Here is a 57,671-nt window from a genome sequence, read left to right on the forward strand (position 1 = left end):
AACAAGCGGATGGTAATCCTGCCACAAACGCCGGTCAAGAAAAAATTGTGCACCCCAGCATAAGAGCGCACTAAAAAGGTTTAATGCCGCGCATTATGTTGTTTTTAGTTAAGGTTGAGCGCCTGAAGGTGGGGATCACTGAAGGCTTATAAGTTAATTAAAACGCCACTTTAAGTCGCCTATTAAGGCATTGATGACGTCGACTGTCATATCAACGTCTTGCTTATTGCTTTTTGCAAACTATACTTAAAATATAATCAAAAGACGGAGACAGCCATGCAAAACTTCCTGATCGCTAATTTTCTTTTCTTTATCCCCATGGCGCTGTTCGGATTAATCTTATTTGCAGAAGTGCCGGTACACTCAAAAATCGCGCACGGCGGATTATGTACGGTTGGATTGGTTGTCGGCTCTGTCTTCGCATTCATCGTGCTTCAATTAATTAGTTCAATGATTTAGAAGGGGCAATTTTCACCGCGAAGGTGGACATGATCGGATAATCTGTCTAAATCCGATCGACTACTTAATATGGCGCGCTGACTGTTATGCGCGCTATGTTGCTATCCTTTTCTGAATTAAACTACATTGCGTAAGGCGATTTCTCGCGTGCGCAAAATACACCGAAAAATACACTCATCACATCAAAAATGTTGATGCTCTGTTGTAAGCCCTCTCCAATAGGTCCTTTGTGTTGAGGATTTTTTTAATTCTACCTCCGGGTCAAAAATAGCATTTGCGCAGTTCTGTTACAACGCATCAATTGATCGCGTTGCATAGCATGGGATAATCACGCATGCGATCCCTCATTTCCCTCATTTCCTGAACTCCATGCCGAACAAATTCCGTACGATCCTCAGTGGTGCACTGCTTTTTTCGTCGCTCTTATTTTTTCCCTATTCAGTCAGTAACGCCCAGGATTTGGCATCTTCAGGTTTGCCTCGGTCGGTCACCGCCGCGCTTCAGGCAGCGGGTATTCCATCAGAAAATGCGGGAATTTACGTGCAAGAGGCCGCGGTCGGTGGCAAAGTGTTGGCTGCAAATAATATCAATACACCATTTAATCCTGCCTCCACGATGAAGCTGGTCACCACCGATGCCGCGCTCGAATTGTTAGGCCCGACGTTTAACTGGAAGACAGCGGCTTATACCGACGGGCAACAAATTGGCAATACTTTGCAGGGCGACCTGATTTTTAAGGGCAGCGGCGACCCTAAATTAGTGCTGGAAAATTTCTGGTTATTCCTGCGCCAAATCCGCGCCAAGGGTATTCGGGATATTCGCGGCAATGTCGTGCTGGACCGCAGCATTTTTGACGAGAACGTTTATGATCCATCTCAATTTGATGGCGACCCTTTAAAGCCGTATAACGTAGGTCCTGATGCTTTGTTGTTGAATTACAAGACATTGACGTTCCAATTTATGCAGGATGAATCAACCGGTCTGAACCGCGTCGTGGTCGATCCACCCATGGCCGGCTATCAAGTCATACCACCGCGCTTGGGCAAAGGCGCATGCGGCGACTGGCAAGGAAAGCTATTGGCCACTTTTGATGAAAAGGGCGCCAATTTTAGTGGCGCGTTGCCAGCATCGTGCGGTGATAAAACCTGGTATATCAATCCCTACACAATGAGTTCCAACGCCTATTTCGGCGCAGTATTTCGTCAAATGTGGAGTGACCTTGGTGGCACACTCAGCGGCACAGTCAAAACGGGCATTGTACCGGTTGGGACGCGGTTTATTGCCGAGTGGAATTCAGTGACCTTGCCGGAGGTGATTCGTGACATCAACAAATATAGCAACAACGTCATGGCGCGTCAGGTGTTGCTGACGATTGCCGCCGATATCCTGAAATTGCCTGCCACGCCAGAACGCGGTGCACGTGCGGTACAAAGCTGGCTTGCCAACAAGGGGATTGATGCGACTGATCTGGTGATCGAAAACGGTGCCGGTTTGTCCCGCAATGAACGCATCTCGGCACGCACGATGGGCCGCATTCTGGCCTCCGCCTATCAATCGCCGACCATGCCTGAGTTTATGTCTTCGATGCCATTGGTCGGTTTTGACGGCACCATGCGCAATCGACTGAAAGGGCAGGGCGTCGCCGGTCAGGCGCATGTAAAAACGGGCACGCTCAATGACGTTCGGGCGATTGCCGGTTACGTATTGGCAGCTTCCGGTAAATATTACGTAGTGGTCTGCCTAATCAATCACGGAAACGCATCGCGCGGGCAAGCGGCGCAGGATGCATTGCTGCAATGGGTTTATGAGAATGGTTGATTTGTGCATTACGGCTGATGCGGTGAGGTTTGATTGGTCGTTTTATGCGATAACGGCGAAGCGCGAAGAATTTTGTAACAAGACAAAATTTCTCCTCTGCGCAGTCTGAATCACTCACTTTTTTTCGATGAACCGGATCAGTGCAGCATCAAGTGCTGAATCAAAGCCAAGTGTAAAATATCAAAGCATCAAAGGTCGATCCGATAATTCATTGCGTTTTCCATCGGCATCCGGAAAGTGGTCCGTCAACAAACTATTCAGTTTTTCCAGGGCAGCAAGCGTGCTGTCATGAAAAGTGCCGTTGGCGAATTCGCGGGTCATGGTTTGACATACTGCTTGCCATTCTGCCGAAGGGATTGCCCGACCGACTGCACGGTCGGTGATGATCTCGACTTTATGGTCAGCGATGTTCACGTAGAGCAGAACGCCGATATTTTCTTCGGTATCCCACATCCGGTAATGTGAAAAAAGCTCGTGTGCGCGCTGACGGGAGGTAACACCATTTAGCACCGCTCGCAAATTCAACGAGGACTCCACGATCATCCTCGCCTCGGCGCGATGCGTGCGTTCACCTTCGGCTATTTTGGCTTGTATTTCCATCAGCGTAATTGCCGGAAATGCTTTTCGCGCAGTCCGACTAGTTGTGATGAAGTGCCGGTACAGTCGTGTCATTATTTTTTTCATTTACCAGTTCCCCGAAGCACCGCCGCCATCAAAACCACCGCCACCTCCGCCGAAGCTTCCACCGCCGCCACTACCACCAAATCCGCCGCCTCCACCGCCGCGTCCAGACTGACTTAAGAGACTGCCGATGACAACTCCAGCAGCATTTCCCCAAACATTGCTGTTGAGCGAATTACCTGAACCTGGACCGCTACCGTCGCCACCGCGTCGGCGTGAATTTAACATCATAAAAACGATGAATCCGACAAAAATCAACGGTGCCAATGCCCCAAAAATGCCGGAACCCGACTCCTGATGTTGTGGTTGCTTGCGCTCTGCTGGCGGCAACGTCTGTTGATCGAGGATAGCCGTGATCGCAGTCACACCCGCGGTCAAGCCACCGTAAAAGTCACCTTTCTGAAAGTAAGGTGCGATCACATCTTGCAGCACTCTTTTCGACTGGGCATCGGTTAGCACGCCCTGAACGCCGCGCCCCGATTCGATTCGTAAGCGACGTAAACCACTCGGGTTGTCCTTGGCGACGATCAAAATGACGCCGTCATCCACGCCTTTACGTCCCAATTTCCAGGCGTCGGCCACGCGGATGCTGTAGTCTTCGATGGCTTCTGGCGCGGTGGTGCTCATCAGTAATACCGCGATTTGGCTGCCGGTGCGGGTCTCGTATGCGCTTAATACCGACTCCAGCGTATCGCGCTGTTGCGGCTGCAACAACCCAATCTGATCAGTGACATGCGCCTGTAAGGGCGGAACTGCCACCAATTTTTCTGCTTGCGCGAGGGCTGGCGTTCCCACGATGGTAAGAAGTGCCAGCCAAAGTGCGACGACGACAGCATGACAAACATGCGCCCTCGGCGCTTTAACGCGGTGAGAGTTAGCCGATGTCGCCGTTGATACCATTATTTTTTCCCACCGAAATCAACATCGGGTGAAGTCGAAATCGCTTTTTCGTTATCCACGGTGAATGACGGTTTAACCGCATAACCCATCGCTTTTGCAGTTAGATTGGTCGGGAAGCTACGCGCCAGCACGTTGTAATCCTGCACGGCTACGATGTAGCGATTACGCGCGACTTTGATCCGGTTTTCTACGCCCTCCAGCTGCGATTGTGCATCCCGATACAGACCATCTGCTTTGAGTTGCGGATAGTTTTCCGACACCGCCATCAAGCGTGATAAGGCCGAGGACAATTGTCCTTGAACCTGTTGAAATTTCGCCAAAGCGGCCGGATCGTTGAGTACTTCTGGCGTTATCTGAAAGCTGGTGGCCGCCGAGCGCGCCTTAGTGACGGCTTCGAAGGTTGCTTCTTCATGCGTCGCATACGCCTTCACAATTTGTGCAATTTTAGGCACCAGATCAGCCCGGCCCTGATATTGATTCACCACTTCGCCCCAAGCAGCTTTGACAGCCTCATCTTTGGTCTGGAAATCGTTATAGCCACACGCGCTTAATAAAGAGACGGCTACCACGATGGCCAGCCATTTAACGGATTTTTGCATGTTTCTTCCTTAACATTTGGACAGGCCAGATGGCCTTAGTTGAACGGTAGCAAACTATTGGTGTCGGCTCAAGAGCTAAATAGTGGACTAATTCTTAACAAGGGTACCGTTCAAGAGTGATATTGGCATCAATATCGCAGATCGCAAAATGGTCAGCGTAATTATCCAGTTAAGGCTCTAAGAAACCGCTATGACGATGGCAACAAGTTACAATGGCGACATTCGCATTATTAGGGCTTCATCGTGTCTTTCATTGATAAATTATCCGCCGCCTGGGCTGTCAACAATTCGCTCCTTTGTGTAGGGCTTGATCCGGATATTACTAAATTTCCGCCCCATTTGCACAATCAGCCGGACGCGATTTTCACCTTCTGCAAGGCAATCATCGACGCTACCGCTGATACGGCATGCGCGTTTAAACCGCAAATCGCCTATTTCTCAGCATTGCGAGCCGAAGATCAACTCGAAGCGATTTGCGACTATATACGCAGCGTCTATCCCACTATTCCTATCGTGCTCGACGCCAAGCGCGGTGACATCGGCGCGACCGCCGAGCAATACGCCCGTGAAGCCTACGAGCGATATGGTGCGCATGCCGTGACAATGAGTCCGTATATGGGCTGGGATTCAGTTGCGCCCTATCTGGAATGGAAAGATCGCGGCGCTATCATTTTGTGCCGCACATCCAATCCAGGTGGTTCCGACCTGCAATTTATGAATGTCGAGGGCAAGCCGTTGTATCAGCACGTCGCCCGACTTGTTGCTGATAAATGGAATACTAATGGGCAATGCGGTCTGGTCGTTGGCGCAACATTCCCTGAAGAACTGGCGCAAGTGCGTAATATCATCGGCGACATGCCTTTGCTCGTACCGGGAGTCGGTGCCCAGGGCGGCGATATTCAGGCGACTGTGAACGCGGGCAAGACAGCAAATGGCAACGGCATGATGATCAATTCATCACGCGCTATTTTGTACGCAAAAGTGGACGAAGCCGCGGGAGAAGATTTTGCGAGAGCCGCACGACGCGTCGCATTGGAAACGCGTGATGCGATTAATCGCTTTCGTGCCTGAGCAGAGATTAAGTCAATAGAAAGCGATAAGGAGCAGGTTTCTCACTGAGTTTCACCTAACTTTCACCACCCAATATTGATTTCGGATGAATCAATGCAGTTTAGTAAAGGTTAGGAAAACTTAGTGTAAGTCTCGCTCCGCTTTGCCAAAAACCCTTGTTATTTCAAAAATCGCAACAATCCTTGTAGCGAATGGGCGATCGTTTGCTCGCGTATGGCATGTCGATCACCATGGAAAATCAATCGTTCAGTATGTGTTTGGTGTCCGGTCGTCCAGCCAAAGCAGATCGTGCCGACTGGTTTGCCAGGCACAGCGCCGCCGGGACCGGCGATACCGGTCGTTGACAGCGCAACATCCGCGCCGCTATTGGCAAGGGCGCTCTCGGCCATTGCGCCGGCGATTTCTTCGCTGACAGCGCCATGTTGTGCAAGCAGCGCTTCTGAAATATCCAGCAATTCCGTCTTGGATGCGTTCGAATAAGTGACGAAACCGCAATCAAACCATTCCGACGAACCCGCAATATCAGTGATGGCTTGCGAGACGCCACCACCGGTGCAGGATTCGGCTGTTGCCAATAACCATCTTTTGGCTTTCAACGCCCGACCCACTTCTGTAGCGAGGTCAACTAGTTGATCAGTTTCGACGTTGGTTTCCATTCTTTTGCTCCTGTTTGTGGTTCAGATCAATCAATACATACTGCCACTTGTCGCGCTCAGATGCAATCGGCGCAACGTAGAAATGCCATCGATTAAGCTTAAACAACTTTTACAAGGCGCTCAATAAACGCGCCATAAAGCAAATACCAGCAACGTGTAAAACGCAGCCAGAATATCATCCCACATGACACCTAATCCGCCTTTCATGTGGCGGTCAAAATACCCAATCGGCGGCGGTTTGACCATATCAAAAAAGCGAAACACAATAAACGCCCAAAACTGTGTCCACAATGGCGCGGGAGTAATCACAACCAACACCAGCCAAAAGGCAATAATCTCATCCCAGACCATGCTGCCATGATCGGCAACACCCAGATCGCGCCCGGTGCGTTGGCAGGTCCAGATACCAACGATGAACCCCGCAGCAATAATGACCAGCCAGTTCAACTGCGTAAAGTAATGGGGCCACCGTACCGACAACACCAAAAATGACAGCCATGCAAACAAGGTACCAAAAGTACCCGGCATGATCGGCGACAACCCACTTCCAAAACCTTGAGCGATCACATGAGCAGGATGTGACAGCATAAAACGGCCTGTGGCTTTTACCTTACCCCTGGAATTAATAGGCTTTTGAGATGGCGTCTGCGTTGGCGTTAATGATGGTATTGGATTCATGTTGTGCGAAAGTGATCAAAAGAAGTCAGTTGTAAATCAAGCGGCAAGCCATGTGAATCGATAAAACGTAGTCCCGGCAGGTCATCGATACAACCAATCCGTATCACCTCGGTACCGGTTGCCGTTCCTGCGTTCAGAACTGCGTCGCGTTTTGCCGCCGGTGCAGTAAAACATAACTCATAATCGTCGCCGCCAGCGAGCGTAAATTGACGCTGCAAAGCCTGGGTTTGTCGCCGCAGAACAGGTCCCGATGGCAGACAATCCACCGCCAACGTCGCGCCCACGCCAGAGCGCTCCAATATGTGGCCGAGATCACCCGCCAAACCATCGGAAATATCAATCGCGGCATGCGCAATTCCCCGCAAAGCGATACCCAGTGCCACACGTGGTGTCGGTTGATGCATGCGCGTCGCAGCGCGGGCATGTTCATCGTCACTCATAACGATTTGATCGGTGAACTCACAGCGATAACCCGCCAGCGCCAATCGCGCATCGCCCAGCGTGCCAGACACCCAAACATCATCACCAACCCGCGCCGCATCACGCCGCAGCGCCTGTCCGGGCAAGGTCTCACCGAAGATCGTGATGCAGATATTGAGCGGACCTTTAGTCGTATCACCACCAATCAACTCACAATCATGTGCATCCGCAAGCGCCAACAATCCGGCCGCAAATGGCGCTAACCATTCTGCACGCGCCTCCGGCAAAGCCAATGCTAACGTAAAGCCAAGTGGCCGGGCACCCATCGCCGCAAGGTCGGACAAATTCACTGCCAATGATTTATGACCCAACGAATACGGATCGACATCAGCAAAAAAATGCCGACCAGCAACTAACATATCCGATGACACAGCCAACTGCATGCCAGCCGTCGGCATCAGCAATGCGCAGTCATCGCCCACGCCAAGCGCAATCTGCCCGTCGGCACGTGGTGCACGGGTGAAATATTGAGAGATAAGGTCGAATTCTGAAAGCATGTCAGGATTGTACCGAATGGCACTATGGAAACACTAGGCATTCTGATCAGTAGCTTGGAAAAGGCGTTCGACTGAGACATTTTTGCAGCCATCGCCACAGCGATGGCAAAGGGAAATGGGCAAAATTGTTTTTTAGAAAACTACCAGGGCAAACAAAAAGCGATGGTCGACGTCAAAAGTGAGAGTCAAATCCGAGTGACTAAATGAAAGAAATCAGCAGAGCAACCAGCGTTGCTCAATGCTTAAAAGGCTTAAAAGGCTTAAATGGCTTAAAACCGACAAAAGCACCCCGTAAATTGCGTTAAATTTTGACGAACACCACATCCCACACGCCATGTCCAAGCTTGATGCCGCGGTTTTCAAACTTGGTGATCGGACGATAATCCGGACGCGGCGCATAACCTTCAGCCGTATTCTTCAGCGTCGGTTCAGCACTCAACACCTCCAGAATTTGCTCTGCGTACTCCTCCCAATCAGTAGCGCAATGCAAATAACCACCCGGCGCAATCCGCGATGCCAGCAAACTCACTAACGGGCCTTGCAGCAAACGCCGTTTGTTATGCCGCGCCTTGTGCCACGGATCTGGGAAAAACACATGCGCGCCAGCCAATGAATCAGGCGCAATCATATGCGTCAACACCTCCACCGCGTCATGCTGAATAATCCGTTGATTCGACAGCGATTGTTCGCCAATCAGCTTCAATAAACTACCTACGCCCGGCGTATGTACCTCAACGCCGATAAAGTTTTTCTCAGGCATACCCGCCGAAATCTTGGCGCTGGTTTCACCCATCCCAAAGCCAATCTCAAAAATCGTCGGCGCAGAGCGCTCAAACGTCTTATCCAGATCAAGCACGTTTTTTTCATAAGGCACACAAAACCGCGGCCCCAACTCCTCAATAGCCCGCCCTTGCGCAATCGACAACCGCCCCGCACGCGTCACAAAACTACGAATCCGACGCTCCGTAGGATCATAAAAAAGAGGTTTTCTGGGTTGATTTTCTGACATGCGAGATGGAAAGCTAATTAAAGTGAAAAGGAGCGCGGACGACGCAGCGTCAGATTCAGGTTGAAAAGGCCCTGATGCAAGCCAAAACAACCGTATCCGCAATAAAAAACGGCACCTAAGAACAGGTGCCAGTCGTAACCTGGAGCGGATGGAGGGGATCGAACCCTCGTCTAGAGCTTGGGAAGCTCTCGTTCTACCATTGAACTACACCCGCGATATGCGCATTTTACGCGGATTTTAGCGGTGTTTGTGAAATTGACTAGTGGGCGGTGTGATCGAGAATGTGATGGTTGACTTATCCGGAGTGTGATCGTATTTATTGGTGGATTACCGGTTGTTCATATTAAAGTAAACTTTTAAGAACTTATAAAAAGTACAAGAGCGGTTTCTCTTTGCCGGGTAAACGATGTGTGGAGGACATCAACGCATTGTTATATGTTGGGGTAGAGAAGGTTTTCATATATCACTGGAAGTAAAGCGAATTCACCCCACCCGAGGTTTTCTATGCATAATCCGACGCCATTATTGGTTACAGATCCATACATTAAGACGACTCTGTTTTTTGAGTTCTGGTTAATACCTTTTTCGGTTTGTTTTTCATCTGCCAGTTTTAGATAAAAATCAGGAACGCCAGCATGCTTGTATCGAAGTTCTGTCATGCGGATATTCTTTGGTGTTTTCCCCGCATTAAAAGAACTAGTGATCCTTCCGTAATATATTCGAGGAATATCATCTACTTTAGTTACAAACTCAATGTTAAGAAGTAAATCTTGTAGTTGGATCGCATTATTGCTGTTGGGTAAATAAAAATATCGATTGATATTTTCATCAAATTTATTGCAAATACCACGTATTGTTTTGAATTTGCTTGGGAGTTTAAAAGAGTCGCCTCGATGCCTGCCAATAGAGACATTAACAACAGGGCCATTGAGTTCTTCAATGGGCGTTGCATCATAATCGGTTGCACTCCGATCTGGGGGGATGGGCTTTTCTTTTATGAAACCTTCCACAATTACCAATTCTTTATTTTGTATTGCTTTTCTCGCCTCTTCCTCGGTCGCATATTTTTTGCCATCTACTTTTTTTGTGCGCAGTCCGCAATCTGTGTCAATGCTGCTACTGTGCGCAAAGTAGGCTTTCCTACCATTTGCTGCGAAATCCTTATTTTTGGGCGATCGAAATAAGTTGGCGCTACATTCTGGGCAAAAAATGTGCCCTTTCATGTGCGGTGCATATTCATTAATAAGGATTTTTTCTGCAGTGTTGCGTAAGCTCAGTTTTTCGTCAGTTTCAAAAGACCAGCCATTGAGATGAAGTGAGAATTTTATTCTGTTGTCCATATTTCATCCTTTATTAGTACGACATCGCGTAATTGAAACAACGTTCACTGTCTGGTTTTATCTTTTGGAACACTCTGCGTAAAGTTATGCAAAGCCAGTTAATTATTTGGTTAAGGAGCGTGTATTTATAGTCTATATGCGTGCTAATGTGCTTTCTATTCACAGTGATCGGCGATTATTATTTAATTTGTTGTGTACCGACAGGCAGGAAATTTGGTGCATCCCTTGAACTGCGATCCGGTATTCACACCGGATTTGACCGTCCGTAAGATTAACGCGCTCCCGCATTTCGGGCATGCGTTGCTGTTGGCCTTTTCAGTGACAATCGATTTCACATGTTTGACATGCTCACGGCTGGTCTTAAACGATGCAGATTTTCTGCCGCTTCGAATACGTTCGATAGCGTCTGCCACCTGACGGGTATCTAGTACTTGCTGATTCACGGATTTAATGAACTTGATATAGCCACCGGCTTGGGTGACATTCTCCGGCATCGGCGTTTTAAAGGTACTGTCCCCAACAAACACGATGACCGAGTGAATCAAAGAACTATCGAGTTCCAGAAGCGTTTCGAGCGCTTTGACGTGCTTGTAATTTTGATGCAAAGGATTTTGGAATTTTGCGGTGTGCTTATAAATCTTCTGCGTCCACGTTTTTTGCTTGGCATCGCCAAAAATCCAGCCCTTCATGTTTTTCGTTTCAATCACAAAGATACCAAACCTTGACACGATAATGTGATCAATCTGGGTAGTGCCGTCCTCAACGGGCAAGGTCACGTTCTTGATGAGATGGTAGTCCTCACGGTTCAAAAAATATTTCGCCGAGATATTGACGATGGCCTCCCCCATCACGCCCTTGAACCAAGGAGATTTGACTACCGCAGCGACAAGAAGCAGTGGGATCAAATACCAAAAACTATAAAAAACTTGGCCGAGTATAGGAGTGAAGTCCATTTTTTTATTTGTATAGCGTCGAACAGATGCGTCTTGAGTTGTGCATACGACGCAATCAGTTGAGAATTCGGGTGATCGTTGATTTTACTGCAAGAACGGTTGGATAGTGTTGCTCTTTTAATCACTTAGGATCAACTGATGCTTTTCAACCCCGTGCAAGTTCTTGCAACCCCTTCCCCATTCACGCATTCCACCAAGCACGATGCATCCCCGCACGAGCTGATTAGCAGACATCTCAATGGTGATTGGCGCTTTAAATTTTACGGAAAACAGAATTGTCGTATTTGTATACTGATAAACGGCGGCTGTTATCCGTGACGACGGTAACTCATACCAAGTTGTACGAGATGCATCTGAGATTCCAGACAACTATCTATTCTTTTTTTTAATCAATAGACGGCAACAGTTGTCCCGAAAAAGCTTTACCTAACATCCTGTTGCAATTGTTCGACCAGTTCTTCGACCAAATAGCGGCGGTGGGGTGGCAATTCTTGGATTTTAACTGCGAGATTAATCACGTCTTGTGGTGGCTTGCTCACACTTTTCGAGACTCCTTCTTTCACCACCTGAATTAATTTCGCTGGCGATGCACCGTAATGCAACCAATGTTCATCCACCTTCAGCCATTTCCTAAGAGTGGGCGATCAAGTCGAGTGAGTTTGGTACGACGATGCGATTCAGTGGCGTGCAATATACGATGCTGCGATTTTGAAATATACTGCATTACCGTTAATGACAGCGCTGCTGCGAACATTGGAGAACCGGCTTTTGGCAAGCCTCATAGTGCTTCAAGGGGCTGCGCTGGGCATCGCCGCTGCTCAAAGGCCTCGACTTGAGGTGCGGGTCGCACTGAAATACACAGAACAGAAAATTTTTCCATGCCGATCACCATTGATGTCAACAACTTCCGCAAAAACGTACTGAAGCAACTTCGTGGAGCCAATGATAAGTTCGTCATCTACTACGATGAGATCAACAATATTCGTAAGCTGCACCTAAAAAAGGATGGACCCAACGACAAAAGTATGAAGAATTTTGTCCTTGGGGGTATTGCTCATCGGGCGCTGACATCGCTCACGGGAGAGGCTGAGCTTCGTTCAGCTCTTCGAATTCAAGAATCGGCAGTCGAATTCAAGTTTGAACATATTGCCAAAGGCGACTATATGGACGTCTTGAATTCGGGCAAGCTCACTATCATCTTTAATTATCTTCTGAAGAGTCATATCTATATCCACTACACCAATCTAAACATTGTGTACTGGTCGCTGGTCGATATCATCGAATCGCTGCTCACTGAGAAAAGATTGATGAGCTTCGCGGCTTACCATAGGGAAATCAAGAACGAATTTTATGCTATCGTGACCAAGGATATATTGGGATTTCTCGACATATTGGGCAGCTATGGCTACCCGAACATTGATCGGCAAAAGACCGGCGATTTCGCAAGCGCGGTTCTCGAGCTTTTGAACACCCACGCTCCCGCTCCTCGGACCGTTTTCGACGGCATGCTTAAATCCTTGTTGACAGAGGCTGCTAAACTCGACGAACTGGCCTTCTTGGTCAATCACCGCGAGAATATACTTATAGACAGCTTGCACGACTACTTTGTGAGGCCGATGTATATCTTTAAAAAATCCACTCACATCTTTGATGAAGAGCTGACTGTTCAGCAAAGCCTCAGAAAATTCAAGTTCATGAACGGACCCAAAGAGATTTCCTTTTCTTTTAGAGATTCTAAAACGACTTTCGGTATCCAGCTATCCGACGTGGTGTGCGGCTTGCTCGGCAAGCACTTCAATTTCATTGAGGAGCACTCGATGAGTGATCTGCTACAAAAGAAGGCAAGCTTCAACGATACCCAACAGACTAATCTGAATCTTTTAGCCAAGTTGATCAACGTGTCGGATACGATCAGCAATGGCTTCGTTTATCGCACGGCACCGCTGGACAGCGATTTCAAACATGAGAGTTTCACCTTTAATCACTCGTGCCCGCCTTATCTTAATTGAGAGTCTTCTCTTCTCGTTTTGATCAAACAGGTTGGGTTGTTAACCGTATATGATTTTATGCGCCATCAACAAACATACCTCCATCATGCGAACCGAGAAGATATGCCGCTTTACCGGCAAGCATGACCTTGTTCCATTAAGTTCGTTAGTCATTGCCCTAGAAAGGAAGTCAGTTCTTTTTTTGTCGATGGGCTGAATGCCCTCAGATCATCGTCGTAAATTCTGCGATTACCGAAGCAGGTTGATACGAGCTGTTGATCTGAAGCGGTGTATTGTCAGAATGTGCAGCCGTCAAAGTGAGCATCATCTTTTTAGTGGTTTTGATATCTGAAAGAAGTTACCAAGGATGCCTAAAAATTTTAGATGTTGATTTCCCAGATTTGAGTCGTAAGTGCTAAACAGAATGTAATTATTTCTCACGGTGCTGCTAGTTATGAGACTGCGAGCCAACCCTCCAAATAACGTTCCCAGTGTTCGAGCTACGTCATCCTTTGTATTGGCTTCCTGAGTGATTGTTTGATGAATGTGTTGCTCGTAGCTGTCTAGTTTTGGATTTGTAAATGCCAACAACCCTACAATCGCTAGCACTACGATGGTTGATGATAGTTTCATTATTTGCACCTGGAATTATAAATTACGGCAATAGTTGCATATCTGGTCGAAAAGTTAGTAGCTTTCTGAGTTCACGATTACATCCGCATATAAATTACACTAGGGTGCACCGCTTCAGACTTCAACTTGCTGGTGATGCCTCTTCTTCGCTTAAGCCGAGGTAACGGAGTCTACACGTCGGTTTAGAAATAGGAAATATGATCTCGCTATTGACTTTGTTGTCGCCTATATAAATTACAGGCCGCGCCGTTCCTAAACCTCCGACCCATCCCGATCAGAATTTGGCATCCAGTGACGCCAAAGCTCTTGAACCTGTTATTCTAGACAAGGAAGTCACGATCAAAATAGCCACCAACAAACGCATTTTTAAACCTAAAGCCCAACCATGCACATCGCTATTTTGACCTTCGATGGATTCAATGAATTAGATTCATTAATCGCCTATGGAATGCTTAGCCGGATTTCATTATTGGGAGATGCCAATTGGAAGGTGAGTATTGCCAGTCCCACCGCACGGGTAACTTCAATGAACGGGCTAACAATTGACGCTCACATTGATCTGAAAGAAGCAAATTCTGCCGATGCGGTATTGATAGGCAGCGGGATGAAGACGCGGGAAGTGGCTGGTGATAACTCCATACTCAGCCAAATACAACTCGATCCGGGACGTCAGCTTATAGCGGCACAATGCTCTGGAACGTTTTTGTTGGCGAAGCTTGGCTTATTAGGCAAAACACCTGCATGCACGGATACAACCAGTAAGCCATGGGTGCAAGCTGCTGGAATAAATATCTTGAACCAGGCATTTTTTGCGCACGGTAATGTGGCAACTGCTGGCGGATGTTTCTCGGCGCAATACATTTCTGCGTGGATGATAGCGCGGCTAAAAGGAATGGCAGAGGCGAAAGAGGTGCTGCATTATTTTGCGCCTGTGGGAGAAAAAGAAGAATATGTTGCTCGCGCACTTTTTCATGTCGATGAACACTTCCAGGAACATTCACTTACATAACAAACTTTGAAGGTGCCATGCCTGCAACTGGCTATATGGAAGAGTGCGATCTTTTGTCGGCCCAGCGCCAAGGGGAAAGTTTGGGATGGGCACCGATAGTACATTAACCTTCTAGGCAATACTCAATTCAATGTGATATAGCGCCCAAGGGCACAAGGGAAAACGCGCTGATAGCGGTCGCGCCATCATGTCGGGGAAGCTATTTGGCGCGTACACGGCCCACAAAGGCCCCAATCCTCCCAAGGGAATCGGCTGTCCATCCAGATGCGTAGCAACGATAAAGCGGTATTTTCGTATATCGGACAGTGCGACCTGCACTACATAACCATCGACCGCACGTAATTTGACCGCTGTATTTCCGGGCAATGCTTTGTCGGCCGCAGCCGCGATAACATCGGTTAGCAGTGGCCCACGCAACGCATGCGGTTTGGCGTCGTATTCCAGAGTGGGATTTATGTCAACAGCAGGTAAAGAAGTCAGGGTTGCGAAATTGAAAACATATGCCTTGTCAAACTGTATGTTTTGCTTATGCATCATTTGATCCAACGCCGGATCTAACGCGCCGCGATTACCTTTGCCGATTGCACCGCTGATCGTTAATAGTGTTGGGCCGGTTTCTTTAATCGATTCTGTTCGTTTTTTTGCGAAAGCCGGGATGGTGGTAGCGCTCAGTGCGGCTAACAGAAATTTTCTTTTTTTCATGCTGATCTTTCGATAAATTGATCGGTGGCGGTTGTTAATGATTAGTTTTAAATCGCACGTGGGATGGGCGCACTTAACGACGATTTGTGGTGGTTTTTGATCTTGAAATAGTGACGATTATTGATCCCTAAAATTAAACCAAATCGAGAATCTATAGGCTTTATCCTATGCTTTGAAGGCAAATAATCATCACCACCACTTCAAATTTTTAGTCATTTTTCAATCGTTTCAAGCCCATTGTTCCGAATTCATGAGGCTTCGATAGAAAAGATACCTCGACATTGATCGTTTTTACATCCCTTTTTCAATTGCTTTTTCAATTCGCCGATCAGGGATTAACCACATGATTGCGACCAAAACATACAACGCCAGCGCGACCCATCGATTGACAAAAGAGAGTGGGATGGCGATGGCATAACCGACTACTGACAGCTTACCTTTCGTGTCGCTGCCTATGGCTTTGGATAGCGGCGAATCTTTTCCATGAAGCTTGATCAGACTACGACTGAGGATGTAATAAGCAATGCCAGCCATCAACAAAACCATGCCATATAGCGCAGTTGGTACTTCGGAAAAGTGGTTTTCGCCCATCCAGCCGGTGGCGAACGGGATGAGCGAGAGCCAGAACAGAAGATGCAAATTCGCCCAAAGAACAGGGCCGTTGATCTTCTGTACCGCGTGCAGCATATGGTGGTGATTATTCCAATAGATGCCGGTGTAGACAAAACTGAGGATGTAACTGAAGAAGACCGGGTAGATCAGCCGCAGTGATGCGAGATCGTCACCGTGTGGCACTTTCATCTCAAGCACCATGATGGTGATGATGATGGCGATCACACCGTCGCTAAATGCTTCCAGGCGATTTTTGCCCATTCCGCGTTTCCTTTGCAAGTTTATAAGCACCTGATGAAAGATATTAACCCATTGCAGTGATGAGAATAATTTGATACAACGCGTTGAAAACTGCTCGTTGCAACTACCAGCATTGCTAGTAATAATCCAAGTAACGCAGCTAGCAACTAAGCCATTAACTAAGCCATTAACTAAGCTATCAACCGAGCCAATAAGTCCAGCACATTTCTTATGCGATCTGAGAGATTGACGCGTTGTCGGCATTGTCACTATAATCACTCACATATTAGTGAAATTTAAAAATAGAGATTCCAAATGATTATCAGAGATCGTCCGTCCGGGTTCAGGCTGTTTTTATTGCTCCGAGGATCGGTGATGCCGAGGATTCTGCCGTCGCTGATCGTCAACACGTTGGTGGCCACTGCGGTGACGCTGACGCATGGCGATTTGTTTGATCTTAAAATCACACTGACGACGATTCCGTTTACGTTGATCGGACTGCCGATAGCGATTTTTTTGGGATTTCGTAACAATGCAGCTTATGACCGATTTTGGGAAGGGCGCAAATTATGGGGTGAACTGGTCCATAGAAGCCGGAGCTTCTCGCGTCAGTGTCAAAGCCTGATTTCCTATTCGGAACCTGCGGTCGCCAGTCTTGGCCTGGCGGATACGCGCGTGCGCATGATCTACCGTGCAATCGCTTTCGCGCACGCTTTGCGCCATCATCTGCGTGACTGCAATGTTGATACGGAGCTGAAAAGCTTGCTCCTTGAATCTGAATGGCAGCAGATAGACAAGTCGTCAAACAAACCAGATTTCCTCATGATGAGAATGGGGCTGGATCTGCAGCGGTGCATCAAAGAGGGACGAATTGAGCCATGCCTCGCTGGCCAGATAGATGCCAGCTTGTCTTCGATGACGGCCGCAGCTGCGTCTTGCGAGCGCATAAAAAGCACGCCGATTCCATTTTCTTACACACTGTTATTGCATCGAACGGCTTATATCTACTGCTTTCTTTTACCGTTTGGATTGGTCGATTCGATTGGATTTATGACACCGTTTGTGGTCGCCATTGTAGCCTACACATTTTTCGGTCTGGACGCGTTGGGCGATGAGATAGAAGAACCATTTGGCATGGAATCGAATGATCTGCCACTGGATGCAATTTGCCGAACAATCGAAATTAATTTGCGTGAATCGCTAGCAGATAAAAACATTCCACCGCCGCTGGAAGTGGTCAATTATTGCCTGACTTAATTCATAAAAAATCTTAATCTTCGCTGCGACAATCGTGTATCAATAGTGCTATGGCTTGCTGACATATAAAGCTTTGCAGATGAGGTTAATGCAAACTGAATAACATTCGATATGAAGGCTATTGCTGTTGCAGGCGCAGCCACAGTTGACGTTGGAGTTGACCTTGCAGGCGCAGCCACAGTTGACGTTGTAGTTGACCTTGCAGGCGCAGCCACAGTTGACGTTGTAGTTGACCTTGCAGGCGCAGCCACAGTTGACGTTGCCTTTGATCTTGCAGGCGCAGCCACAGTTGACGTTGCTCTTGACCTTGCAGGCGCAGCCACAGTTGACGTTGCCTTTGATCTTGCAGGCGCAGCCACAGTTGACGTTGCTCTTGACCTTGCAGGCGCAGCCACAGTTGACGTTGCAGTTGATCTTGCAGGCGCAGCCACAGTTGACGTTGCTTTTGACCTTGCAGGCGCAGCCACAGTTGACGTTGTAGTTGCTTTTGAAGTGGCACTCGACCTACCCCGACATTGGCGCTGCCAAGTGTTTTAGTCATCAGGCGGAAATTGTGGGGAAACATGTTTGAGCGAAGCGAGTTCGTTTCTCCACCCGACTGATGGCTAAAACGCTTGGGGCCCCGAAGGGCAGCGTCTCTGCGGTCGCCTTTTCTTTGGTGCCTTTCTTTTGGCGAAGCAAAAGAAAGACACTAGCTGCCGGTCTACCACCGGCAAGCACCCACGAAGCAGTAACCATATTAAGTAACGAAGACCGTACTTAATACGAAACCGGAGAACGCCCTGAAACATCGCATAGCCCATCGAAATCTCCCACAACTTTTTCTAAAAGCGCGGGAGCGACTAATGTCTCACTTTCGCCCCATTCTGAATCACTTCGGCGTAACCGAACAACAGTGGAGAATCCTGCGTTTACTGGATGAACATGTGCAACTTGAGCCGCGAGAACTGTGTGAGATGTGCCAAATCCTCAGTTCCAGCATGACCGGCGTCCTAACGCGCATGGAAGAAGTTGGCCTGATCAGCCGCAACGCGGTGGCCGATGACCGGCGACGCGTATTAGTGCGGCTTGCACCAAGTGGCGACCAACTCATCAGCGAGATCGCGCCGTTAATTGACCTGCAGTATCAGCATATTGAACAGGCTTTTGGCAAGCCGGTGATTGTTAATCTGTTGAATGCGTTTGAAGGGTTTATTGCTGTTGAACCAGAGTCGGTTCTACACGTTACGTTATCTCAAAGATCGACTGATTTGAGGGCAGCAAAGAGTCAAGTCAAACGACCGGCAGAAAGCGAGAAGCACTCTGCTGATGGTCGTAAAGGAAGAAAAAAATAGTAGTCGATCATCGAGATCGGCGTCAAAGATTGACGGACAACAAAAAAACTGCCCAATCGTGATGTCGATCAGGCAGCCAAGGGACACTATTTATTTTGCGGAAGCAGTCGCGTTTGCAGCCGTCGTGGCATTAGCGCCCATATCACTCACCGCATCGGCAGGACGTGGCTGATCGCCGGTGTGCTCAATCCATCCACCGCCCAAATACTGATACAAATCTACCAGATTGGTCAGCCGTTGCAGACGTGCTGTGATCAGCACTAGCTGCGCGTTGTAGAGATCGGTTTGCGCGGTCAGCACGCTGAGATAATTATCCACACCATTGCGATAGCGCAGATCGGATAGTTCTAGTCGGCGGCTTTGGGTTTGGGTATAGCGTTCCAGCGACATGATCTGGTTGTCGTAAGTGCCACGAGCGGCCAGGCCGTCGGCTACTTCGCGGAAAGCGCTTTGGATTACCTTTTGATAATTGGCGATTTCAATACGTTTTTCTACTTGCGCCCATTCGAGGTTAGCTATGTTGGCACCGCCGCTGAATATCGGTAGCGAGATTTGTGGTGCGAACGACCACGCACGCGATCCTGAGCTGAACAGTCCACCAAAGGAAGGCGATAGCGTACCGAGCGTACCGGTCAGTGAAATCGCAGGGAAGAACGCCGCCCGTGCCGCGCCGATATTGGCATTCGCGCCGACTAGTGTCTGTTCGGCTGCTGCGATATCGGGACGGCGAATCAGCAGATCAGAAGGCAGACCGGCGGGAATATCGGTGAGCAAATTTTGGCTATCGAGCGGCAAACCGGCTGGCAGATCGTCGGGCAGCGGTTGGCCGATCAGCAAGACCAGCGCGTTTTCAGCTTGCGCACGAAGTCGCATTTGCGATTGCAGATTGGCGGATGCTTGTTCCAGAATGCCTTGCGCCTGACGTAAGTCGAGTTCTGATTCAGTACCGGTGTCGAATTGCAGTTTGCTGATACGGTATGACTCTTGGGTGCTTGTCAGCGTGTTGCTTGTGACTACTAACTGATCGTCATACGCGAGCATGGTCAGGTATTGGGCGGCGACTGCTGACAATAACGAAATTTCGGCGGCTTTACGTGCTTCGGCGGTGGACAGATATTGCGCCAGCGCCTGATCTTTCAGACTACGTATGCGACCCAAGAAGTCGATTTCCCATGATGCGTTGAGACCGACCGAATAGGTGGTCAAGACCGTCTTTCCAGAAGAGGAAAGATCCAACGGCGTGCGTGATCGATCTTTCGAAGCATTGGCATCGATCGATGGGAATAGTCCGGCGCGTGACTTGATAGCGCGCCTGTGAAGCTTCGACGTTGGGCATTGATACGCGCAAGTCGCGATTGTTTTTAAGCGCGAACTCTTCGATCCTTTGCAGGCGTGGATCGGAGAAGAAATTACGCCAGTGCCAACTTTTAAAGCAGTGAGTTGCATTAAAAATAATATATCGTAATGTGTTATATTCGCCAAAATAAAAAGATTCGCCAAATACACGCTAATAAGTCGTTCGCTCGTCGATGCGTTCGTCAATGCGTATTCCTTTCACAATTTTTCAGAACAGCGTTATTTAGCGATGATCAAAAAAAACTTTATATGGCTTTGGGACATTCTCACGCGTTTCGACGGGGTTGATCGTTTTGAGCGGATGCGTGCTTGTTCCGGAGCCTTGATCGGGATCACGCTGACGGGTGCGTGCAGCTATTTAATGTTGGGTAATTCATCGGCGGCGTTATGGTTAATTGCCCCGATGGGCGCGTCTGCGGTGCTGCTATTTGCGGTACCCGCCAGCCCGCTGGCTCAGCCCTGGTCGATTGTCGGTGGTAACCTTTGTGCCGGATTGATCGGTGTCACCTGCGCCAAGCTGATTGGCGAGCCAGTGCTGGCGGCGGGGTTAGCCGCGGGTCTTGCCATTGGGGCCATGTTTTGGTTGCGCTGCTTGCACCCGCCCAGTGGCGCGGTGGCGCTGACGGCAGTTCTCGGCGGCCCTGCAATTCATCAATTGGGTTATACCTTTTTGTTGGTTCCAGTTGGCCTGAATACTTTTTTGCTCTTGCTGACAGCGATACTGTTCAACAACGCTACCGGACGCCGCTATCCGCATATCGCGTTCAAAGATCATAGCAACCAGCATGCACTGAAAGACCCGGAGCCGACCTCGCGCGTGGGTTTTACGCCGGATGATCTGGACGTTGTGTTAAGCCGGTATAACCAGGTACTCGACATTAGTAGGGGCGATCTGGAGAAGATATTTCTGGAGACCGAGATGGAAGTGGCGCGACGCAAGTTTGGCGTCGTGACATGCAAAGAATTAATGTCCCGGGATATCGTTAGTGTTGATTTTGCCACTGAGTTATTAACGGCATGGAATCTGTTGCGGACGCACAAATTGACAGCGATCCCCGTTTTGGGAAGAGGCCGCCATGTGATCGGCATCGTGACGAAAGCTGACTTCGTCAAGCATATCGAGCTCAAGCATTACGGTCAGCTGGCTAAAAAAATAAGACAGCTTTTACGCGCCATTCCACGGGCGCATTCCAGCAAGCCAGAAGTGGTCGGTCAGATTATGTTTAAGGACGTTACGGTTGTCAGCGAGCATCAAGCGATTGTGGAACTGGTTCCTCTAATGTCGGATCGCGGATACCATTCAATACCGGTGGTTGACGATGATGGTCGCTTAGTGGGAATGCTGACGCAATCAGATTTGATCGCGGGCTTGTATAAAAGCCATTTGCAGATGTGATGTGCAAACCTTTTGGCCGGGCTGGCGGCAATTAATCCAGGTAAGAAAATCAATACACGAGCACCGACAGCCATCTGTTAAGGTGGTGAATTTCTGCACTCCATCATTGCCATAAAGTGCTTCAAGCAATGTATTGGTATCGTTGCCGTTATAGGAGACGAACTGCGGAGCCAAACTGCGAAATGTCGAAAATGTTTTCACGTTTTTTACTTACTGGCGTCGAAGAATCTTAATTATTAGCTCTTTCTCATAGACGTTTGACTGTTTGCCAACCGTCGCCGCGACGATGCAGTATACTCTCCAGTAGAATTGGTCACATTCCACACCATTGTTGAAAGGTTGCAAATGACGTCCGAAATTTCTTTATCAGATTCACCCGTTTGGTTCATCACAGGTTGTTCAACCGGCTTTGGTCGTGAGTTGGCTTTACAGGTCCTCGCACGCGGATGGCGCGTTGTTGTGACCGCACGTGATCAGGCCCGCGTCGCTGATTTGGCCGCAGGTGCGAACGGTCATGCTCTAGCGCTGGCGCTGGATGTGACGGATTCTGCTCAGATCACTGCCGCAGTGAAAGCAGCAGAAGATCATTTTGGCGCAATTGATGTGCTGGTCAATAATGCTGGCTATGGCTATCAATCCTCGGTCGAGGAAGGAGACGAAGCGGAAATACGGGCACAATTCGACGCCAATGTATTCGGTCTGTTCGCCATGACGCGGGCGGTGCTACCCGGCATGCGTGCGCGCCATAAAGGGCATATATTGAATATCACGTCCGTGGCTGGCAAAGTCGGCTTTCCTGGCTCCGGTTATTACGCCGCCAGTAAGCATGCTGTAGAAGGTTTTTCAGATTCTCTGGCATCAGAAGTGGCTCCACTCGGTATTCACGTCACCTGTATTGAACCAGGCCCATTCCGCACTGATTGGGCCGGTCGTTCTTTGAAGCAGACGCCGAACCTGATCGCGGACTATGCCGATACTGCGGGTGTGCGTTTAAAGGGCACAGCCGCTTCCAGTGGCGACCAGCCTGGTGATCCGCAGCGTGCAGCGGCGGCGATGATTCTCGTCACAGAAACAAAAAATCCACCACATCATTTGGTGCTTGGTACATTTGGTGTTGACGCCGTCAGCAAGAAACTCAAAGCTGGCCTGGAACAAATCGAAGCATGGCGTGCTACCAGCATTGGTACTGATTTTCCGAAGGAATGATACGACGGAATAACGCCCAATGCCCTTCGTACCAGACAGCCGTTAATTTCTCACGGGCTAGTATGTGCAGAGTAGCAACATGTATTTAAAAAAGAAGCCCCATCACCATCTGGTTGTGGGGCTTTTTGTTGATTAAAGCGGACGCTGGCATGCTTGTAGGCCTGTATTTGACTATCCAGACCGCTTCTGCACGCAACTGGCTGGACGGGTAAAATTTAATATTGATTTTTTTGTCATTCATATGGGTAATTTTTCCTCAACCCGATGGGAAGTTTTCATGCGTCGTACCATTTGAATTTGTAGGTGGTTCATAATAGGACGACGTTCATGACATTGGATCAGGAGTGAATAATGCATACACCTCAAGAACCGCCACCAGACGAAATTTCGCCAAATAAACCCGTTCCGGATACTCCGCCGCCGGTGCAAGATCCACTTCCGGGTGGCTTTCCTATGCCTATTCCTATTCAGGAGCCACTCCCTGACACTGACCCACTTTAACCGGAATGTCTAAGTCAGACTACGATTGTGCAATTGTCTTATCACGGTATTGAGTGTTATCACACACAAAGTATGTGCGTGCAAAATACTGGTGATTGGCGGTGATGTCGCGTGGTGTGTTAAATTAATTCCTTTATTAAATGAAATAAAAATTTGAAAGGTTCGCGATGGCAATTGTTCGACTTTCTCCGACTGAAGTTCAAGTCGATGACATAACCTATGTGTTCGCTTCCGCTGATGATGGGGATGCTTTTGAATCTTGTATGGCGACTGCCGATGCGCCATTTTGCGCGGCCGAGCATCCGCCATTGAGTACCAGACCAAGCGATGCAAAATAGTATATTGCGAGCGACGGTGTCGGCTTTTTAGCGGCACCAATTTTTGAATCATATGCGCCATCAACATGTGGGTAAAAGCACGTATGGACGTCATTGAAAAACGATCCAGCATTGACGCAATCGGTTACAAAAAAATATAATATGCTTAGTTATGCACCGATGTTCCGGTGATCATCCATGGCAAGATGATGCTAATTTAAGTCGATAAAAAATAGCATTAACTAAAAAATGACAGACATCGTATTTCTACATGGCGTCTGTATCAATACACTAAATACCTGCGTTGTTACCTGGCAATAATACCTTTAGGAAGTATATTTTTTGTGGCCTTTAATTCAATCATTGAATTTATTGCATCGCAGATAAGTGACTCCTCGCCTTCAAACTTTATCACTGTTAGCGTGCCCTGATTGTGAGCACGTTTGTCGATTCTCATCTTCGCGTGTTGATTGGAAGGATAGTGTTGGTATGGTTTTCCAGAATGCGAATTACATGCTGGATTATCGTCCTGTCAACCAGCTGCGCTGAGCGGCGTTAGTTATTAGAAATAGAATCTAAATATTCCTGAATTGCCCAATTTATGGCACCGCTTAGCGGCTAGATCAACGTGGCTTTGCCTACTCCATCTTTAAAACTATCAATAAATGCGGGACATGCAATAGTTTGTAACCTCTTAATATCATCACAATGTTACGTGCTAATTTGCTGCTATCAACACCGTTAAATGCCAATATTGTGAGATCACCATGTTAAAAAACAAGAAGACACTGTCATTGATGCTCAGCACTACGCTTTGTGTGGCAATGTTACCGCTGGCAGGATGCGATAAAACCAAAGCGCCAGATCAACCGGCGGTAGACGCGTCTCCGGCTAAGCCTGCTTACGTGCCGCCGACAGCGGAACAGCTGTATCAAATGGTAGGGCCGATCGCGCTGTTTCCAGATAAGTTGGTGGCGCAGGTTTTGGCTGGCTCGACCTATCCTGATCAGATTACCGCTGCGGATGCCTGGTTGGGACAGAACAAAAATCTCAAAGGCGCTGCATTGGTGGCCGCAGCAAATCAGCAACCGTGGGATGTCAGCGTAAAAGGCTTGACCACGTTCCCGGATGTGCTGGATCAAATGACGTCAAATATTCAGTGGACCTCGGCTTTGGGTGCAGCTTATGTGAATGATCCGACGGACGTAATGAATGCGATCCAGGTCATGCGTCAACGCGCTTCCACCAGCGGAAATTTGAAAACTACGAAGCAGCAAAAGATCGCCGTCGTGACGCGTGCCAACCGGACACCGCCACAAGGTTATGTATTGCGGCCGGGTGAGCCAGCTGTGTATTCGGGGCCTGAAATCATTCCCGCCCCGCCTGACATGATCATGATCGAACCGACAGAGCCGGACTACGTTTATGTCCCGACTTACAATCCGCGAGTGGTCTATGGCGATCCTGTCGCCTATTACCCTGGCTATAGTTATGCGCCACCGCCGCCACCACGCTATAGCACTGGCGAGGTGGTTAGCACCGGCGCGATTTCATTCGGCCTCGGCGTTGCAGTAGGTGTTGTGATTAGCAATTCGAACTGGGGTTGGAATTCGTGGGGAATGCGTTGGGGCGGTGATCGCGATGGCGGCGGAGATAGAGGACGTGGGCGAGATGATGACCGTGGTCGGGGTGATAGTAATGGTGGATCAGATGGCGGTGGATGGCATCGGCCTGCAGTGGTGTATAACAACGCGACCTATGTGTCGCGATCTTCTACGGTTGTTAATCAGGTCACTAATAACAATTACAACAATAATTACAATAACCATAACAATAACTCGGTCAATAACGCGAACAATAACAACAGCATCAATACCCGTAATAATACAACGAATAATGGTGCTCCCGGTCAGGGCGGTAGTAACAGTGCGCCAGCCAATGTTGCACCTAATGCGGCAGCCAACAACGTGGCAAATTCGAACAATGCTACTCGACCAAATTTCGCACCCCAAAATCAGCAGCGAGATTTTGTAGCCGGAGCCGGACTTGGAACCGCGGGACAAGGGGCGACCAGAGCAGGGCCACCGAATGTTAATAATATGAATCACGGTCAGTCTGTTCAAAACAATGGTGGACGCGCACCAGGACCTGGCCCCGCTGGACCTGCTGCGGGCGTCGCTACGCCGGGCGTCGCAACGCCGGCCAACACAGCGCCAAATTTCAATAAAATGAGTCGGCCTGATTTCAGTCATGTCGCGCCGCGTGGTGGTAACGTGCAACAGAACCAACAACGCCCAGATGGCAATCAGGCGAACCCTGCGGATAGTGGCAGACCGCGGCAGAATCAAGAGCATGCGGAGAGCAACCCGCAAAACAGACCGGCTGCTGCTGCCGGAGTGCAGGTACGACCAGATGCGGCGCATTCACCAGCCACCCCGGTTGCACAGCATCCAGAACAACGTCCTCAAGGATCACCACAGGAACGGCCTCAACCTCAGGCGCGTCCACAGATGCAATCGCAGCAGCAAGAGCACGCGCAGCAGCAGGCGCAACAGCAGCAGGCGCAACAGCAAGCTCATGCCCAAGCACAACAGCAGGAGCGTGCCCAAGCACAACAGCAGGAGCGTGCCCAAGCACAACAGCAGGAGCGTGCTCAAGCACAGCAGCAGGGACGTGCTCAAGCACAGCAGCAGGAACGTGCTCAAGCACAGCAGCAGGAACGTGCTCAAGCACAGCAGCAGGAACGTGCTCAAGCACAGCAGCAGGAACGTGCTCAAGCACAGCAGGCACAGCGCGCTCAGGTGCAACAGCAGGAGCGTTCCCAAGCGCAAATACGGCCACCGGCCCAACAGCAAGAACGTTCTCAACCGCAAGCGCAGCCGCAGGCACAGCCTCACCCACAAGCGCCTAACAATCATCCTGAGGCGCATGAAGGTGGTGGTCGCCCTCATCCAGATAAGAAGGATGAAAACAAGCATGAATGAGGAGGCGATTGACTCGATCAAAAAACCAACAATTGAAGCAGTTTATGGACTTCACAAAACGGATTAAAAATCGTCTCAACGTACTACATCAGGAATAAAAAAAGGGTTACCAGAAAAGCTCTTCTGGTAACCGACTTTTTATCACGTCGCTTAAAAATGACACCGCACAGGTTAGCCCAAAAATAGTAAGCCAGTAGTAAGCAATATCGCAATCGGGGATACTCTTTAGAGCAATCTATTTCATTCTTTTACTACATTGACGAGACTTTATTATGAACATTCACATCACCATCGTGCCGTTAGTTTCTCTACTTGCAGGTATTCTTATTTTAGTCATGCCGCGTCTGCTAAACTTTATTATCGCCATTTATTTGATTGCGATAGGCGTCATTGGGTTGTTTGGAAATCATTTACATTTGTAATAAAAAAGCTTGCCGGGCCTCATCTCACAAGGGGCCTGGCATTTTTTTATGGTGTCCGGAAATGAACCTATAGCTTCCGTCACTCGATCTGCAGTTCAGCGCGCCAAGCCAAACATGTTGCATCTTAAATCTGTGACGATTTAATTTTTCTGCCACTAGCGACTACGTTATCTGGTGGGGCGTCCTGATGGTGTGAACGACCTCTTAGCAATTGCCATCATTGTTACGCACATAACATTTAAAACTTTGTCGGCGTTTATCAACAAGCGTGTCTTTGTCCCTTCAAAGTTAACTCCCACAGTCTGCCCTATACACCGCCTCAATGCACTGATCCTATGCGGATGTGCGGTTAGTTGAACGCCGGCTATACCTTCGACGATTTCACGCTTTATACGACGTAAATACGCAGGTAAACGTCGTTATTTGTAGGTCTGCGGTGAAGTGAATATTACAAAATAACAGGAGGGAACCACTATTTTAAAGGGGAAAATGCTATGGATGGAACAGTATCAATGCAGGTTGGACATGGTCCGCAGGCAGCGGCACGGTTAGAGCGCTTGCCGGTCAGTGGCTATCACAAGATGATTTTTTTTATCATCGCACTGGCATTTTTCTTCGATTCGATTGATCTTGGGATGATGACCTTTGTATTGGGCTCAATAAAAACCGAGTTTGGATTATCCACCCAAGCGGCTGGTGCGTTAGCGAGCATGAGTTTTGTTGGCATGGTGTTGGGTGCGGCGATGTCAGGGATGTTGGCCGACCGCTTTGGCCGCAAACCGGTATTTCAGATCAGCATGATTATTTGGGGTGTGGCCAGCTACCTATGCTCGACGGCACCCGATGCGACCACGCTGGGACTGTATCGTTTTCTGCTAGGGCTGGGAATGGGGATGGAATTTCCGGTGGCGCAAACATTGATGTCGGAATTTATCCCCGCGAAGGCACGTGGCAGGTACGTGGCGCTGATGGATGGATTTTGGCCTCTGGGTTTTATCACCGCTGGGCTGATTTCGTATTTTGTATTGTCTTCCTATAACTGGCGCAGCGTGTTTGTGGTGCTAGCAATACCGGCATTATTTTTGCTAGTGGTACGCCGCTTCATTCCAGAATCGCCGCGTTGGCTCGAACATGTCGGACGCCACGAAGAGGCTGAGGCAACGCTGGAAAAATTCGAGAGTAAAGTAAAACGCAGTCTCAAACTTCAGGTATTACCTGAGCCACTATGGTCAATCGGCGCGTTACCGTCCGGATCAACGTCACGTAAAACCAATTCCTTCATGGCGCTGTGGTCGCCACAACACCGCACGCGGACTATCATGATCTGGGGTCTGTGGTTCTTTGCGTTGCTCGGTTTTTATGGCTTAACTACGTGGTTGGGTGCGCTGTTGCAACAAGGCGGTTTTGCGGTGACCAAGTCGGTGTTGTATACCGTGGTGATTTCACTTGGCGGGATTCCCGGATTTTTGACGGCAGCATGGCTAGTCGAAAAATGGGGGCGTAAGCCGACTTGCATCGCCTCTCTGCTAGGCGGTGCATTGATGGCCTACTTGTATGGAAAAAGCGCGATGAGCGGTCATGAAAATGCATTGATTGCGAGCGGCTTGTGTATGCAGTTTTTCTTGTTCGGAATGTGGGCTGTGCTGTATACCTACACCCCTGAACTGTATTCAACCGGTGTCCGCGCAACGGGGTCCGGCTTTGCTTCCGCGATTGGTCGCGTGGGTTCTTTGCTAGGCCCTTATGCTGTTGGCGTGGTGCTGCCGACATGGGGGCAGGGTGGCGTGTTTACGGTCGGGGCGCTATGTTTTGTTGTTGCTGCTGCATTGGTATTTTTTCTGGGGATTGAAACCCGTGGATTGGCTTTGGAGGAATTGTCGGCTGATTAGATCGGTTCTGTCTTTGGCAAAATATTCGTAGAATTAAGCGCGTGGCTGCATCCAAATAATACTTGCTAGAAACCGTTTGGATGCGGCTACCAAAAATGATGCACTACCTTAACTAATGGGTTGTTCGTGATAAAAAAAGAGGGTATTGAATTGCAATAATTTTTTACAAAAATTTTACATTGCAGCGCGTCATTTTTAGAGAATCTTTACGTCCGATCTATTAACCTATATTCCATGATGATCACGGAAGCGGGTTATATATGAACAAGATGTCACCGATCGATATAGAAAAGATACATACATCATTTCCTTTGTCGTCGTACCTATTCCCTTGTTTTTTTCCGTACACGTCGCGTACCGCAAACTTTGGTAAAAGCCACGCTGGGAATTTGCCAAAAATTGGCAATCAAAAAAGCGATATCACGGTATTTACGTCAAATACAAAACGTCCTGCACCAGCCGCCAAAACGCTTCCAGCTAGTCACGATACCGGTCTTACTTTTGATGGTCAGATTGCGCCTCAAACACACAATCAAAACGCCTCAAACGGCGCTCTGCCTTCACAGTTTAAAGAACGGTCTTCCACACCTAAGCACCGTGGTGGCATGCACAATGTAGCCACACTCAATCGCACTCGTCAGGATTGCATCATGTACCTGATCGTCAGTGCCGATTGTGTCACTCAATTACGTCATGTAGTGATGGAAACGTGCGGCGACTGTGTGGCGTTTATTCGGATACAACCTATTGCCCATGCAACCCGTATGAAGGTGTGGTTGGGTTTGAGTAAGCCAGCGGTATGTCAAATTATGGCGAGCGTGATGAATAGTTTGCCGGGTGCTGAGTTTGGTCAGGTCATGCCTTTTGAATGATGATCAACTGCATGAGATTGTCCTGTTAACTGTCATTATTATGTCTATTCGTTGAGTGAGAAAATTATGTCTATTTTTAAAGGAATCTGGGTTCCTCTAGTGACACCTTTCATGCAATCGCATGATCAAAAAATCGATTTGGATGCAGCGCAAAAACTAGCCGTGCATGTAATCGAAAGTGGCGTGCATGGTTTGGTCGTTGGCGGCACGACTGGTGAGGCAGCGACTTTGTCGGAGGACGAGCAAGCTTTGCTGTTGGCTGCGGTGATTGAAGCGGTAGACGGACGCTGCCCAGTTGTAATGGGCATCGGCGGCAGCGATACCCGCGCTTTAACCGATAGAGTGCGACGTTTTAATGCTTATGCGCTAGCGGGATATCTGATATCGGCACCCGCGTATGTGCGGCCGTCCCAATTGGGTATAGTGCGTCACTTTCAAACATTAGCTGAGCACACCGATCGACCAATTATTATCTATAACATTCCTGCTCGTACCGGCGTGAATATCACATTGACGACGGTCGAGCTGCTTGCGCAAGACCCGCAATTTTGTGGGATCAAAGAGAGTAGCGGCGATGTTTTACAACTGACTGAGTTGATTGAGAATACGCGTTTGCAGGTTTTTTGTGGTGACGATACTCTGATTTTTCCAACATTTTTATTGGGAGGACACGGTGCCATTTCTGCTGCTGCGCATATTCGTCCAGATTTATATGTCCAGCTATATGCGCTGATGCAAACGGGCGATAATGTGCAGGCACGTGCCATTTTCGATAGCCTTTTGCCGCTTATTCGGATCTTGTTTTCGGAGCCTAATCCCGGCCCCTTGAAGGCTGCATTGTCTATGCAGAATCGGATTCAGGAGGAGTTGCGATTGCCAATGACGGCGATGACGGCGTCTGGGCGGCGGCGCTTGGAGAAAGCTCTGGAAGGCGTTATGGGGTTACCGGTATATTCTCCTTTGATTAACCGTGTTTTAACGGATGACGCTGACCGAACACAATTCTTCAGATCGGCATTGACGTCGGTATGAGTGTTGGGTTGCTTATAGTGGATTTTATAGCAAATTGTTTTGCGTGGATTTGACTGCCAGACAACAGCAACCAACAATGGCGTCGCTTCAGCCAAAAAAAAGCGATGCGCCATCCCTCACGATAACGTCAAAAAACGCGTCCCAATTGCAGGTAGAGATTCCACACGCCTTGCGGGGCAAGGGCGAAACCGAAGTAGAGTGGTCCAATTAAGCTGTTGCCGCCCACAAACATGCTGACACTTTTCTTGTAGGGGCCTTTGTTCACACTATCGCGGGTTTGCCATACGTCGCCTATTTCGAGTGAACTGCCGAATACAGGATTGCTTAAACCCGGGATGTTAAATTCACGCAAATTGTTGAGATAAGTGATGCGGCCATATGCTAAATAGTTGCCGGTAAACTGGTCTGGCGCATAGGCAGATAGGTGTTGGAATCCACCCAGTGTAAAGCCCAGTCCACCATTCCCGATACTACCGTTGGCGTTATCTGCACCGTAAACCCCAGCTCCTTCCAGCGCCAGATTAATGGTGTGGCGACCACTGCTGATCGCCCATAGCGCTTTGATCTGTGCATCGTTATAGTGATTTTCTGCCCCGCCGAATGCGATATTGGTAATCGCAGACAGGTAATAGCCTTTGCGTGGAAATAAGGCGTCGTCAAGCTGGTCGATGGTGACCTGCGCACGTGCAGTCGTTTGCTTGATTTGCTGGCTGAGAAATAGGTTGCCGGATTCACCTGGAATGTTATAAAACGGGTGACCATTGAGTTGCCGATAATTGACGCCCGCGCGAAACTCTCCTAAGCGTGCGATCGGTATGCCAAGGTCGACACCGACCGTGGCACTATCGATGACGTAAGAGGTTAGTGGCACAGTGTTGGCGTTGGCCCCTTCGTCAGGATAAATGTCCACATGCCTGCGATTATATTGCGCATAAGGTGCTACATACAAACCGAGCGTATCCCAGATTGGTTGCCGCAATTCGGAGCGCCAATCGACTTGTTTGTCACCTAGAACGATGTCGTTGCGCCACTCCAGACCGCTTGGGGTCAGCCACGGAAACCGATGGCCGATTTGGAGGTTGAAGCCGCCGCGTCCATCAAAACTATTCGATACGCCAAAGCCGAATAAAAGGAATTGTGGCCCCCATGTTTTTGCCTCTGCATTCACGTTCAGAATATTGCGTCCGTTTTCTACGACCATTTCTTGCGTGACGCTTTTGAAGTCTCCATTAGTGGTCAGGCGCGTCAGGTCCTGATTCAGGGCGCTTGAATTGTACAGATCACCATCATGGACGCCAAGCTGGCGCTGGACGATCTCCGCCGGGACAGGTCCTTTTGTCGTGATGTTGATCGCATCAATGCGTGTTTCTGCCGTGATGACGTGCCCTGGTTGTCGCGCCGCCAGGTATGTTTTCCATTGGGTATCCGATAATGCCAAAGGCACCAATTTGGCACGGGCTTGTTCGGTTGCCTGCGCACCCGCATTGATACCGTCCTTGCCGCGTGAAAAATCGGTGAAAGACAAATCACCTAATTCAGGCTCGATCAGGATATCTTTCTCTTTAAGTAAGGCTTTTTGGGCCTTAACGTTTTGACGAATCAGAATGGTCACCATCTGCTGGGCGACTGCTGTTGGCGACTCGATGTTGGAGGGATCTTGCAAGGGAGTGGCAATATTCACGGCAATAATGATATCGGCGCCCATGTCGCGCGCAAGTTGAACGGGCAAATTGCTGACCAGACCACCATCCACCAGAGTGTGACCATCAATGTTAAAAGGTGTGAATAAGCCCGGCACAGCCATGCTTGCACGAATTGCACGCGGCAACGATCCTGCTCTTATGATCACTTCTTCGCCGGTACCAAGATCAGTCGCGACAGTCCGGAATGGGGTTGGTAAACGGTCGAAATCGATATTGGCTGGCAGTTGCGTGGTCCAGTTCTGTAGCAAAGCCAGCAGATGATTCCCCTGAACCAGTCCGGTCGCTATCTTGAGTTTGCCATCGCCGTAACCGGCAGATAATCCAATCGGATACTGAAAATTATCTTCACGACGCGACTGCGGTAGTTTTGCGCGATCGTTGCGGTCGAACGCGATATCGCTCAAATTGATCTCAGATAGTTTTTTTTCCAACGCATCTGCCGACAAACCACTGGCATACAGACCGCCGACTACCGCACCCATGCTGGTGGCGGCAATGTAATCGATAGGGATATGCCATTGCTCCAGCATTTTCAGTACGCCAAGATGGGCATAGCCGCGCGCGCCACCGCCGGAGAGGACCAGGCCAATGCGCGGCCGTTTTTGTACAACTGTAGGGGATGTGTCAGGTGCTGCGTCGGGCAATCTAGTTGCGCCATATGCTGACTGCGTCCAAGCCGTTGTCAGTATGGTTATTAGTACACTTTTAAGCGCCGTTGTAAGGATGCGTGGTGAGATACCAGTACGCAAAAGGGGGCGAAGCTGCGGTTTCAGACAACGGATAACATTTAGGCGCATGAGTGAGGTCGTAGGTTTCGTCAGAGTGCAAAATACGTGGAGCGGTCATGGGGTGGCGCGGCGGTTTGAAGGCGGCAGCCTACATACTTTGGAAACTTTGGCCCGATTTTTTACGCTTGCTAAATAACGGAATAAAAAAAAGAGGGGCGTTCTCAAAGACCAAGTGCAACACCTTCTGCTGTAAGGTGCCGCCATGGCGAAAATTTACAAACATTTAACTACTCAGGAACGCGCCGTCGTCATGACCATGCGCGACGACCTGTGCTCCACCCGATCCATTGCTAAACGCCTTTGCCGTTCAGCCAGCACGATTAGCCGCGAACTCAAACGCACCAGCGGTGCCGGCGTCTACGATGCCAATCTGGCCCACGCACAATGCCAGGCGCGTCGTGTCCTGCCGCGACGTCTTCCCAAACTGCACGCGGACGGGGCCTTGTTCCAGGTCGTCCGGCATCAGCTAAAACTCCTCTGGTCGCCGCAGCAAATAGCGCGCAAACTCAGGGCCCTTTGGCCCGACAATTCTGAGAAATCTGTGTCCCACGAGACCATCTACAACGCCATCTACTTGCACCCACGCGGCGAACTCAAGCGTGAGCTGATTGCCTGCCTGCGTCACCACAACCAGGTCCGTAAGCCACGCAGCCGTGGCACCGATCGCCGGGGTCAGATCCCAGATATGCAGAGCATCCACATCCGGCCTCCAGAGGTCGAGGACCGCCTCATTCCCGGCCATTGGGAAGGGGACTTGATCAAGGGTGCCGGCAACCGCTCATCGGTGGGCACGCTGGTCGAGCGCACGACCGGCTTTGTGGTGCTCGCCAAGATGGACAACGCAACCACCAAAGCGGTCGTCGACAGCTTCTCGGCGGTGCTCAACCGCGAGCCGGCAGCGATGCGCAAGACCATGACTTACGACCAAGGGCGCGAGATGCACGGCCACAAAATCCTCACCGAGCGCACCGGTGTTCAGATCTATTTCGCCGACCCGCACAGCCCTTGGCAGCGCGGGTCAAATGAAAATACCAACGGCTTGTTGCGCCAATACATGCCCAAGGGTTCGGACCTGTCGATCTACTCTCAGGACGAACTCGACGCCATCGCCTTGTCGCTCAATACGCGTCCAAGAGCAAGGCTCGATTATGAGTCGCCACTCGTCGTTTATACTCAGCACATCGCGTTGCTACAACATCCGACTGACACTGTTAATTAACCCAGTGTTGCGCTTGGTATTTGAAACCGCCAGGTAAAAAATATTCTCATCCTCACTAACGCAGGTATTAATATTAGATTATCAAGTTACCTCGCTTTTTAATGCGTTATACATGGATGATGCTAGTGGTCTGCATTTTGTCGTCAGGTTGTAAGACAAACTGTTCGATTATCTTTTATACATGCCGATTTGGCGGGATATTCAACTTGGTTGCAGGCAATTTTACCGCTATTGCACAATTAGCCGACGAAATTTTAGCTTTAGGAAAATACTATGACAAGCGCCCATCCACAGCTCGTTAGTGTCAAACTGGAAAAGCTTCACCCGACGCAAATCACGGTAGGTAAGGAGGAGGTGGCGCTGAAGCGCAAGGCGTGGGAGAAGCTCAATAAACGTGCGCGCGCAGCGGCGTTAGATCAACACTGGTTTCCGGCTATTTCTGGCCCGAACGGCATCCATTATATCGTCGATCACCATCATTTTGGACTGGCACTGATTGAAGAGGAGGTCAAAATGGTATCTTTACTGGTGTTAAAGGATCTCTCCTTTATCGAACCCGCCAGATTTTGGACCGTTATGGATCACCATCAATGGGTGCATCCCTATGATGCCGATGGCGTGCGTTGTCAGTTTGATGCAATTCCAAAGCGTCTGGAAAAATTGCAGGATGATCCATATCGCAGTCTGGCAGGCGAACTACGCCGCGCCGGTGGTTATGCCAAAGATGTGACGCCATTTAGCGAGTTTCTCTGGGCCGATTTTTTTCGTAGCAGAATATCGCGCGATATGTTGAGGGAGCAATTTGACAAGGCGATGATAAAAGCAATGAAGCTTGCGGGTAGTCAGGATGCGCGCTATCTGCCCGGTTGGACCGGTCTGGTAGTGGGTTGACGCGATGGGCGCTGCCAATAGCACATCCGTCAACGCTGCAACGGTGAATCGGACCAAGCGAACCAAGCGGACCAATAAGCAGCCGACAAAAAATAACGACAGAAATCGTTGGTCGGATGTGATCGCAGGACTCTCCATTGCGGGCCTGTTATTACCCGAGGCTGTGGCTTACGCAAGCATTGGTAATTTGCCGCCACAGGCCGGTGTGATTGCCTTGTTTGCCGGATTATTGTGCTATGGCTTGCTCGGTACTAGCCGATTTGCGATTGTCTCTGCCACGTCGTCGTCCGCCGCAGTTCTGGCAGCGGCGACTGCCGCCATCGCTAATGGCAATGCTGGATTACGGCTGACGCTGGCGATCGGTTTGGTATTGGTATCAGGCGTTTTCTTTTTGCTGGCATCTCTGGCGCGGATGGGTAACGTCACCGATTTTATTGCCAAGCCTGTGCTGCGCGGTTTTGCTTTCGGGCTGGCGATTGTGATTATTCTTAAGCAATGTGCCAGCGTGGTGGGCGTTCAGCCTGTGCACAGCGATCTCATCCGCTTTATTCCCGAATTAGTCGCTCGTGTCGCTATATGGAATTGGGTCGGCGTTGCGGTGACAGTCGTCGCATTGATTTTATTGTTTATTTTGGCCCGATTCAAACATATTCCGGGTGGTCTGATTGTCATCGCTCTCGGTATCGCCGCCAGTAAATGGTTCAACCTATCGGACTATGGCATCGGGATGGTGGGGACAATTCAACTGCAATTGTCGACACCTTCATTGCCGCTGCTAACGCACGCAGAGTGGTTGCGTATTGGCGAATTAGGTTTTGCTATGGTCATGATTTTGTATGCCGAGTCGTATGGCTCTATTCGGACTTTTGCGATGAAGGTCGGCGACAATGTATCACCGAATCGTGACTTGATGGCGTTGGGTGTATCCAACTTGGTATCTGGGTTATTTCACGGAATGCCGGTCGGTGCCGGTTATTCGGCCACGTCGGCTAACGAAGCCGCGGGCGCTAAGTCGCGCTTGGCAGGTTGGGTTGCGGCAGCGGTGGTGCTGGCTATTGTATTGACTCTATTACCCAGTATCGCTTTGACGCCAGTGCCGATATTGGCGGCAATTGTGATCCATGCGGTGAGTCATACCTTGAATCCAGCCTTATTTCGGTCCTATTTTGCCTGGCATCGGGATCGGCTGGTCGTGATATCGGCTGTAATCTGTGTATTACTGTTGGGGGTACTGGACGGTTTGCTGGCGGCCATTGCGATCAGTATCTTAATGATGCTTCGACAACTTTCAGCGTCCTCGATTGTGGTCTTGGGACGGTTGGAGCAAAGCCATGATTTTGTGAATATAGCGACATATCCGCGAGCAAAAGCAATCTCCGGCATATTAATTCTAAGACCAAATGAGCCGATTTTCTTTGCCAATGCAGAACGCATTTTAAGTCAGGCGCGGCTGGCCTTGAAGGCCGCTGATGCGTCGATTCATACCGTTATTATTAGCCTGGAAGAGTCTCCCAATCTGGACAGCTCGAGTATTGAGGCATTGCTGGATTTCTATCGGTCTGTCGCGCTTGATGGAAGGCAACTTTTATTAGCGCGTCTTAAGTCGCCGGTTTATGACCTGCTGAAGGGCTTGGGTTCGGCGCTTGTTCCGCTCAAATCGCTGAATAGTTTGAGTGTTGACGACACGGTGAGAATTGCACAGGCGGATACCAGCCCCACCTCCAATTCGATCGCCGCCAGTGCTACTGATCCTGTTACTAAGCTGCAAGCTCTTTAAGCCTTTTCCGCCAGACAGAACCGAATGGCTGCCTCGCCGATGGTTTGACAGTTGTCTACCTACCGGTAACGCTCTGAATACATTCATAAAGCGTCTGCCATTTAAACGGTTTAAAAATATAACCGTCGGCCTCGGCCTTCAGGCCGCGCATCACATACTCGTCCGTAATCTGTGAGGTAACCATAATCACGGGTAATTGCTGTAGCGCTGGATGGCGACGAATGTATTCCAGTACGTGAAATCCATCTTTGCCGGGTAATCCCGGCAGCATGACATCGAGCAACACTAAATCCGGCAGCGGACCACTCTCAGGTGCTGCAAGCGCACTCAAGGTTGTAATCGCACCCACAATATTGTCTACGATCTGGACGTCGAAATTTTTATGTTTCAGCAGCGTTTCAAGTAAATGGCTTAACGATTCGTCGTCTTCCACCACCATCACTCTTAGCGCTGCTGTGTTCTCGTTCGGAGTGAGACCCGAAGTCTTTTGTCCATAGGTGTAAAAACCCTTTTTTTCCAGAATAGCCGCACCGCGGCGGGCTTCGGCCCACGCTTGCACACTTTCCCTTAGTGTGAGTTCCGTCACTTGGATGGTCGGCAGCGCCTGCGTAAATTTAATCAGGCCATCTGTCGTAAATTGCGTCCGTTGCTGGGTCTCGATTGATGATTCGCGGTAAGCGTCCGAACTTCCGTTGGAAAACACGCGAATCAATCCCTGGCTAAGTAATGACCCGAGTGAAGTCACCAGCTTTAGGTTGGTCGTTGAATCAAGCATGTTACTAATGTCGTCAACATTGGATATACCGTCGATCAACGTCAAGATACGTGCATCATCTCGTGGTATATTTTTTGCGCCGCCTTTAAGCTCATTCATGCCTTTGGAGGTCTTGCTGTAAATAGCCGAGTTATCCATTGGGTGTTAAGTTTCTCCGTATTTACCTATTCCGCTAGTATATTTCGTCTCTGCTTTTTGTAAAGTACGAATACACATGGTGTAACAATTTGATTGCATAATGTCAATATATATCTGATTCCTGTCAGACTCCGTCGGGGTTTATTTTTGTCATAATGATGGCTGGCAGAAATGCTTCAAGTGTCGATATTCCTGTACTTAGATCGATCAACGTTTTTTCGGACCAGGCGTTGTCGGCGATGTAGATCTGCATTTGTTGTTCCAGCAAACCTGCTTGCTTTCCCAGTGCAATAAAGCCAAAACTGCCAGCGCTTCCGCTCAGCGAATGGAGTAGAAAGTATAGAGTACTGATGGTTTCGTTTTTTTTTAATCCTCCACCGGTCAATTCTCCTTTGTCCAACTCTTCTTTTAGCTGTTCTAAGGCTGCGTGCATCTGGGCAAATTTGGCCGGCAATATCTCAGCGTATTCTTTCCCTAGAGAAATAATTAGACGCGCTAATTCGTTATCTTCATTAGCGTCTGGTGTACGTTGCTCATTCATTTTTTTCGCCCCACAGCTTCCGAATCAATTGCGCCAACTGCATCGGATCGAAAGGCTTCGCGATCACGTCTAACGCACCTAATGATTTTAAATACGCGATTTCATGCGGCTGTGCTTTGGCAGTCATAAAAATGGTGGGCGTCTCAGCAGCGCCAGGCAAAGTGCGTAATGCTGCCAACGTTGAAGGTCCATCCATCTCCGGCATCATGACGTCCAATAAGATCAGGTCGGGTCGATTGCCGCTGTTGATGGTCGTCAACGCTTCCGCTCCGGAACTACAGAGGGTGACGTCAAAGCCACCAATAGATTCAAGCGCCAATCGGGCAATACTCTGAATATCAAGATCATCCTCAATGTACATAATGGACATGAGAACTGTGTTGTGCGCCTTGGTCGATGGCAATGTCATATATGTCCGTCAACTGTACTTTGCTTCAGTGGCGCATCGAATGTTGCTGGCGCTACGATAGCAGGCAAGTCAATAAAAAATTCAGTCGGATCACCGACAGCGCTTAGAAATCCAATATGCCCACCATGCCGCTCAACCAGATCTTTACTAATACTGAGGCCTAAACCGGTGCCACCTTTTTTTCGCGAGTCAGCCGAGTCAGCCATGGCAAATTTTTGAAAAATCCGGTGGCGAAATTCTTTCCCAATGCCACTCCCATGATCAATCACGGAAAGCCGTATCCAGTTTTCATGCGCAATCTTGTGTTGCAGAATATGTAACGTCACTGTGTCTTCGGTCGGCGAAAATTTGATCGCATTTGACAGCAAATTTATCAACACTTGCAGTAAACGATCTCGATCCGCGCAAACATAAATGTTTTTATCTTCAGCAGCGACTTTTAAAATCAGTTTCACATTAAATTGCGCCGCGTAACCCTGCGTGGCATCAATTGCTTGCTGAGCCATAGGTAACAGCGCTTGATCAACCATCTCAAAGCGCATATTGCCGGATTCAATTTTTTCGATATCGAGTACATCATCAATCAGTCGTACCAGTCGTGCACAGTTTTTACTCGCGATTTCCAAAAGTGTTTTGGCTTGCTCCGGCAATTCCCCTGCGACGCCACCAACCAGCAATCCGATTGAACCTCGGATTGAGGTTAGTGGTGTCCGAAGTTCATGAGAGACAGTCGAGATGAATTCATCTTTAATGCGTTCAACTTCTTTTCGATCAGAAATATCCTGTAAAAAAGCACTAAAAAAATACTCGTCTTTATTGTGAACCAGGCTGATTGTGATTTCGACTGGGAATTCATGATTTTGGCGGTCCAATACAACGCGTTCCATCCGATTATTCAGAAAACTAAGTGCGTTCAATTTACCTAAGTCGCCCGATTCTCCTGGGCCGCCCGACTCGCTTATTTGAACCACTTTTTGGATGGCAGCATCTACAACTGTCTGAAATCTTGCGGGGATGATCTTGCGCGACATTTGTTGCCCGATGACTTCTTTTCGACTCCATCCGAACATTTTTTCGGCTTGTGTGTTCCAGTCGATAAAGTTACCGTGCAAATCGACCCCAATAAAAGCTGCCTGAGCCGTTTCAATGATGCTCTGAATACGATTTTCTCGCTCAGTAACCTTCGTTAGCGCTTTCCCAAGTTCGGCGGTACGCAGTTCAACGCGCTTCTCCAGAGTAAGATTTAGCTCTTTTAGCGCAGATTCTTTTTTTAGTAAATCTCCGACCAGCCCATTGAGCGAGGCCGTTAAAGCTTGCACTTCGAAATAATTATTATTGCCTGGCGTTGTTGGTATATCCGCGATTTCGCCTTTTTGTATTCTTTGGGCGGATTTGGCGAGCGCGCGCAAGGGCAGAATGATATTGCGCGCCACGATCAATCCCAGAAAAGAAAATAATACGGCGGCAGCCAAGCCTGTCCAGATGACCTTTTGCTGAATTTTTTTAAGCGGCATAAACGCGTCGACTTCGCTTTGACGCACTAATACAATCCAGCCCATGCCGGGATAAGATTCATAACCTTTGCTAGCGCTGTAACCGACCAGATAACGTTTTTTATCCGGCCATGTTTCGGCTGTATAACCGGAGGGCGACGTTTGCGCCAACTTCAAGCTGGGAAGATCAATTGTTTTGTTCTTAAGGTCGCCTGGGCCAAGAAGAACTTTGCCGTCCTTATTGAGAATGATCGATTCGACGTTTCTCCGCTGATCCGATGGTGTGACAATGGACTGTTCAATATCGTAGGCCCATTGCCATGACAAATGGGTCGCCAGGATGCCAGCGACGCGGCCGTCCTTATCGCGATAGGGAAATGCAATGTCAAGAAGACGCATTGCTTCTTTGGTGGAAGATTTGCCATCGGTAACGGGCGGTAGCAATTTAGCCAAAAACACAGCGTCATGGACGTCGCCTAGATAGATACCGTGCAATGCATTTTTAAACCATGGACGCCCCGACGCATCTGCACCTTCGAGGACTTTCTTGGCCGACACGATCACCTTGCCGTCGAGATCGGTCATCCCAATCCAGGCATAGTAGGGATAACTCTCTTGCAGTGTTTCCAGCTGTTTGCGATGTTGTAAAGCATCGTCTGGCATCGTGTTCAGATCGTAGCGGGCCGCCATCAGTTGGACCTCCCGATAGCGTTCGAACATGTCACGATCAAATGTGTCGGAGGTTTGGGCCGCCAGCTCCCTCAAACTATTACCGATACGTGATTTGATTGAATCGGTGGCGGAGATTTCAATCACGCCAACCAGAATAAAAGTAAGCAAAAGGGAAAGGGCAGAAAATGCCAGAGCCAGATAGACGGCCACGCCTCGTGATGAAAAGTATTTTTTTAATTTCAGTGAAATGAGGGGCATAGCGTCTTGAAGCGCAATAAATTGAGGATAAATCGAATCAGCAGCTTTTGCTGTTTTTAGTATTTTTGTTGAACATGCTCAGCTAGACTGGTTTTTTACTACCTCGAATCGACGTTTAAACGGTTTTAACATGCTCCCAGCACCAATGCCCGTAAGTCATCTATTACAAATAATCGGGGAAATACCTGACGAAAGCGACGACGACCAGCCTAAAAGTGATCGTCATCGGTTTTTACGCGTTTTACAAACTATTAATATAGATCCGTATTCTTACCGATTGACACTAATCATTAGTAATCCGAATAGTTATTTCGTCAGCTGTGTACGAATTTCGCCGCCAGGATGCGCAGCGCTATGCACATTGACGTACAAATTTCCCGCCATATAACTTGCATATTGGCTATCGGTCAGCATTGCACCGGGTGGTACAGACCAAGTGTTATCAGCCGTTTTGCTTAGCGGCACGATCACCGGACCATTAGCACCGGCTGCTCCCTCGTGAATGTGGGCGGCTTTGCCATCGACGCCGGTCGTCACGACTTTGCCAGTGACCGTCTTATCCGCTGCCACCGCAATAGTCACAACGCCTGTCGCTTGTGAATCGTTAGGCGGAACTTCGTGCGCGCTGTCCAATTTGGGTTGCATGCTGTGTCCCATCATTCCCATTGGATCCATGCCAGACGTTGTACATCCGGTGATAAGGGCAGACATTGTTAAGGCGGAAGCTAGCAAATAAGGTCGTGCAGCGTTTCGGAGGATAAACATCGTGAGTTTCCTTTTCGGTTATTGATCGATGTGAAAAAACAGTTTAGCCGGTTTTGAATCATTCTACCGTTGCATAAAAACAACTAATTATAGGCCGAGTGGAGATGCGCGTGAGCGCTCGTGGTGAGAGACCTATCTTGCCAGATAACGTGACAACTTACCATGGGGGATCTGCACCTGCTTCATTCTTCAGAAGCGTGAAACTTGCCATTTTGTATTCGTCGCGCGTGGGCAAACTATCTTTCACTACAAGCATTCCTGAGAAAGAAAAATTGGCCGTTTTGCCTCACATTCATTTGACAATAAGAATCATTCGTATTAAATTTTGCCCTACCGTAGAATCATGCAAAATGTGAATATTGCCCTTTGGAATATTACGGGCACAGTCGAAGAACGCGTCGCTTACTTATAACTCTTATTTATAGCTTTATTTATATCTGTTTATTGCTTTTGTAATCTTAGTCAGCCAACTGGGTTTTTATCCGGCCAGCCAGCCAATTGCTTCACCGTAAAAACACTTTATTGCCCGATTAATACGTCGGGCACACTCTGACTGATCAAGGAATTAAGTAATGAACCGACGTCTCACGCCATTGGCCGCCGCTTTGCTGGCAGCCTTTGCAGCGCCTGTTGCCATGCAGCAAACCGCCTTCGCACAAACCGTACAAACCACACCGGCTGCACAAACTACCCAAGCTGAAGCAACTTTACCTGAAGTCGCGGTCAAAAGTCAGATTGATAAATCAGACTACAATCCCGTCACAAGTACTGTTGGTGGCAAGGTTGCTACGCAGATTCGTGACATTCCGCAATCGGTGAATGTCATTAATCGTGCAGTTCTTGAAGCCCAGGGCGCTGCCTCGCTGCAAGAAGCGCTGCGCAATGTGCCGGGTATTACAATCGGCGGCGCTGAAGGCGGGCAAATCGGTAACAACTTCAATTTGCGTGGTTTTAGTGCGCGTACCGACATGTATCTCGATGGTTCGCGTGATCGCGGTCAGTATTATCGTGACACGTACTATTTGGAATCAGTCGAAGTGTTGAAGGGTCCTTCGTCGATGTTATTCGGCCGTGGATCAACTGGTGGCGTGATTAACCAAGTCAGCAAGACGCCATTTTTGACAGATGCGAATCAAGTATCTCTGAGCGCTGACACCAACGGCGGCGTGCGTTCGACGGGCGACTTTAATCGCAAGTTGTCCGATACTTCGGCGTTCCGCATCGAAATGATGGGGCAACAAGCAAAAACAAATCGTGACCAGATGACCAATCAGGATTTCGGTGTTGCTCCTTCGCTGCGTTTCGGCATCGGTACACCAACTGAAGTGACCTTGTCCGCGTTGATTTCACACAATCGCGAGATGCCGGATTATGGTCTGCCACCGGTAAATAATCATCCAGCGCAAGTCTCGCGCGATACTTTTTATGGTCTCAATGACGATCGTACTATTCAGGACGTCGCAATCGTCAGTGCGCGCGTTGAGCACAAGATTAACGAAAATGTGACCTTGCGTAATCAGACGCAGTACAGCGATTACGTCACGAATGCACGGGAAACAGCGGCTAATAACGTTGGTACAGTCACTAACGGTACCTTTACTGCATTGCCAACGGTTTCACAGGGCAACACGACTGCATTGCCTTTGAGTCAGCTTTATGTCAAGTTAGCTAGCCATGACCGTAACATTCATGACCAATCGTTAGACAATCAAACCGACTTGATCGCCAAGTTCGATACCGGCACGCTCAAGCATACCTTGATCGTTGGGTCTGAAATTAGCCACGACGAATATGACAATGCTGGCACTACGCGTAACAATTTGCCGATCGTCACAATGGTTGATCCCGTCTATCAATCACAACCGTCGAACGTCACCACAACGGTCGGCAATCGCGCCAAGTCTAGCGCGAATGCGCTGGCGGCCTATGTAAACGACACTGTCGCTTTAAATAAGGAATGGAAACTGGTTGGCGGCGTGCGTTGGGACCGCTATCAGGCTGAACTGAACAACAGCATCGCTACTGGTACGCCAGCGTTGACCCGCGCGGACCAAACGGTGAATTTCACCAGTGTTCGTGCTGGTGTGATTTATCAACCAACCGATGCGCAATCTTACTACGCGTCGTACGGCACTTCGTTCAATCCTTCATTGGAACAATTGACCGTCACTTCAGGTCTCCAGAACGTGGCTCCAGAGACGAATAAATCATATGAAATCGGTGCTAAATGGGATCTGTTCAATGGCGATCTGTCCCTCACATCGGCGATATTCGATATTGAAAAAACCAATGCGCGATCATTAGTCACGACAGGTGTTTATCAGCTCGACGGCGATGTGCGTGTTACCGGTTTTGAATTGGGTGCAAGCGGTCACATCACGCCGCAATGGCAAGTTATCGGCGGCTATACGCATTTGAATCCGACCGTCATACATGCCTCCGCAGCAGATGGCACGCAAGGTAAAACGCTAGCCAATACACCACGCGACAACTTGACTTTGTGGACTACCTATAACCTGACCAAAATTTGGGAAGTCGGCGGCGGTATGCTGTATATGTCGAGTCGTTTCGCCAGCAATACCAACGTGGTTTCTGCAGGTGGTTACACGCGTTTTGATGCTACTGTCGCGTATCATCAACCAAAATATGATCTGCGTTTGAATCTACTCAACTTGACCAATAAGCATTACATTGACGCGTTGATCCCTTCTGACGGTGGTCGTTCGGTTCCGGGTGTTGGCATCACGCTGCTAGCAAGCGTAAACTATCGTTTTTAGTGTGAAGGTGATCGACCCATGTTGTTAGAAATCCCCAAGGTATTGAACGCCGAGCAACTTCTTCTGGTGCGAGATAAACTAAACGCTGCGGGGGACGCATGGGTTGATGGTCGTGCGACGGCTGGCCATCAAGGCGCTCAGGTCAAGCGCAATTTGCAAATCAATGAACACGCGCCGATAGCAATTGAACTGGGTGATTTGATTTTGGCCGAGCTGGAGCGTCATCCTCTTTTTATCAGCGCCACACTGCCGCATCATGTCTATCCGCCGATGTTCAATCTGTATCAAGGCGGAATGGCGTTTGGCAGCCATGTTGACGGTGCAATAAGGCAGGTTCCGGGAAGTCGGCTCAAGATACGCACCGACATCTCGGTGACGCTTTTTTTGAGTGAACCGGATACCTACGACGGCGGAGAATTGCTGATCGAGGACACCTACGGTGTGCAGTCGGTCAAACTGCCGGCTGGCCATATGATCGTCTATCCGGCCACCAGTTTGCATCAGGTCAAGCCCGTAACACGTGGCGCGCGACTAGCCGCATTCTTCTGGGTCCAGAGCATGATTCGGGATGATGGACAACGGACTTTGTTATACGATCTGGATAGCGCGATTCAACGTCTTAATCAAAGCGCCGCCGATCCGCACGCGTTGGTCCAATTGACCGGTAGTTATCATAATTTGCTCCGCATGTGGACCGACATATAGTTATAGGACTTCCAAAAACCGCCCGGGCGGTGTTGTGCTTTCTTAACCGCCCTAGCGTACTGTCTTAAATTCCTTATTGCACTGGCATCGTCGTTCCCAACTTTGCAGCCAATACCAGCACGACCAACAGCACGATCAGTTCGGCTATCAATACTCGCCTGAAACCGGCTGCACCGGCGTTTTTATTGCGGTCTAGTTGTGTTAGCCAATACCAGCGGTTGCGTAATCCTAAGCCGGAGGCAATCAGCACGGCGCACAGTTTGGCCAGCAATATCCAGGCATAGTCAGAAGCCCAGATATCGCTCGCATGTCCCATCGTTCTTGCTACATTAAACAAGCCGCTCCCAATGACGAGGAGGAGAGCCCACGTGGCGACTTCAGAGAGACGATGCGCCAGCGCGCTGCGTTGGGATAAACCCCAATGCTTCCAGTCGGTGCTAAGTAACGCGCAGACAATTACCGATCCAACCCAAGTTGTCGCCGCTAATATGTGCGCCGTGTGAATCAATACCCAAAAGCTGAAAAACCCCTGATCTGCCGCGTGCCCGGTTGCGGCCCGTGCAAATGAGAATCCGATCAGGCCAAGTATAAACAGCTCACGACGTGCAGGAATGTTGACTGCCATGACCGCAATTGCCAAGAAGATCCATGCGGCGAACGCTAACCAAAGCATCTCCCCAAAATGCGATTGCGTTAATACCAGCCATAAAGATGTTGGAAGGTCGCTAAGATTGCTGTCGGTCATTGCGATGGTACTGAAGCAGTAATACGCCAGCAGGCCAACACCGAGCAACCAGCAAGCCCAGCGGGTGATGTTATCGAGTCGGTGAGATGGCGCCCCCGATAACGCCGCCGATCTCAGTGCTGGTCGCAGCACAACCACGCCAATCGCTATTGCCAGCGCAGCGTTCATTATTGCCGCAAACAATGGTTGCAGCCAGTTGGCGGCGACCGATCCCATCACTTGACCGTGAAGGTATAAGTGCCTTGCGTACGGTGTCCATCGTCTGCTACCGCAACCCATTTCACGTGATAAACGCCTGTTGGCAGCGTTGGCAAGGGCACATGCATAGTCTTGTGCGTCGTGCTATCAACTTCGGCCTTGGCGCTGTTGATTTGCTTGCCTTGCGCATTACTGACGATCAGGCTGCTGAATGCTGGTTCCAGCGCTTCGTCATACGTGATGCGAACTTCTTGCGGTGTACTGACGACCGCACCTGCCGATGGCGATTGCGTCTCAGGATGCGCGTGGGCAAAGGCTTGACCAATGCCACCTAAGCAAATTGCGCCGAATGTGATCAGCGCAATCTGGCGCAGGAAGGTTCGAACGGATGAAAAATAAAGTTTTTGCATGGTATTACCTTTTAGAAAATGGGTTTTCCGACTGAATGCGGGAACATGTCATCGAAGAAAATATGGGTTTGGATGAGTACGCCAATACCATGCCCGCTGGCACTATTGGCCGGAATTTGCGCTTCCAATCCGATCTGACCCAAGCGCGACTCCCAGATAACACCAGGGTTTATCGTTCCGGTCGTATGGCCAGAACAGCTGCCGCTGGTGCAAGTGCTCATCGCCAGTTCAACGATTGGAATCATATTGGCAAAAGGCTTGGATAACCCGACGTTTTTGACGAACGATTGCAGGTAAGGCAAGCTGTATTGCAGCGTCATGCCCCAGTTCAGCGCATTGGGAACATTGCTATTGCTTGCAGTTTGCTGCCCGACCGTACCGGTAATAGCCAACGGCTTAAGCCAGCGCAGCGCTTCGGGTAAATCGCCGAATCCTTTGCCCGCGTAAATTGTTGGCGTATACGTTGAATAACTGCTGCCGATTGCTTTACTGCCAGTGCCGCCGATATCAGTATCAATCCCGACCGACAACAGGAACTCGTGCACAGGGTTCACGTAGGCCATGTATTTGATACCAAGTCTCAGGTTGTCGAATCCCTTTACGGTGGGATCACCGGCAGCGCGTTGTGTGGCGTAGTTGGTGCCAACACTGATCGCCAGATTGGAGGTGATGGTTTTGGCGTAGTTGACCGATAAGCTATTGACGCTGGCGGTATTGCCGTCGTCATTTAGTGTTCTGATGTGACCGAACTGAAAATCAAGTTCGTCGCCGACACCGGGATCATCAACCGCCATCGTTGCTGGAAAGATACGGTCGCCTGCTACGGCATGTGCATGACCAAGTGGCGCGAGACTTGCGATAGCAAGGCCAAACGCCGCACGAGTAAGTGCGTTTCGCATGTTGTCAACATCCATTGAGAAAGAGTGATGAAGCAAGTTGCCGCGCAGCATAAAAGGCAAAGCGCGGCAGGATGTCAAAAATCCAGAATGGTCTTAAAACAGCGGCGGAGGTTGTGGACGACTTGCGGCGGCGACAGTGCGTGGGCGGAATGCGGCGCCGAGTATGGCGATGAAGGCGTGGTGGATGTGGGCGACGGCAGCGAGTTGCGGCAGCGTATTGACTAAAAAAGGACTATGTGAAAAGAGATTGCAGTAACCGCAGGCTTCCTGACCGTCTTGACCGTCTTGACCTCGATGATCTTGATGACCAGAATGCGCTCGTTGCGTCTGTTGCGACTGTTGCTCAGGCAGACGGTGCGTCATACCCTTCATTCCCGACATTCCCATCATATCGTGCATCTTTGATGCGCCATGGTCGATATTATCCGCTTCGGCGGATGCCGCCGTATGAACTATGCAGAGCGGTGACGCTTGAATAATCTGTGCCAGCATGGGTGTTCTACTGTGAAACCGCTTGGCCGCCAACGTTTGCGAAATCATAGGCGCGAACCCACTTATCAAGATAACTAGTATCCCAATCCACGCGCCATAGTGCATTCGTCGTAAAGCCAGCATATTCAATAACCCAGCCACTATTGTGGAGACGATACTATTATCACATAGGTATCTGGGATCATCCCAATGATATGTAGAGCAATCATTGCACCGATAAATGGTGTGATCGCATTACTGGGCCGACTCTTATTGGGGGAAGCGCAAAGAAACATCGGGCCGGTCTGATCAGAAAACATCTGACTTCACTTCTCAAATCGTTTCTAAATAATTATCACGAATGCGCGCTACATCTATCCCCAAAACCCTTTCCAGATAATGCTGCATGCCGCCGTGGTCATCATCGATCACTTGCTGGGCAGCATCCAGATAAGCCGCCTCGACCGATAGCAACGGTGCCATTACATCCTTCGGTAATCGCAGCTTTTTGACCTGTTCCTGTAGTTGCGCATTCCCCGTGGTGTTGCTGCGATTGGATTCCAGGTAATCGGCAATAATATCCGCGTGATCGATGCCGAGCGCGGATAGCAGCAGAAGACTAGCGAAGCCAGTCCTGTCTTTTCCGGCCGTGCAGTGATAAAGAATAGTGTGATTTTTCTCTGCCAGCTGTAAAAAACGCCGGTATTGGGCTTGGTATCGCACCGGAAAATCGCGATAGAACGCGATCATGAATGCACGACTGTCATCCGCGGTGCCATTCTGCAATGCAGATAGAACAGACAATTGCGACAGATTGCCCACCATGATCGGATCAGCGATCCAGTTAAACACATGTGCAAATGGCGTTTCCGCAGATTTCTTTTCACCATCAGTTCTAAAGTCAATCACCACATCCAGATTAAAGCGCTGTAATTGCGCGATATCAGTCGCCGTAGCCAGCCCGGGATTGGCGCTGCGAAGTAGTCGTCCGGTTTGAATCCGTCTGCCATCCGACGCGATTTTCCCGCCGAGGTCGCGAATATTCTGCACCTGTTGGAATAAAGATTGCAGCTCGGCTGGTGAGTCGTCAATTGACGTTTCTGTAGCGGCTGGCGATGTTGGGTTTTGTGACAAAAAGATCTCCTTAATGATTGAAGCGTGTAGCGCAAGAGCTAATTGAACATCCGCATCACACTTATCCCGCCGATAGAAAACGATGGGATTCAACTGGATGCGGCGCTATACATCAGACGCTACAGAAGCCGCTAGTTTACTGCAAACCGGCCGCATGACACATTTAGCGATAAGCGTGATGATTTCTTCGCCAGCATTCTCATGCTGAATTCCTACTTATAAATGCAAAATCCTTCGTTCAGAATTTATTCGAATTTTGGTTTAATGAATCACTATTTTTTATTGCCACTCGTTGTTCAGTTTTTGATGAAAGATACACATTATTAAGATTGGTCATGTCAGTCGTTACGCCGCAATTCATCCGCACGCAAATAAAAGGAATGCCAGCCTTGCCAGATTTTTCAACAGCAGCACATCGTATACAGAGCGATACCGAGGCGATCGCAATAGCCCAACATCTGGCGCACGATTTTAAGCAGGAAGCTGTGGTTCGAGATCGCGAACGACGTTTACCGGTCGCTGAAATGGTACGCTTCTCTACTAGTGGTTTAGGGGCAATCACCGTTCCGTCATCGCATGGTGGTGCCGGAGTATCGTGGGCGACCCTGGCAGAGGTAATTAGAATTATTTCGGTCGTCGACCCGGCGATTGGGCAAATCCCGCAAAACCATTTTGGGATATTGAACGTTCTTGAACAAACGGGCAGTGAAAGCCAAAAAATATTTTTTTATAATGCGGTACTAGGTGGCGCACGACTAGGAAATGCAGGCCCCGAACGGACCACTAAAAACGTCCTGGATGTTGGGACGCGCATTACCAAAATAAGCGGTAATGATAATAACTATCTATTAAATGGCAAGCGCTTTTATTCAACCGGCGCTTTATTTGCAGATTGGATTCCAACTAAAGCGTTAGATGAATCTGGCCGCAGTGTATTTGTGTTTGTTGCACGGCAAAGTCCAGGATTAAGCATCGTGGATGATTGGTCCGGGTTTGGTCAGCGCACTACCGCCAGCGGTACAGTGATATTCGATCAGGTGCGCGTATCTGCGCAATGTGTCGTCCCTCTCGAAAAAATCGTTGATCAGGCCAATAATACTGGTCCGGTATCGCAATTAATACAAGCGGCGATTGATGTCGGAATAGCCCGGGCAGCGTTGGAAGATACGGTCACATTTTTGCACCAAAAAAGGTGTACACCTGACGATAGCAGTCTTGCACTTGATACCAGCGATCCTTTCATTGTTAGTGATATTGGTTCGCTATTTATACGCCTTCACGCCGCTGAGGCATTGTTGGAACGTGCCGCCATTACCCTTGATCAAATGGTATCGCCGATCAATTTTGAACAGATGGCCGAGGCCTCCGTTAATGTCGCCGAAGCCAAGGTGCTGACGACTGAAATTGCATTAGACGCCAGTGAAAAATTGTTTGAACTGGTTGGTTTAGAAACAACGTCAGCTAAATATAATCTTGATCGTCATTGGCGCAATGCACGGGTTCATACCCTACATGATCCGGTTCGATGGAAATATTTTTCGGTTGGAAATTATTATCTTAATGAGATTGCGCCACCTCGTCACGCGTGGAGTTGATAGAACTTTTCATCTGTTGTGATCTATTTTGACGCTCTCTCACAACATTACTTTACTATTTTTTGAATAGACCTCCGATGCCAAATAGCACTACTTTTTTAGCACCAATACCCAACGCGACCGTTGAAAAAAAGCCATTTTCTCAAGTCGATAAGGTGCGGGTCGTTTCGGTCATTACTAGTGATGATGAAGCGCTCGTCATTGCGCGCCAGCTTGCGGCTGAATTTTTAGTTGAAGCGGGACTGCGTGATCAGACCAGACAATTGCCGTGGAATGAGTTGGAGCGCTATGTATGCTCCGGGTTATGGGCTATTTCCATTCCCAAAGAATATGGTGGCGCCGGCGTGTCAAATGTGACGTTGGCGGAAGTTATTGCCATCATTTCCAGTGCCGATGGGTCAATTGGTCAGATTCCGCAGAATCACTTTTATGCGGTTGAAATTTTACGTGTCAACGGAACCGAATCGCAGAAACAATTTTTCTTTGAACGGGTGTTGCTAGGTGACCGGTTTGGGAATGCGCTGGCGGAACTTGGTACGCGAACCTCGCAAGATCGCACTACAAGATTAACCCCGGATGGCAAAGGCTTCCGCATCAATGGCCGCAAGTTCTATGCAACTGGCGCGTTATACGCCGATTGGATACCGACTTCAGTCATTGATGACGATGGTATCCAGCAATTAGCTTTTGTTCCGCGCAGTGCAGAGGGTTTGACGATTACCGATGACTGGTCCGGGTTTGGTCAACGCACTACCGGAAGTGGTTCAGTGCTATTAGAAAATGTTACGGTTGATGCAAATCACATCGTGTCGTTTCAAGCAGCTTTTGAACGACCTACCCATATCGGGCCATTTGCGCAATTGCTTCACGCAGCAATCGATTTAGGCCTGGCGCGGGCAGCGATCACCGACACGATCGGCTTTGTGCGGAGCCGATCTAGACCTTGGGTCGATAGCGGGGCGCAACGTGCGTCCGAAGATCCACTAACGATTCATGAGGTCGGTAATCTGACCATTCATCTTCACGCTGCAGAGGCATTACTAGAGAGAGCAGGGCGCTGGGTAGATCAAGCGGCGGCACATCCCGACGAGGAAAGCGTTGCTGCGGCCTCTATAGCAGTGGCTGAAGCGCGGGTATTGACCACTGAAATTTCCTTATTGGCAGGTAGCAAGCTGTTTGAATTAGCAGGTTCGCAATCGACTTTAGCAGAACATAACCTCGACCGCCATTGGCGTAATGCCCGTACGCACACGTTGCACGATCCGGTTCGCTGGAAGTATTTCGCTGTTGGAAATTACTATCTCAACGGTAAAAAGCCACCGCGTCACGGTGCAATTTAGTGTTGGATAGTATTTAGTCTTTGATCTCAATTAAGTTCGATGAAGCCTTATTCTAGATCATGGTATTTCTATTTTTATTTCCATTTGTATTTATGGAGATTCCGTTGAATTGAATCAACATGCAAAAAAAGAAAATTGTTCTCAACGCATTCAGTATGAACTGCGTGAACCATATTAACCATGGACTATGGACGCATCCGCGCGACGAGTCCGAGAATTATAACGATATCGCGTACTGGACAGATCTGGCAAAGTTGCTGGAGCGCGGTAAGTTTGATGGTTTATTCCTCGCCGATATTGTCGGCGTCTATGACGTCTATCAGGACTCCGTCGATTTGACCTTACGCGAGTCGATTCAACTGCCGGTCAATGATCCGTTGATGTTGATCTCGGCTATGGCGTATGTCACCGAGCATCTCGGCTTTGGCGTCACGGTCAATCTCAGCTATGAGCAGCCTTTCCTTTTTGCACGCAAGCTATCGACATTAGATCATCTGACAAAAGGACGCATTGGCTGGAATATTGTGACCGGTTATTTGGAAAGTGCTGCGAAAGCTGTTGGCTTGTCGACCCAACTAGATCACGATCAACGCTATGACCGCGCTGATGAATTTATGGAAGTGGTGTACAAGTTATGGGAGGGATGCTGGGAGGACGACGCCGTCCTGCGCGATCGCAACCGCCGCATTTATGCGCAGCCAGATCGTGTTCATAAAATTATTCATCATGGTGATTACTATCATGTTGACGCAATCCATTTGAGTGAGCCTTCATTGCAGCGAACGCCAGTACTTTATCAGGCTGGATCATCGGGGCGTGGTCAGGTGTTTGCCGGACGCCATGCCGAAAGTATTTTCATTTCAAGTCAAACCAAAGAAGCAGCCCGGAAGCTGGTCGCCAATGCGCGTCAGGCCGCTATAGCGCAAGGCCGCAAAGCCAACGACGTGAAAGTTTTCATGGGGTTGACGGTAGTGGTGGCACCTACTGAAAAAGAAGCATGGGATTTATATCGCGAATACAGTGAGTACGCCAGTCCGGAAGCAGGACTGGCTCATTTTTCCAGCGGAACTGGTATTGATTTTTCAAAATACGAAATGGACGAGCCGATACGCGCCGTCAAGAATAATGCCATCGAATCGCTCACCAAGGCGATTACAAATCCAGACCTTGAATGGACCAAACGAAAGTTGCTGGATCAATTGGCTTTGGGTGGACGTTACGCCACGATTATAGGATCGCCTTCGCAAGTTGCCGATGCGCTGGAGGATTGGATGCGTGATACGGATATTGATGGGTTTAATCTAACCCGAACGGTCAGTCCGGAAAGTTTTGTCGCCTTCGTCGATCTGGTTATTCCGGAACTACAGCGGCGCGGCATATATAAAACAGACTACGAGGAAGGGTCGCTGCGCCAAAAAATGTTTGGCAACGGTAATCGTTTGCCCGAGCAGCATATCTCGGCTCGATATCGTCATCATGATCGTGCGAATTCTGTGCTTGATGTGGCCGTATAGATATTGGGCTACGACAGTTGTTCATGCGGCGGCGGACGATAGAGGAAAATTAATTCGTTCGACTACCGCAATGGATTGCCTCCGGTATTGCTCTACCAAACCTATTAGGGACCCCAAAGATTGGGGTCTTATTTCGGGTTAAACCAGCTATCAGTGCGCCAAAAAATGTCTTGCTCACTGAAATAAAGAATCTAATTTATTAATATATTTAAAGGGGAAAAGTATGTTTCGTCGGTTTTGGTCTACCATTGCAGCGGTGTTATTATTCGCCGCAAGTATTAACGCCTTTGCAGAAGATAAAGTCATCAGAATCGGCGCTACCAGCGGGCCGCAAGCACAGGTTTTGGAAGTTGCTAAACGGGTCTTGGAGCGGCAGTCGGGCGTCGTTCTACGCTTATACGTAGTTCAACGTTTGGTTCAGTACCTTGGCCTTTTGTTTCCGCAAGTCCAAGATCACACCAGAATATAATTAAGCAAGCCAGGAATTTCATTGTTCGAACGTTTTTCATCACTGTAATCAGCGTGGAAATGGCTCTGGCTGCGCAATTTTAAAAAATATTTTATTGTAGCCAGACTTTTCTGAGGTGTTATAAATGACAAATACTTCGCCCAGACTTAGAATATTTTTTTCTGAAATGGCAGTGACCAATCCGGATTTATTCGCTTTAAGGTTAACTTTTCCAAGAGCGTTGTAAATAATATTCGGGCTATTCGTAACATCAGTGACCAGTCCATCCGCCTCGATCATTTCGACGGTAACTTGAACATTTTTCCCGCTGATAATCGGAATGGTATTCGCGTTTATTGTAACTCCTGCTTCTTCCTCGCTTGAAAATGGTATTTTTTCCATTTCTCGCTCTCCGAGAAAAACACGTCCGTCTACACTGATGCGCAGCTCAACATTGGGGCCAGTGCCTTGGTATTTACGAATGGACTCGGCAAATACCTGACTAGAACATAATATTATTACAAAACAAACCAAGGCTATTTTCTTCATAAAATAATCTCCAAATAATTAAACTTATAAGTTTTCCCGATTGGACTGACATACTCGTCGTACGTCATTTCGATTGTTCGTAACGATCCATTGCGCAAAAAATGCAGGGACGATGCTATTCGTTTCAGCGACGCATTCGTTAATAATTTTTCCTACTTTTCGCCAGTCGTCATCGGTACCACAGCCATTGATATTGAGTGCGCTTTGAATATCTTGTGCTACGTGATATTTGGCCATGTCGCTTTCGCAATTTTTATTTGCGACATAAGTAGGAAGCAACCACGATTGATTCTCACAAGCCTCCATCACTTTTTTCCACTCTCCTGATTTATCCAAAAGCGGCTGCACAAACGCGGGTACAACCTTGGTAAGCCAATCTGTGTTTTCCATTTGCAAGCGACTACCACAGCTGTATTTCGCAATACAAATTTGGCCGGTGTAAAACCCCTTTATGGCACTGTCGTCTGGTACGTTTACTTTTTGCAAATCTTCGACGGGCGAGTAGCAAACATCGTCGGGTTTTATGTAGAACAATCGCATTTGGTCCGATGCAGAACATGCGCCAACGCTGCCTTTCACTGTTAGTTGATTGCTGCCTTCCTGCAAATTGATCGAAGCGGTACCTAAACCGAAAAACTGCATGAGTGCGGTGAAGCTTCCGCTCCGAGAAAAAAAGTTGCTCCGTTCAGGCTTGCGGTAGCCTAGCCCTGATCGCCGACGATAGTGGATGCGCTTCCGGTGCCGGTAATGCGGGTTCCCGCCGATCTCAACACGGCGTTCGGGGCGGGAGTGGTGAAATTAATATCGCATAGAAGTGCCTGCGGTTTCACTGCTGGTGTCTAGGCAGCGTCAAGTGGCGTGATTTTCTTATGCGCATGTGCGGTAGAGAAAAACATTAGTGCACCAATAAATATCAGCCGTTTTAAAAACCGAATTGTCATGTTTTTCTTTCTTATCGTGTTTCTGAGCCGTCAGAAGCGCTTGCGTTTTCATTGCTGATGTCTGGGCGGATTCAGCTGGCGTGGCTTTCGCGTGTGCATGTGCGGAAGAGAAAAAAATTAGCAGACTAATAAATATCAGCCGTTCAAAAAAACGCATCGTCATATCTTTCTTATCGTGTTGCCGGTCCGTCTTCAATCCAATTGTCAGTAGTTGCAGCAATGAATATCAACCACTACATCAATCGATAACGCAGGGCGGAATACAATCTGTCTTCTTAGTTTTAATTTGGAATTGTTCCCGTAAACGGTTAAATAATGTGGTTGTTAGAGGCTTTTATCTAGGTAGATAAGTTCACTTTAACGCGAAAAAGTCGAAAGAATTTTCTCGATTTAACCAAGAAAAATCTAGGTGAATTTTTTTGAAGAGCATAGTAAATGACAGAGATTCAATACTTTTTTGATCTGGTACTGTCATAACGCAGCTGGTGACGTGACGCACGCGGCGTACTACTTAAAAGGCTAAAATATTTGACCGACGAGGGAATTTATTTGTACGCCACTACCGACGATTGAAATGTTAATCAAAGTGGAATGATGTCACCCGTTAGGTTTCAGGGCGCATTGAAACAGCGATTCAAATATGCTCGAACGGGATATATAAATGGAGGCGTTGTTGAGATGATCGCTGCGTGACACGCATCACGTTGCATGATGATTTTTCGGTGATTTGTTCGGGATGTACGCTAGTTTAATTATTGATTTTTTTGTGAAGAAATCGCTTCAACCTCCGCTAAATCTTGCTGGTCTTTGGACCAAATACCATTAGCTACTACTGATGGTTTACAGGTTATCTGTTCGCCATCAGCAGGATTTACTTAGTACTTCATCACCACATAATCACCCGTTCCGCCGGTGCCAAATACATCTTATCCCCCGGTTTAACATCAAACGCGCTGTAGAAGCCAGGCTGGTTGGCAAGCGTGCCGTTGCCGCGAAATTGCGGTGGTGAATGGGGATCGATTTTTACGTAGACGATGGCTTGTGCGTCGCGCACCTTGCCGCGCCACACTTGCGCCCATCCCAGATAAAAACGTTGGTTGCCGGTCATGCCATCGATCATTGGCGCGGTTTTTCCCGCTAAGGATAACTGATACGCTTTGTAGGCGATGGTCAGGCCAGAGTTGTCGGCGATGTTTTCGCCGAGGGTGAGTTCACCATTCAACTTATATCCGGGTACCGGACTGTAAGCGCCATATTGCGCGACTAATGCTTTGGTTTTCACTGCGAATTTCTCGTGATCGTCTTTGGTCCACCAATCGCGGAGATTGCCGACTTCGTCGTATTGACTGCCTTGATCGTCAAAGCCATGGCTGATCTCGTGACCGATTACCGCGCCGATACCGCCATAATTAACCGCATCGTCAGCCTTGGCGTTAAAAAATGGTGGTTGCAGAATAGCGGCCGGAAATACAACTTCGTTGAGTTCCGGATTGTAATAGGCGTTGACGGTTTGTGGCGTCATGCCCCATTCGTCGCGATCAACTGGTTTGCCCAATTTGTCAATATTGCGTTGATACTCAAAATCATTAGCCCGCATAATATTGCCGACCAGATCGCCTTTTTTG

The 57,671-nt window shown here is 48.9% G+C and carries 54 protein-coding genes, 1 tRNA gene and 1 pseudogene (1 of these 56 only partly in view); 24 read left to right on the top strand and 32 right to left on the bottom strand.

All coding sequences use genetic code 11. The features are described 5' to 3' along the window. The first annotated feature begins 276 nt into the window (after positions 1 to 276). Positions 277 to 459, top strand: a complete 183-nt coding sequence (locus tag RGU75_RS11215; RefSeq protein ID WP_322235892.1) for a hypothetical protein — start codon at positions 277 to 279, stop codon at positions 457 to 459. A gap of 369 nt (positions 460 to 828) precedes the next feature. After that, the gene (gene dacB / locus RGU75_RS11220; RefSeq protein ID WP_322235894.1) at positions 829 to 2,277 is read left to right on the top strand and encodes a D-alanyl-D-alanine carboxypeptidase/D-alanyl-D-alanine-endopeptidase; all 1,449 of its coding nucleotides are present in this window, start codon (positions 829 to 831) and stop codon (positions 2,275 to 2,277) included. A 180-nt stretch (positions 2,278 to 2,457) separates the two neighbouring features. Here the strand turns inward: dacB and RGU75_RS11225 are convergent, their stop codons facing one another. Genes RGU75_RS11225 through RGU75_RS11235 form a run of 3 tightly spaced genes read right to left on the bottom strand, consistent with a single transcriptional unit; the run spans position 2,458 to position 4,457 of the window. Next, entirely contained in the window at positions 2,458 to 2,961 is a 504-nt protein-coding gene (locus RGU75_RS11225; RefSeq protein ID WP_322235896.1) for a TPM domain-containing protein, read from the bottom strand. Further along, positions 2,962 to 3,858: a TPM domain-containing protein gene (locus RGU75_RS11230; RefSeq protein WP_322235898.1), complete on the bottom strand. Its 897-nt coding sequence runs from the start codon at positions 3,856 to 3,858 to the stop codon at positions 2,962 to 2,964. Then, entirely contained in the window at positions 3,858 to 4,457 is a 600-nt protein-coding gene (locus RGU75_RS11235) for a LemA family protein (protein WP_322235900.1), read from the bottom strand. Before RGU75_RS11235 ends, RGU75_RS11230 begins: the two co-directional genes overlap by 1 nt. Positions 4,458 to 4,700: 243 nt before the next feature. Between RGU75_RS11235 and pyrF the strand changes: the two genes are divergently transcribed. Next, on the top strand, positions 4,701 to 5,528 hold the full coding sequence (gene pyrF / locus RGU75_RS11240; protein WP_322235902.1) for an orotidine-5'-phosphate decarboxylase: 828 nt from the start codon (positions 4,701 to 4,703) through the stop codon (positions 5,526 to 5,528). A gap of 158 nt (positions 5,529 to 5,686) precedes the next feature. Here pyrF and RGU75_RS11245 read toward each other — a convergent pair whose 3' ends face one another. The 8 genes from RGU75_RS11245 to RGU75_RS11280 form a co-directional block, all read right to left on the bottom strand. After that, positions 5,687 to 6,184: a CinA family protein gene (locus RGU75_RS11245; RefSeq protein ID WP_322235904.1), complete on the bottom strand. Its 498-nt coding sequence runs from the start codon at positions 6,182 to 6,184 to the stop codon at positions 5,687 to 5,689. A 120-nt stretch (positions 6,185 to 6,304) separates the two neighbouring features. Then, positions 6,305 to 6,862 (bottom strand): phosphatidylglycerophosphatase A, encoded by a 558-nt coding sequence (locus tag RGU75_RS11250; protein WP_416186807.1) that lies wholly within the window; start codon positions 6,860 to 6,862, stop codon positions 6,305 to 6,307. Next, complete coding sequence (gene thiL, locus RGU75_RS11255) at positions 6,859 to 7,839, bottom strand: thiamine-phosphate kinase (RefSeq protein WP_322235909.1); 981 nt, start codon at positions 7,837 to 7,839, stop codon at positions 6,859 to 6,861. Before thiL ends, RGU75_RS11250 begins: the two co-directional genes overlap by 4 nt. Positions 7,840 to 8,140: 301 nt before the next feature. After that, the gene (gene trmB / locus RGU75_RS11260; protein ID WP_322235911.1) at positions 8,141 to 8,848 is read right to left on the bottom strand and encodes a tRNA (guanosine(46)-N7)-methyltransferase TrmB; all 708 of its coding nucleotides are present in this window, start codon (positions 8,846 to 8,848) and stop codon (positions 8,141 to 8,143) included. Positions 8,849 to 8,988: 140 nt separating this feature from the next. Next, positions 8,989 to 9,062, bottom strand: a tRNA-Gly gene (locus RGU75_RS11265). 217 nt (positions 9,063 to 9,279) lie between these two features. Continuing rightward, positions 9,280 to 10,188 carry a hypothetical protein gene (locus RGU75_RS11270; protein WP_322235914.1) on the bottom strand — a complete coding sequence of 303 codons (909 nt, stop codon included), beginning with the start codon at positions 10,186 to 10,188 and terminating at the stop codon, positions 9,280 to 9,282. Positions 10,189 to 10,370: 182 nt separating this feature from the next. After that, positions 10,371 to 11,141: a nuclease-related domain-containing protein gene (locus RGU75_RS11275; RefSeq protein ID WP_322235916.1), complete on the bottom strand. Its 771-nt coding sequence runs from the start codon at positions 11,139 to 11,141 to the stop codon at positions 10,371 to 10,373. Between the two features lie 422 nt (positions 11,142 to 11,563). Beyond that, positions 11,564 to 11,758 carry a hypothetical protein gene (locus tag RGU75_RS11280; protein ID WP_322235917.1) on the bottom strand — a complete coding sequence of 65 codons (195 nt, stop codon included), beginning with the start codon at positions 11,756 to 11,758 and terminating at the stop codon, positions 11,564 to 11,566. Between the two features lie 261 nt (positions 11,759 to 12,019). Here RGU75_RS11280 and RGU75_RS11285 point away from each other — a divergent pair, with 261 nt between their 5' ends. Further along, on the top strand, positions 12,020 to 13,150 hold the full coding sequence (locus RGU75_RS11285) for a DUF3800 domain-containing protein (RefSeq protein WP_322235919.1): 1,131 nt from the start codon (positions 12,020 to 12,022) through the stop codon (positions 13,148 to 13,150). A 303-nt stretch (positions 13,151 to 13,453) separates the two neighbouring features. On the opposite strand, the gene RGU75_RS11290 is transcribed toward RGU75_RS11285, so the two are convergent. After that, a complete protein-coding gene (locus tag RGU75_RS11290; protein ID WP_322235922.1) occupies positions 13,454 to 13,762 on the bottom strand; it encodes a DUF4359 domain-containing protein in 309 nt (102 codons plus the stop codon). Positions 13,763 to 14,147: 385 nt separating this feature from the next. Between RGU75_RS11290 and RGU75_RS11295 the strand changes: the two genes are divergently transcribed. After that, positions 14,148 to 14,771 (top strand): DJ-1/PfpI family protein, encoded by a 624-nt coding sequence (locus tag RGU75_RS11295; RefSeq protein ID WP_322235924.1) that lies wholly within the window; start codon positions 14,148 to 14,150, stop codon positions 14,769 to 14,771. Between the two features lie 111 nt (positions 14,772 to 14,882). Here the strand turns inward: RGU75_RS11295 and RGU75_RS11300 are convergent, their stop codons facing one another. Together RGU75_RS11300 and RGU75_RS11305 are read right to left on the bottom strand one after the other, a co-directional pair. After that, a complete protein-coding gene (locus RGU75_RS11300) occupies positions 14,883 to 15,473 on the bottom strand; it encodes a molybdopterin-dependent oxidoreductase (protein WP_322235926.1) in 591 nt (196 codons plus the stop codon). Positions 15,474 to 15,764: 291 nt separating this feature from the next. Further along, a complete protein-coding gene (locus RGU75_RS11305; RefSeq protein WP_322235928.1) occupies positions 15,765 to 16,346 on the bottom strand; it encodes a TMEM175 family protein in 582 nt (193 codons plus the stop codon). A 294-nt stretch (positions 16,347 to 16,640) separates the two neighbouring features. Here RGU75_RS11305 and RGU75_RS11310 point away from each other — a divergent pair, with 294 nt between their 5' ends. Next, positions 16,641 to 17,582 (top strand): bestrophin family protein, encoded by a 942-nt coding sequence (locus tag RGU75_RS11310; protein WP_322235930.1) that lies wholly within the window; start codon positions 16,641 to 16,643, stop codon positions 17,580 to 17,582. Between the two features lie 118 nt (positions 17,583 to 17,700). Here the strand turns inward: RGU75_RS11310 and RGU75_RS11315 are convergent, their stop codons facing one another. Then, entirely contained in the window at positions 17,701 to 18,147 is a 447-nt protein-coding gene (locus RGU75_RS11315) for a hypothetical protein (protein ID WP_322235932.1), read from the bottom strand. A gap of 229 nt (positions 18,148 to 18,376) precedes the next feature. On the opposite strand from RGU75_RS11315, the gene hpaR reads away from it, so the two are divergent. After that, the gene (gene hpaR / locus RGU75_RS11320; RefSeq protein WP_322240457.1) at positions 18,377 to 18,916 is read left to right on the top strand and encodes a homoprotocatechuate degradation operon regulator HpaR; all 540 of its coding nucleotides are present in this window, start codon (positions 18,377 to 18,379) and stop codon (positions 18,914 to 18,916) included. 90 nt (positions 18,917 to 19,006) lie between these two features. Here the strand turns inward: hpaR and RGU75_RS11325 are convergent. After that, a pseudogene (locus RGU75_RS11325) lies at positions 19,007 to 20,333 on the bottom strand (efflux transporter outer membrane subunit); the annotation flags it as partial. A 168-nt stretch (positions 20,334 to 20,501) separates the two neighbouring features. Here RGU75_RS11325 and RGU75_RS11330 point away from each other — a divergent pair. After that, complete coding sequence (locus RGU75_RS11330; RefSeq protein WP_322235934.1) at positions 20,502 to 21,668, top strand: HPP family protein; 1,167 nt, start codon at positions 20,502 to 20,504, stop codon at positions 21,666 to 21,668. A 345-nt stretch (positions 21,669 to 22,013) separates the two neighbouring features. Next, positions 22,014 to 22,874 carry an oxidoreductase gene (locus RGU75_RS11335; RefSeq protein WP_416186808.1) on the top strand — a complete coding sequence of 287 codons (861 nt, stop codon included), beginning with the start codon at positions 22,014 to 22,016 and terminating at the stop codon, positions 22,872 to 22,874. A gap of 85 nt (positions 22,875 to 22,959) precedes the next feature. Here RGU75_RS11335 and RGU75_RS11340 read toward each other — a convergent pair whose 3' ends face one another. Beyond that, positions 22,960 to 23,115: a hypothetical protein gene (locus tag RGU75_RS11340; protein WP_322235936.1), complete on the bottom strand. Its 156-nt coding sequence runs from the start codon at positions 23,113 to 23,115 to the stop codon at positions 22,960 to 22,962. 110 nt (positions 23,116 to 23,225) lie between these two features. Between RGU75_RS11340 and RGU75_RS11345 the strand changes: the two genes are divergently transcribed. From RGU75_RS11345 to dapA, 6 genes are all read left to right on the top strand, one after another. Further along, positions 23,226 to 23,375: a hypothetical protein gene (locus tag RGU75_RS11345; protein WP_322235938.1), complete on the top strand. Its 150-nt coding sequence runs from the start codon at positions 23,226 to 23,228 to the stop codon at positions 23,373 to 23,375. A 1,084-nt stretch (positions 23,376 to 24,459) separates the two neighbouring features. Continuing rightward, positions 24,460 to 26,676: a DUF3300 domain-containing protein gene (locus RGU75_RS11350; RefSeq protein WP_322235940.1), complete on the top strand. Its 2,217-nt coding sequence runs from the start codon at positions 24,460 to 24,462 to the stop codon at positions 26,674 to 26,676. Positions 26,677 to 26,948: 272 nt separating this feature from the next. Continuing rightward, a complete protein-coding gene (locus tag RGU75_RS11355) occupies positions 26,949 to 27,098 on the top strand; it encodes a DUF3096 domain-containing protein (RefSeq protein WP_322235941.1) in 150 nt (49 codons plus the stop codon). A gap of 494 nt (positions 27,099 to 27,592) precedes the next feature. After that, entirely contained in the window at positions 27,593 to 28,987 is a 1,395-nt protein-coding gene (locus RGU75_RS11360; protein ID WP_322235943.1) for an MFS transporter, read from the top strand. Positions 28,988 to 29,247: 260 nt separating this feature from the next. Further along, a complete protein-coding gene (locus tag RGU75_RS11365) occupies positions 29,248 to 29,859 on the top strand; it encodes a hypothetical protein (RefSeq protein WP_322235945.1) in 612 nt (203 codons plus the stop codon). Between the two features lie 66 nt (positions 29,860 to 29,925). Continuing rightward, on the top strand, positions 29,926 to 30,891 hold the full coding sequence (gene dapA, locus RGU75_RS11370; RefSeq protein WP_322235947.1) for a 4-hydroxy-tetrahydrodipicolinate synthase: 966 nt from the start codon (positions 29,926 to 29,928) through the stop codon (positions 30,889 to 30,891). Positions 30,892 to 31,018: 127 nt separating this feature from the next. On the opposite strand, the gene RGU75_RS11375 is transcribed toward dapA, so the two are convergent. Further along, entirely contained in the window at positions 31,019 to 33,238 is a 2,220-nt protein-coding gene (locus tag RGU75_RS11375) for a patatin-like phospholipase family protein (protein ID WP_322235949.1), read from the bottom strand. Between the two features lie 346 nt (positions 33,239 to 33,584). Here RGU75_RS11375 and RGU75_RS11380 point away from each other — a divergent pair, with 346 nt between their 5' ends. From RGU75_RS11380 to RGU75_RS11390, 3 genes are all read left to right on the top strand, one after another. Continuing rightward, the gene (locus RGU75_RS11380) at positions 33,585 to 34,601 is read left to right on the top strand and encodes an IS30 family transposase (RefSeq protein ID WP_322234666.1); all 1,017 of its coding nucleotides are present in this window, start codon (positions 33,585 to 33,587) and stop codon (positions 34,599 to 34,601) included. A gap of 273 nt (positions 34,602 to 34,874) precedes the next feature. Continuing rightward, positions 34,875 to 35,492, top strand: coding sequence for a ParB-like protein (locus RGU75_RS11385; protein ID WP_322235950.1), 618 nt, complete (start codon positions 34,875 to 34,877; stop codon positions 35,490 to 35,492). Between the two features lie 4 nt (positions 35,493 to 35,496). Then, positions 35,497 to 37,269, top strand: coding sequence for a SulP family inorganic anion transporter (locus RGU75_RS11390; RefSeq protein WP_322235952.1), 1,773 nt, complete (start codon positions 35,497 to 35,499; stop codon positions 37,267 to 37,269). A 55-nt stretch (positions 37,270 to 37,324) separates the two neighbouring features. On the opposite strand, the gene RGU75_RS11395 is transcribed toward RGU75_RS11390, so the two are convergent. From RGU75_RS11395 to RGU75_RS11415, 5 genes are all read right to left on the bottom strand, one after another. Beyond that, complete coding sequence (locus RGU75_RS11395; RefSeq protein WP_322235954.1) at positions 37,325 to 38,182, bottom strand: response regulator; 858 nt, start codon at positions 38,180 to 38,182, stop codon at positions 37,325 to 37,327. Between the two features lie 124 nt (positions 38,183 to 38,306). Beyond that, positions 38,307 to 38,723: an Hpt domain-containing protein gene (locus RGU75_RS11400; RefSeq protein WP_322235955.1), complete on the bottom strand. Its 417-nt coding sequence runs from the start codon at positions 38,721 to 38,723 to the stop codon at positions 38,307 to 38,309. Further along, positions 38,716 to 39,132: a response regulator gene (locus RGU75_RS11405; protein WP_322235957.1), complete on the bottom strand. Its 417-nt coding sequence runs from the start codon at positions 39,130 to 39,132 to the stop codon at positions 38,716 to 38,718. Before RGU75_RS11405 ends, RGU75_RS11400 begins: the two co-directional genes overlap by 8 nt. Further along, positions 39,129 to 41,555, bottom strand: a complete 2,427-nt coding sequence (locus RGU75_RS11410) for an ATP-binding protein (protein WP_322235959.1) — start codon at positions 41,553 to 41,555, stop codon at positions 39,129 to 39,131. The genes RGU75_RS11405 and RGU75_RS11410 overlap by 4 nt, the downstream gene beginning before the upstream one ends. Before the next feature lie 306 nt (positions 41,556 to 41,861). Beyond that, on the bottom strand, positions 41,862 to 42,320 hold the full coding sequence (locus RGU75_RS11415) for a CHRD domain-containing protein (protein ID WP_322235961.1): 459 nt from the start codon (positions 42,318 to 42,320) through the stop codon (positions 41,862 to 41,864). 572 nt (positions 42,321 to 42,892) lie between these two features. On the opposite strand from RGU75_RS11415, the gene RGU75_RS11420 reads away from it, so the two are divergent. Together RGU75_RS11420 and RGU75_RS11425 are read left to right on the top strand one after the other, a co-directional pair. Then, complete coding sequence (locus RGU75_RS11420; RefSeq protein ID WP_322235963.1) at positions 42,893 to 45,097, top strand: TonB-dependent siderophore receptor; 2,205 nt, start codon at positions 42,893 to 42,895, stop codon at positions 45,095 to 45,097. A gap of 18 nt (positions 45,098 to 45,115) precedes the next feature. Beyond that, positions 45,116 to 45,802: a Fe2+-dependent dioxygenase gene (locus RGU75_RS11425; RefSeq protein ID WP_322235965.1), complete on the top strand. Its 687-nt coding sequence runs from the start codon at positions 45,116 to 45,118 to the stop codon at positions 45,800 to 45,802. Between the two features lie 73 nt (positions 45,803 to 45,875). Here RGU75_RS11425 and RGU75_RS11430 read toward each other — a convergent pair whose 3' ends face one another. The 5 genes from RGU75_RS11430 to RGU75_RS11450 all read right to left on the bottom strand — a co-directional run bounded on the left by RGU75_RS11430 (position 45,876) and on the right by RGU75_RS11450 (position 49,659). After that, on the bottom strand, positions 45,876 to 46,763 hold the full coding sequence (locus tag RGU75_RS11430; protein ID WP_322235966.1) for a copper resistance D family protein: 888 nt from the start codon (positions 46,761 to 46,763) through the stop codon (positions 45,876 to 45,878). Beyond that, positions 46,763 to 47,155: a copper resistance CopC family protein gene (locus RGU75_RS11435; RefSeq protein WP_322235967.1), complete on the bottom strand. Its 393-nt coding sequence runs from the start codon at positions 47,153 to 47,155 to the stop codon at positions 46,763 to 46,765. Before RGU75_RS11435 ends, RGU75_RS11430 begins: the two co-directional genes overlap by 1 nt. 11 nt (positions 47,156 to 47,166) lie before the next feature. After that, entirely contained in the window at positions 47,167 to 48,054 is an 888-nt protein-coding gene (locus RGU75_RS11440) for a hypothetical protein (protein ID WP_322235969.1), read from the bottom strand. A 93-nt stretch (positions 48,055 to 48,147) separates the two neighbouring features. Continuing rightward, on the bottom strand, positions 48,148 to 48,594 hold the full coding sequence (locus RGU75_RS11445) for a hypothetical protein (protein ID WP_416186809.1): 447 nt from the start codon (positions 48,592 to 48,594) through the stop codon (positions 48,148 to 48,150). A 264-nt stretch (positions 48,595 to 48,858) separates the two neighbouring features. Continuing rightward, a complete protein-coding gene (locus RGU75_RS11450; RefSeq protein WP_322235972.1) occupies positions 48,859 to 49,659 on the bottom strand; it encodes a tyrosine-protein phosphatase in 801 nt (266 codons plus the stop codon). A 335-nt stretch (positions 49,660 to 49,994) separates the two neighbouring features. On the opposite strand from RGU75_RS11450, the gene RGU75_RS11455 reads away from it, so the two are divergent. The 4 genes from RGU75_RS11455 to RGU75_RS11470 all read left to right on the top strand — a co-directional run bounded on the left by RGU75_RS11455 (position 49,995) and on the right by RGU75_RS11470 (position 54,577). After that, positions 49,995 to 51,254, top strand: a complete 1,260-nt coding sequence (locus tag RGU75_RS11455; protein ID WP_322235974.1) for an SfnB family sulfur acquisition oxidoreductase — start codon at positions 49,995 to 49,997, stop codon at positions 51,252 to 51,254. A gap of 77 nt (positions 51,255 to 51,331) precedes the next feature. Next, positions 51,332 to 52,594 (top strand): SfnB family sulfur acquisition oxidoreductase, encoded by a 1,263-nt coding sequence (locus tag RGU75_RS11460; protein WP_322235976.1) that lies wholly within the window; start codon positions 51,332 to 51,334, stop codon positions 52,592 to 52,594. Between the two features lie 119 nt (positions 52,595 to 52,713). After that, positions 52,714 to 54,108 (top strand): LLM class flavin-dependent oxidoreductase, encoded by a 1,395-nt coding sequence (locus tag RGU75_RS11465; protein ID WP_322235978.1) that lies wholly within the window; start codon positions 52,714 to 52,716, stop codon positions 54,106 to 54,108. A 223-nt stretch (positions 54,109 to 54,331) separates the two neighbouring features. Next, complete coding sequence (locus RGU75_RS11470) at positions 54,332 to 54,577, top strand: hypothetical protein (protein ID WP_322235980.1); 246 nt, start codon at positions 54,332 to 54,334, stop codon at positions 54,575 to 54,577. Positions 54,578 to 54,625: 48 nt separating this feature from the next. Here the strand turns inward: RGU75_RS11470 and RGU75_RS11475 are convergent, their stop codons facing one another. From RGU75_RS11475 to RGU75_RS11490, 4 genes are all read right to left on the bottom strand, one after another. Beyond that, on the bottom strand, positions 54,626 to 55,105 hold the full coding sequence (locus RGU75_RS11475; RefSeq protein WP_322235982.1) for a hypothetical protein: 480 nt from the start codon (positions 55,103 to 55,105) through the stop codon (positions 54,626 to 54,628). Between the two features lie 24 nt (positions 55,106 to 55,129). Continuing rightward, the gene (locus tag RGU75_RS11480; RefSeq protein ID WP_322235983.1) at positions 55,130 to 55,711 is read right to left on the bottom strand and encodes a hypothetical protein; all 582 of its coding nucleotides are present in this window, start codon (positions 55,709 to 55,711) and stop codon (positions 55,130 to 55,132) included. A gap of 261 nt (positions 55,712 to 55,972) precedes the next feature. Then, positions 55,973 to 56,209 (bottom strand): hypothetical protein, encoded by a 237-nt coding sequence (locus tag RGU75_RS11485; protein ID WP_322235985.1) that lies wholly within the window; start codon positions 56,207 to 56,209, stop codon positions 55,973 to 55,975. A gap of 723 nt (positions 56,210 to 56,932) precedes the next feature. Then, positions 56,933 to 57,671 carry the end of a M13 family metallopeptidase gene (locus RGU75_RS11490; protein ID WP_322235986.1) on the bottom strand. The gene runs 1,352 nt beyond the window's last position, so 739 of the gene's 2,091 nt are visible here — the last part of the coding sequence; its start codon lies off the right edge, out of view; its stop codon occupies positions 56,933 to 56,935.

Origin of the sequence: Glaciimonas sp. CA11.2, assembly GCF_034314045.1 — a bacterium.
Lineage (GTDB): Bacteria > Pseudomonadota > Gammaproteobacteria > Burkholderiales > Burkholderiaceae_D > Glaciimonas.

Excerpts from the sequence above, each read along its gene's own strand:
- RGU75_RS11215 (WP_322235892.1), top strand. The coding sequence starts at position 277 with ATGCAAAACTTCCTGATCGCTAATTTTCTTTTCTTTATCCCCATGGCG.
- dacB (WP_322235894.1), top strand. The coding sequence starts at position 829 with ATGCCGAACAAATTCCGTACGATCCTCAGTGGTGCACTGCTTTTTTCG.
- RGU75_RS11225 (WP_322235896.1), bottom strand. The coding sequence starts at position 2,961 with ATGAAAAAAATAATGACACGACTGTACCGGCACTTCATCACAACTAGT.
- RGU75_RS11230 (WP_322235898.1), bottom strand. The coding sequence starts at position 3,858 with ATGGTATCAACGGCGACATCGGCTAACTCTCACCGCGTTAAAGCGCCG.
- RGU75_RS11235 (WP_322235900.1), bottom strand. The coding sequence starts at position 4,457 with ATGCAAAAATCCGTTAAATGGCTGGCCATCGTGGTAGCCGTCTCTTTA.
- RGU75_RS11245 (WP_322235904.1), bottom strand. The coding sequence starts at position 6,184 with ATGGAAACCAACGTCGAAACTGATCAACTAGTTGACCTCGCTACAGAA.
- RGU75_RS11250 (WP_416186807.1), bottom strand. The coding sequence starts at position 6,862 with ATGAATCCAATACCATCATTAACGCCAACGCAGACGCCATCTCAAAAG.
- thiL (WP_322235909.1), bottom strand. The coding sequence starts at position 7,839 with ATGCTTTCAGAATTCGACCTTATCTCTCAATATTTCACCCGTGCACCA.
- trmB (WP_322235911.1), bottom strand. The coding sequence starts at position 8,848 with ATGTCAGAAAATCAACCCAGAAAACCTCTTTTTTATGATCCTACGGAG.
- RGU75_RS11270 (WP_322235914.1), bottom strand. The coding sequence starts at position 10,188 with ATGGACAACAGAATAAAATTCTCACTTCATCTCAATGGCTGGTCTTTT.
- RGU75_RS11275 (WP_322235916.1), bottom strand. The coding sequence starts at position 11,141 with ATGGACTTCACTCCTATACTCGGCCAAGTTTTTTATAGTTTTTGGTAT.
- RGU75_RS11285 (WP_322235919.1), top strand. The coding sequence starts at position 12,020 with ATGCCGATCACCATTGATGTCAACAACTTCCGCAAAAACGTACTGAAG.
- RGU75_RS11290 (WP_322235922.1), bottom strand. The coding sequence starts at position 13,762 with ATGAAACTATCATCAACCATCGTAGTGCTAGCGATTGTAGGGTTGTTG.
- RGU75_RS11295 (WP_322235924.1), top strand. The coding sequence starts at position 14,148 with ATGCACATCGCTATTTTGACCTTCGATGGATTCAATGAATTAGATTCA.
- RGU75_RS11300 (WP_322235926.1), bottom strand. The coding sequence starts at position 15,473 with ATGAAAAAAAGAAAATTTCTGTTAGCCGCACTGAGCGCTACCACCATC.
- RGU75_RS11305 (WP_322235928.1), bottom strand. The coding sequence starts at position 16,346 with ATGGGCAAAAATCGCCTGGAAGCATTTAGCGACGGTGTGATCGCCATC.
- RGU75_RS11310 (WP_322235930.1), top strand. The coding sequence starts at position 16,641 with ATGATTATCAGAGATCGTCCGTCCGGGTTCAGGCTGTTTTTATTGCTC.
- RGU75_RS11315 (WP_322235932.1), bottom strand. The coding sequence starts at position 18,147 with ATGTTTCCCCACAATTTCCGCCTGATGACTAAAACACTTGGCAGCGCC.
- RGU75_RS11330 (WP_322235934.1), top strand. The coding sequence starts at position 20,502 with ATGATCAAAAAAAACTTTATATGGCTTTGGGACATTCTCACGCGTTTC.
- RGU75_RS11335 (WP_416186808.1), top strand. The coding sequence starts at position 22,014 with ATGACGTCCGAAATTTCTTTATCAGATTCACCCGTTTGGTTCATCACA.
- RGU75_RS11340 (WP_322235936.1), bottom strand. The coding sequence starts at position 23,115 with ATGAATGACAAAAAAATCAATATTAAATTTTACCCGTCCAGCCAGTTG.
- RGU75_RS11345 (WP_322235938.1), top strand. The coding sequence starts at position 23,226 with ATGCATACACCTCAAGAACCGCCACCAGACGAAATTTCGCCAAATAAA.
- RGU75_RS11350 (WP_322235940.1), top strand. The coding sequence starts at position 24,460 with ATGTTAAAAAACAAGAAGACACTGTCATTGATGCTCAGCACTACGCTT.
- RGU75_RS11355 (WP_322235941.1), top strand. The coding sequence starts at position 26,949 with ATGAACATTCACATCACCATCGTGCCGTTAGTTTCTCTACTTGCAGGT.
- RGU75_RS11360 (WP_322235943.1), top strand. The coding sequence starts at position 27,593 with ATGGATGGAACAGTATCAATGCAGGTTGGACATGGTCCGCAGGCAGCG.
- RGU75_RS11365 (WP_322235945.1), top strand. The coding sequence starts at position 29,248 with ATGAACAAGATGTCACCGATCGATATAGAAAAGATACATACATCATTT.
- dapA (WP_322235947.1), top strand. The coding sequence starts at position 29,926 with ATGTCTATTTTTAAAGGAATCTGGGTTCCTCTAGTGACACCTTTCATG.
- RGU75_RS11380 (WP_322234666.1), top strand. The coding sequence starts at position 33,585 with ATGGCGAAAATTTACAAACATTTAACTACTCAGGAACGCGCCGTCGTC.
- RGU75_RS11385 (WP_322235950.1), top strand. The coding sequence starts at position 34,875 with ATGACAAGCGCCCATCCACAGCTCGTTAGTGTCAAACTGGAAAAGCTT.
- RGU75_RS11390 (WP_322235952.1), top strand. The coding sequence starts at position 35,497 with ATGGGCGCTGCCAATAGCACATCCGTCAACGCTGCAACGGTGAATCGG.
- RGU75_RS11395 (WP_322235954.1), bottom strand. The coding sequence starts at position 38,182 with ATGGATAACTCGGCTATTTACAGCAAGACCTCCAAAGGCATGAATGAG.
- RGU75_RS11400 (WP_322235955.1), bottom strand. The coding sequence starts at position 38,723 with ATGAATGAGCAACGTACACCAGACGCTAATGAAGATAACGAATTAGCG.
- RGU75_RS11405 (WP_322235957.1), bottom strand. The coding sequence starts at position 39,132 with ATGACATTGCCATCGACCAAGGCGCACAACACAGTTCTCATGTCCATT.
- RGU75_RS11410 (WP_322235959.1), bottom strand. The coding sequence starts at position 41,555 with ATGCCCCTCATTTCACTGAAATTAAAAAAATACTTTTCATCACGAGGC.
- RGU75_RS11415 (WP_322235961.1), bottom strand. The coding sequence starts at position 42,320 with ATGTTTATCCTCCGAAACGCTGCACGACCTTATTTGCTAGCTTCCGCC.
- RGU75_RS11420 (WP_322235963.1), top strand. The coding sequence starts at position 42,893 with ATGAACCGACGTCTCACGCCATTGGCCGCCGCTTTGCTGGCAGCCTTT.
- RGU75_RS11425 (WP_322235965.1), top strand. The coding sequence starts at position 45,116 with ATGTTGTTAGAAATCCCCAAGGTATTGAACGCCGAGCAACTTCTTCTG.
- RGU75_RS11430 (WP_322235966.1), bottom strand. The coding sequence starts at position 46,763 with ATGGGATCGGTCGCCGCCAACTGGCTGCAACCATTGTTTGCGGCAATA.
- RGU75_RS11435 (WP_322235967.1), bottom strand. The coding sequence starts at position 47,155 with ATGCAAAAACTTTATTTTTCATCCGTTCGAACCTTCCTGCGCCAGATT.
- RGU75_RS11440 (WP_322235969.1), bottom strand. The coding sequence starts at position 48,054 with ATGCGAAACGCACTTACTCGTGCGGCGTTTGGCCTTGCTATCGCAAGT.
- RGU75_RS11445 (WP_416186809.1), bottom strand. The coding sequence starts at position 48,594 with ATGATTTCGCAAACGTTGGCGGCCAAGCGGTTTCACAGTAGAACACCC.
- RGU75_RS11455 (WP_322235974.1), top strand. The coding sequence starts at position 49,995 with ATGTCAGTCGTTACGCCGCAATTCATCCGCACGCAAATAAAAGGAATG.
- RGU75_RS11460 (WP_322235976.1), top strand. The coding sequence starts at position 51,332 with ATGCCAAATAGCACTACTTTTTTAGCACCAATACCCAACGCGACCGTT.
- RGU75_RS11465 (WP_322235978.1), top strand. The coding sequence starts at position 52,714 with ATGCAAAAAAAGAAAATTGTTCTCAACGCATTCAGTATGAACTGCGTG.
- RGU75_RS11470 (WP_322235980.1), top strand. The coding sequence starts at position 54,332 with ATGTTTCGTCGGTTTTGGTCTACCATTGCAGCGGTGTTATTATTCGCC.
- RGU75_RS11475 (WP_322235982.1), bottom strand. The coding sequence starts at position 55,105 with ATGAAGAAAATAGCCTTGGTTTGTTTTGTAATAATATTATGTTCTAGT.
- RGU75_RS11485 (WP_322235985.1), bottom strand. The coding sequence starts at position 56,209 with ATGACGATGCGTTTTTTTGAACGGCTGATATTTATTAGTCTGCTAATT.